Origin of the sequence: uncultured Brachyspira sp. (assembly GCF_910578695.1) — a bacterium.
Classification (GTDB): domain Bacteria; phylum Spirochaetota; class Brachyspiria; order Brachyspirales; family Brachyspiraceae; genus Brachyspira.
In genome coordinates, this window is sequence record NZ_CAJTQJ010000013.1 from 1 (window position 1) to 54,132 (window position 54,132).

The 54,132-nt window shown below is 29.7% G+C and carries 48 protein-coding genes; 23 read left to right on the forward strand and 25 right to left on the reverse strand.

The window, feature by feature from the left end; all coding sequences use genetic code 11:
* Positions 1–368: 368 nt before the first annotated feature.
* Entirely contained in the window at positions 369–1,067 is a 699-nt protein-coding gene (locus tag QZ288_RS05400; RefSeq protein WP_295156041.1) for a zinc metallopeptidase, read from the reverse strand.
* Positions 1,068–1,190: 123 nt separating this feature from the next.
* Complete coding sequence (locus tag QZ288_RS05405; protein ID WP_295156044.1) at positions 1,191–2,198, reverse strand: M28 family peptidase; 1,008 nt, start codon at positions 2,196–2,198, stop codon at positions 1,191–1,193.
* Between the two features lie 307 nt (positions 2,199–2,505).
* Between QZ288_RS05405 and QZ288_RS05410 the strand changes: the two genes are divergently transcribed.
* The 3 genes from QZ288_RS05410 (at position 2,506) to QZ288_RS05420 (ending at position 4,858) form a co-directional block, all read left to right on the forward strand.
* A complete protein-coding gene (locus QZ288_RS05410) occupies positions 2,506–3,342 on the forward strand; it encodes a flagellin (protein WP_295156047.1) in 837 nt (278 codons plus the stop codon).
* Positions 3,343–3,452: 110 nt separating this feature from the next.
* The gene (locus QZ288_RS05415; RefSeq protein ID WP_295156050.1) at positions 3,453–4,295 is read left to right on the forward strand and encodes a fumarate hydratase; all 843 of its coding nucleotides are present in this window, start codon (positions 3,453–3,455) and stop codon (positions 4,293–4,295) included.
* A gap of 29 nt (positions 4,296–4,324) precedes the next feature.
* On the forward strand, positions 4,325–4,858 hold the full coding sequence (locus QZ288_RS05420; protein ID WP_295156053.1) for a Fe-S-containing hydro-lyase: 534 nt from the start codon (positions 4,325–4,327) through the stop codon (positions 4,856–4,858).
* Between the two features lie 2 nt (positions 4,859–4,860).
* Here the strand turns inward: QZ288_RS05420 and QZ288_RS05425 are convergent, their stop codons facing one another.
* A complete protein-coding gene (locus QZ288_RS05425) occupies positions 4,861–5,349 on the reverse strand; it encodes a tRNA (cytidine(34)-2'-O)-methyltransferase (protein WP_295156056.1) in 489 nt (162 codons plus the stop codon).
* 132 nt (positions 5,350–5,481) lie between these two features.
* On the opposite strand from QZ288_RS05425, the gene QZ288_RS05430 reads away from it, so the two are divergent.
* The 3 genes from QZ288_RS05430 to infB all read left to right on the forward strand — a co-directional run bounded on the left by QZ288_RS05430 (position 5,482) and on the right by infB (position 10,187).
* The gene (locus tag QZ288_RS05430) at positions 5,482–6,975 is read left to right on the forward strand and encodes a hypothetical protein (RefSeq protein WP_295156059.1); all 1,494 of its coding nucleotides are present in this window, start codon (positions 5,482–5,484) and stop codon (positions 6,973–6,975) included.
* A 121-nt stretch (positions 6,976–7,096) separates the two neighbouring features.
* Positions 7,097–7,834: a hypothetical protein gene (locus tag QZ288_RS05435; protein WP_295156062.1), complete on the forward strand. Its 738-nt coding sequence runs from the start codon at positions 7,097–7,099 to the stop codon at positions 7,832–7,834.
* Positions 7,835–7,862: 28 nt separating this feature from the next.
* Positions 7,863–10,187, forward strand: a complete 2,325-nt coding sequence (infB, locus tag QZ288_RS05440; RefSeq protein ID WP_295156065.1) for a translation initiation factor IF-2 — start codon at positions 7,863–7,865, stop codon at positions 10,185–10,187.
* A gap of 24 nt (positions 10,188–10,211) precedes the next feature.
* Here the strand turns inward: infB and QZ288_RS05445 are convergent, their stop codons facing one another.
* From QZ288_RS05445 to QZ288_RS05480, 8 genes are all read right to left on the reverse strand, one after another.
* A complete protein-coding gene (locus tag QZ288_RS05445) occupies positions 10,212–10,412 on the reverse strand; it encodes a hypothetical protein (RefSeq protein ID WP_295156067.1) in 201 nt (66 codons plus the stop codon).
* 161 nt (positions 10,413–10,573) lie between these two features.
* Positions 10,574–10,948: an ankyrin repeat domain-containing protein gene (locus tag QZ288_RS05450; protein ID WP_295156070.1), complete on the reverse strand. Its 375-nt coding sequence runs from the start codon at positions 10,946–10,948 to the stop codon at positions 10,574–10,576.
* Between the two features lie 462 nt (positions 10,949–11,410).
* The gene (locus QZ288_RS05455) at positions 11,411–12,436 is read right to left on the reverse strand and encodes an electron transfer flavoprotein subunit alpha/FixB family protein (RefSeq protein WP_295156073.1); all 1,026 of its coding nucleotides are present in this window, start codon (positions 12,434–12,436) and stop codon (positions 11,411–11,413) included.
* 35 nt (positions 12,437–12,471) lie between these two features.
* A complete protein-coding gene (locus tag QZ288_RS05460) occupies positions 12,472–13,257 on the reverse strand; it encodes an electron transfer flavoprotein subunit beta/FixA family protein (protein ID WP_295156076.1) in 786 nt (261 codons plus the stop codon).
* 36 nt (positions 13,258–13,293) lie between these two features.
* Positions 13,294–14,439 carry an acyl-CoA dehydrogenase gene (locus tag QZ288_RS05465; RefSeq protein WP_295156079.1) on the reverse strand — a complete coding sequence of 382 codons (1,146 nt, stop codon included), beginning with the start codon at positions 14,437–14,439 and terminating at the stop codon, positions 13,294–13,296.
* A gap of 46 nt (positions 14,440–14,485) precedes the next feature.
* Entirely contained in the window at positions 14,486–14,890 is a 405-nt protein-coding gene (locus QZ288_RS05470) for a MaoC family dehydratase (RefSeq protein ID WP_295156080.1), read from the reverse strand.
* Positions 14,891–14,938: 48 nt separating this feature from the next.
* Entirely contained in the window at positions 14,939–16,339 is a 1,401-nt protein-coding gene (locus tag QZ288_RS05475; RefSeq protein ID WP_295156083.1) for a GntP family permease, read from the reverse strand.
* 28 nt (positions 16,340–16,367) lie between these two features.
* Complete coding sequence (locus QZ288_RS05480; RefSeq protein WP_295156086.1) at positions 16,368–17,927, reverse strand: acyl CoA:acetate/3-ketoacid CoA transferase; 1,560 nt, start codon at positions 17,925–17,927, stop codon at positions 16,368–16,370.
* 534 nt (positions 17,928–18,461) lie between these two features.
* On the opposite strand from QZ288_RS05480, the gene QZ288_RS05485 reads away from it, so the two are divergent.
* The 9 genes from QZ288_RS05485 to purN all read left to right on the forward strand — a co-directional run bounded on the left by QZ288_RS05485 (position 18,462) and on the right by purN (position 28,281).
* On the forward strand, positions 18,462–19,076 hold the full coding sequence (locus tag QZ288_RS05485) for a V-type ATP synthase subunit E (protein WP_295156089.1): 615 nt from the start codon (positions 18,462–18,464) through the stop codon (positions 19,074–19,076).
* Between the two features lie 11 nt (positions 19,077–19,087).
* Complete coding sequence (locus QZ288_RS05490; protein WP_295156091.1) at positions 19,088–19,924, forward strand: DUF2764 family protein; 837 nt, start codon at positions 19,088–19,090, stop codon at positions 19,922–19,924.
* Positions 19,925–19,952: 28 nt separating this feature from the next.
* Positions 19,953–21,716, forward strand: a complete 1,764-nt coding sequence (locus QZ288_RS05495) for a V-type ATP synthase subunit A (RefSeq protein ID WP_295156094.1) — start codon at positions 19,953–19,955, stop codon at positions 21,714–21,716.
* Positions 21,709–23,034: a V-type ATP synthase subunit B gene (locus QZ288_RS05500; protein WP_295156097.1), complete on the forward strand. Its 1,326-nt coding sequence runs from the start codon at positions 21,709–21,711 to the stop codon at positions 23,032–23,034. Before QZ288_RS05495 ends, QZ288_RS05500 begins: the two co-directional genes overlap by 8 nt.
* 21 nt (positions 23,035–23,055) lie before the next feature.
* On the forward strand, positions 23,056–23,655 hold the full coding sequence (locus QZ288_RS05505) for a V-type ATP synthase subunit D (RefSeq protein WP_295156100.1): 600 nt from the start codon (positions 23,056–23,058) through the stop codon (positions 23,653–23,655).
* Entirely contained in the window at positions 23,652–25,520 is a 1,869-nt protein-coding gene (locus QZ288_RS05510) for a V-type ATPase 116kDa subunit family protein (RefSeq protein ID WP_295156103.1), read from the forward strand. The genes QZ288_RS05505 and QZ288_RS05510 overlap by 4 nt, the downstream gene beginning before the upstream one ends.
* 162 nt (positions 25,521–25,682) lie before the next feature.
* Entirely contained in the window at positions 25,683–26,138 is a 456-nt protein-coding gene (locus QZ288_RS05515; RefSeq protein WP_295156105.1) for an ATPase, read from the forward strand.
* A gap of 581 nt (positions 26,139–26,719) precedes the next feature.
* Complete coding sequence (purM, locus tag QZ288_RS05520) at positions 26,720–27,733, forward strand: phosphoribosylformylglycinamidine cyclo-ligase (RefSeq protein ID WP_295156108.1); 1,014 nt, start codon at positions 26,720–26,722, stop codon at positions 27,731–27,733.
* A complete protein-coding gene (gene purN / locus QZ288_RS05525; RefSeq protein ID WP_295156111.1) occupies positions 27,721–28,281 on the forward strand; it encodes a phosphoribosylglycinamide formyltransferase in 561 nt (186 codons plus the stop codon). Before purM ends, purN begins: the two co-directional genes overlap by 13 nt.
* Position 28,282: 1 nt before the next feature.
* Here purN and QZ288_RS05530 read toward each other — a convergent pair whose 3' ends face one another.
* The 3 genes from QZ288_RS05530 to QZ288_RS05540 are packed head-to-tail and all read right to left on the reverse strand — an operon-like array spanning position 28,283 to position 29,792.
* Positions 28,283–28,759, reverse strand: coding sequence for a zf-HC2 domain-containing protein (locus tag QZ288_RS05530; protein WP_295156114.1), 477 nt, complete (start codon positions 28,757–28,759; stop codon positions 28,283–28,285).
* Complete coding sequence (locus QZ288_RS05535) at positions 28,756–29,322, reverse strand: RNA polymerase sigma factor (protein WP_295156117.1); 567 nt, start codon at positions 29,320–29,322, stop codon at positions 28,756–28,758. Before QZ288_RS05535 ends, QZ288_RS05530 begins: the two co-directional genes overlap by 4 nt.
* A gap of 20 nt (positions 29,323–29,342) precedes the next feature.
* Positions 29,343–29,792, reverse strand: a complete 450-nt coding sequence (locus QZ288_RS05540) for a hypothetical protein (RefSeq protein WP_295156120.1) — start codon at positions 29,790–29,792, stop codon at positions 29,343–29,345.
* Between the two features lie 322 nt (positions 29,793–30,114).
* Here QZ288_RS05540 and QZ288_RS05545 point away from each other — a divergent pair, with 322 nt between their 5' ends.
* The 3 genes from QZ288_RS05545 to QZ288_RS05555 all read left to right on the forward strand — a co-directional run bounded on the left by QZ288_RS05545 (position 30,115) and on the right by QZ288_RS05555 (position 38,427).
* Positions 30,115–31,185, forward strand: a complete 1,071-nt coding sequence (locus QZ288_RS05545) for a hypothetical protein (protein ID WP_295156123.1) — start codon at positions 30,115–30,117, stop codon at positions 31,183–31,185.
* 16 nt (positions 31,186–31,201) lie between these two features.
* Positions 31,202–35,044 (forward strand): hypothetical protein, encoded by a 3,843-nt coding sequence (locus tag QZ288_RS05550; RefSeq protein ID WP_295156126.1) that lies wholly within the window; start codon positions 31,202–31,204, stop codon positions 35,042–35,044.
* A gap of 230 nt (positions 35,045–35,274) precedes the next feature.
* Positions 35,275–38,427, forward strand: coding sequence for an efflux RND transporter permease subunit (locus QZ288_RS05555; RefSeq protein WP_295156129.1), 3,153 nt, complete (start codon positions 35,275–35,277; stop codon positions 38,425–38,427).
* A 652-nt stretch (positions 38,428–39,079) separates the two neighbouring features.
* Here the strand turns inward: QZ288_RS05555 and QZ288_RS05560 are convergent.
* Positions 39,080–39,724, reverse strand: coding sequence for a PH domain-containing protein (locus tag QZ288_RS05560; protein WP_295156131.1), 645 nt, complete (start codon positions 39,722–39,724; stop codon positions 39,080–39,082).
* A 189-nt stretch (positions 39,725–39,913) separates the two neighbouring features.
* Here QZ288_RS05560 and QZ288_RS05565 point away from each other — a divergent pair, with 189 nt between their 5' ends.
* The 4 genes from QZ288_RS05565 (at position 39,914) to ptsP (ending at position 44,269) form a co-directional block, all read left to right on the forward strand.
* A complete protein-coding gene (locus tag QZ288_RS05565) occupies positions 39,914–41,308 on the forward strand; it encodes a CCA tRNA nucleotidyltransferase (RefSeq protein WP_295156134.1) in 1,395 nt (464 codons plus the stop codon).
* Between the two features lie 2 nt (positions 41,309–41,310).
* The gene (locus tag QZ288_RS05570; protein ID WP_295156137.1) at positions 41,311–42,081 is read left to right on the forward strand and encodes a type III pantothenate kinase; all 771 of its coding nucleotides are present in this window, start codon (positions 41,311–41,313) and stop codon (positions 42,079–42,081) included.
* A 156-nt stretch (positions 42,082–42,237) separates the two neighbouring features.
* Positions 42,238–42,504: an HPr family phosphocarrier protein gene (locus QZ288_RS05575; RefSeq protein ID WP_295156140.1), complete on the forward strand. Its 267-nt coding sequence runs from the start codon at positions 42,238–42,240 to the stop codon at positions 42,502–42,504.
* 19 nt (positions 42,505–42,523) lie between these two features.
* Complete coding sequence (gene ptsP, locus QZ288_RS05580) at positions 42,524–44,269, forward strand: phosphoenolpyruvate--protein phosphotransferase (protein ID WP_295156143.1); 1,746 nt, start codon at positions 42,524–42,526, stop codon at positions 44,267–44,269.
* 168 nt (positions 44,270–44,437) lie between these two features.
* Here the strand turns inward: ptsP and QZ288_RS05585 are convergent, their stop codons facing one another.
* From QZ288_RS05585 to QZ288_RS05625, 9 genes are all read right to left on the reverse strand, one after another.
* On the reverse strand, positions 44,438–45,310 hold the full coding sequence (locus QZ288_RS05585) for a class I SAM-dependent methyltransferase (RefSeq protein ID WP_295156146.1): 873 nt from the start codon (positions 45,308–45,310) through the stop codon (positions 44,438–44,440).
* A gap of 23 nt (positions 45,311–45,333) precedes the next feature.
* Positions 45,334–46,134: a flagellar motor protein MotB gene (locus QZ288_RS05590; protein ID WP_295156148.1), complete on the reverse strand. Its 801-nt coding sequence runs from the start codon at positions 46,132–46,134 to the stop codon at positions 45,334–45,336.
* A gap of 19 nt (positions 46,135–46,153) precedes the next feature.
* A complete protein-coding gene (locus QZ288_RS05595) occupies positions 46,154–46,945 on the reverse strand; it encodes a MotA/TolQ/ExbB proton channel family protein (protein WP_295156150.1) in 792 nt (263 codons plus the stop codon).
* A 48-nt stretch (positions 46,946–46,993) separates the two neighbouring features.
* A complete protein-coding gene (locus QZ288_RS05600; protein WP_295156152.1) occupies positions 46,994–47,218 on the reverse strand; it encodes a flagellar FlbD family protein in 225 nt (74 codons plus the stop codon).
* Between the two features lie 53 nt (positions 47,219–47,271).
* On the reverse strand, positions 47,272–48,597 hold the full coding sequence (flgE, locus tag QZ288_RS05605; RefSeq protein WP_295156155.1) for a flagellar hook protein FlgE: 1,326 nt from the start codon (positions 48,595–48,597) through the stop codon (positions 47,272–47,274).
* Between the two features lie 147 nt (positions 48,598–48,744).
* The gene (gene fliN / locus QZ288_RS05610) at positions 48,745–49,047 is read right to left on the reverse strand and encodes a flagellar motor switch protein FliN (RefSeq protein ID WP_295156157.1); all 303 of its coding nucleotides are present in this window, start codon (positions 49,045–49,047) and stop codon (positions 48,745–48,747) included.
* 578 nt (positions 49,048–49,625) lie between these two features.
* The gene (gene fliN / locus QZ288_RS05615; protein ID WP_295156159.1) at positions 49,626–50,678 is read right to left on the reverse strand and encodes a flagellar motor switch protein FliN; all 1,053 of its coding nucleotides are present in this window, start codon (positions 50,676–50,678) and stop codon (positions 49,626–49,628) included.
* Between the two features lie 4 nt (positions 50,679–50,682).
* Positions 50,683–51,714 (reverse strand): flagellar motor switch protein FliM, encoded by a 1,032-nt coding sequence (gene fliM, locus QZ288_RS05620; protein WP_295156161.1) that lies wholly within the window; start codon positions 51,712–51,714, stop codon positions 50,683–50,685.
* 38 nt (positions 51,715–51,752) lie between these two features.
* Positions 51,753–52,301 carry a flagellar basal body-associated FliL family protein gene (locus tag QZ288_RS05625; protein WP_295156164.1) on the reverse strand — a complete coding sequence of 183 codons (549 nt, stop codon included), beginning with the start codon at positions 52,299–52,301 and terminating at the stop codon, positions 51,753–51,755.
* Positions 52,302–52,547: 246 nt separating this feature from the next.
* Here QZ288_RS05625 and pyrR point away from each other — a divergent pair, with 246 nt between their 5' ends.
* Positions 52,548–53,075 (forward strand): bifunctional pyr operon transcriptional regulator/uracil phosphoribosyltransferase PyrR, encoded by a 528-nt coding sequence (pyrR, locus tag QZ288_RS05630; protein WP_295156167.1) that lies wholly within the window; start codon positions 52,548–52,550, stop codon positions 53,073–53,075.
* A gap of 38 nt (positions 53,076–53,113) precedes the next feature.
* Here the strand turns inward: pyrR and QZ288_RS05635 are convergent.
* On the reverse strand, positions 53,114–54,132 hold a 1,019-nt coding region (locus QZ288_RS05635; protein ID WP_295156170.1), incomplete at its 5' end, for a hypothetical protein.

The window sequence follows — 54,132 nt, forward strand, 5'->3', positions numbered from 1 at the left end:
TATAGAATTGATAAAATCTAATAAAATAACTTCGCTTCCTTTATCAGTAAAAAGATACCTGACAAAATAATCATTTAGAGTATTAAAATATTTTTTATTATCATTAACTTTATTATATTTCATATATAATATTATACTAAATATATAATAATTTGTCAAAATATTTGAATTATGAACTTTATATTATTGCTAATAAAAATTATGAGCTTTGATACTCTGCCATTCTACGAATGTCAGACGCTCATAATTTTTATATTTAGCTTTCTAGTATTTTTAAATTACTATATAATACTTTTTATAAAATATAAAAAAAGAGGCATTATTAAAAAATAATACCTCTTTAATTTTATTTTTTTATTGATTTATTATTAATCTCTTCTTCTTTGAGCAAGCATTAATAATCTTAAAAGCGTAAGTACAGAAGTAACAGCAGCAGCAACATAAGTTAAAGCAGCAGCAGATAATACTTTTTTAGCACCATAAAGCTCTGTTTTATCCAAAAATCCGCCTCTGTCTAATATTTTGATAGCCCTGTTTGAAGCATCAAATTCTACAGGCAATGTAACCAAAGAGAAGAACACAGCAAAAGCAAAAAGTATAATACCAGCCAGCATAATATAATATGAAAAACTTCCTGCTCCTCCTATTACAATTCCTATAAGAACAAGAAAAGGTCCGAATTGATCTCCTATAGCACATAAAGGATAAAATCCGTTTCTTATAGAAAGCGGAGCATACCCTCTGTCATGCTGTATGGCATGTCCTACTTCATGAGCAGCAACACCTAAAGCAGCAACATCAGTACCGTCATAAACTCCTTCAGAAAGTCTTAAAACCTTTGAAGAAGGATCATAATGATCTGTTAAAGTTCCTCTTATTCTCTCTACAGGAATATTTATACCATATCCTTCCAATATATATTTAGCAGTTTGTGCACCTGTAATTCCTCTTTTATTTTCCATTTGGCTGTATTTAGCATAAGTGCTTTTTACTTTAATTTGAGCCCAGAAACCTAATAATATTCCGGGAATCAAAATCCATATATATCCAAAATAGTATTCAAACATATTAAAAATCTCCTGTTTTTATATTTTTTATTAAATTATGTTTATATATTATAACATTTTTCTATAACAATGTTAATAGCTTTAATGTAAAATTAAATTTTGTATGCTGTATTTATAATTAAATTAATATATCTTATCAGCATTTTTTATGCTGTATTCTATTGTTTTACCTACAGCTTCCAAAGTTTTTTTATCTAATTTGTCTATAGTATCCTGTGAAGTATGATGAAAAGGATATCCCATATCTATTATATCTATAAAAGGTATACTCTCATTTAAAAATGGCGTATGATCATCTATTATAGTTCCATAATGTCCGTCAGCAAAATAATTTCCATACCCTAAATCATCTGCATAATTCCAAATCTGATTATATATAGCAGAATAATATGTATGAGCAAAACTTTCGTATTTAAATTTTGCTGTTTTGCTTCCAACCATATCAAGAAGTATGCCGAATTTTATTTTTTGCTTATCTATTAATTTATCTCTTATAATAATTTCATTAACAAAAGCAATGCTTCCCTGTATCCAATCAGTTTCTATCAAAGAGCTTCCCTTTACATCAAATAAATTGCCGTCATCTTCCAAATCAAATAATACAAAGCATATACTATAAGGCAAATCATTATAATTTTTTAAAGCCTTCATAAGCTCTATTAATACTCCGCTGCTGCTTGCTCCGTCATTAGCACCGCTTATAGGCTTATCACGGTTAAATTGCATAGGATCTTTTTCTGCAACAGAACGGCTGTCAAAATGACTTGCTATAATTACATAATCATCAGTTTTTCCTTTTAAAAAAGCGTATATATTTTCTCCTTTTCTTCCTTTTATATACGGGGCTTCAAAATTATGGCTGAACACTTCATAACCCATATTAGATATTTCTTTTTTGAAAAAATCTCTTACCTTTTTATGTGCCTCGCTTCCGTAATTGCGTGAACCTAAATCAGTCTGCTTCTTTATATAATTATATGCATTATCAGCATTAAAATAAAAATTTTTATTTATATTATTATCTTTATTTATATTATCATTTTTATCTTTTATTGAAGTATTGGCTTTTGCATTATTGCATGAGTATAAAATCATCATTACAGCTATAAAAATAATGGTTATATATTTCATATTTTTGTAATTTTCCGCCTATTTTTTATATTATGTTAATTGATTTTAATTTAATTTATTAAAAAGTCAACAAATATGTCATAAGAATGTATTAAAATATAGTAAAAGTTAGCTTATCGGAGTATTTTTATAAAAATTTAGTCTTTACTTTTTTTTAAAAGATATTATAATATATTATGTATGAAGTTAATATTATGCTGCTGTTTTGTAGGGGATGACTAAACAGTATATTTAAAGTGTAATATAAAAAGGCTTTAGAAAATAAAAAATTACAAAATATTTTAAGCACTATTCATGGAGGGTAGTTATGATTATCAACAATAATATTTCTGCATTAAATGCAAACAGACAATTGAATTTAACTGGAAATTCAATGATGAAAACAATCTCACAGCTTTCTAGCGGTCAGAGAATTAATACTGCTGGAGATGATGCTTCCGGATTAGCAGTATCTGAAAAAATGCGTTCTCAATTCCGCGGTTTACAGCAGGCTACTAGAAATGCTCAAAATGGTATTTCTTTCATTCAAACAACTGAAGGTTATTTAAATGAAACTACTAACATTATGCAAAGAATGAGAGAATTAGCTATACAATCTGCTAACGGCATATACTCTGATTCTGACAGAGCTTTAATTCAAGTAGAAGTTAATCAATTAGTAGCTGAAGTTGATAGAATAGCTTCTCAGGCTGAATTCAATAAAATGAATATGTTAACAGGACGTTTTGCTGCTGATGGTCAAACTCCTATGACTTTCCACATCGGTGCTAATATGGATCAAAGAGTTTCTGTAAACATAGGTTCTATGACTGCTGCTAATTTACAAGTTGGCGGAGATACTCCTATTTCTATTTCTTCTGTTGAAACTGCTAACCAAGCTTTAGGAAGAATTGACGAGGGTTTACAAGCTGTAGTAGCTCAAAGAGCTGAATTAGGTGCTGTTCAAAATAGAATGGAATCTATGGTAAAAAGCTTAATGATAGCTACTGAAAACACTATCGCTTCTGAAAGTGTTATACGCGATGCTGATATGGCTTCTGCTATGGTTGCTTATACTCGCGAGCAAATCTTACAGCAAACAGGTGCTGCTATGTTGGCTAATGCTAATATGAAAAATCAATCTATAATGAGAATTATTGGATAATTTGATTTAAGCGACTTATTACAAATGTAGATATTAAAGCCTATTAATAGAAATATTAATGGGCTTTTTATCTTTTAAACTATTATAATCTTGAATAAATTAATAAAATTATGCGTGAAATAGATGTAAATAATATAACAGAATTGGTATCTCAGTTATGTATAGATGCCAATATTTATTTAAATGAAGATATAAAGAAAGCTCTTATCAATAGTGCCGAAAAAGAAGATAAAAAAATAGCTAAAAATATTTTAAATGTATTAATAGAAAATGCTGATATAGCTTCAAAAGAACTAAAGCCTATTTGTCAGGATACAGGTATGGCGATTATATATATGGATATAGGAATGGATGTGCATTTCATAGGCGGTAATTTGACAGATGCTATTAATAAAGGAGTGGCATTAGGATATACAAAAGGGTATTTAAGAAAGTCTGTACTTAATGATCCTATAGAAAGAAAAAATACAAATGATAATACTCCTGCAATAATACATTATAATATAGTTGATGGCGATAAAGTAAAAATAATAGCAGCACCTAAAGGCTTCGGGAGTGAAAATATGAGCAGAATAAAAATGCTTCCTCCTTCTGCTGGAATAGATGGCGTAAAAGAGTTTGTATATGATACCATTAAATCAGCTGCCTCTAATGCCTGTCCTCCTATGATTATAGGCATAGGCTTGGGCGGAAGTATGGAGAAATGTGCTGATATTGCTAAGAGAGCTTTGCTTAGAGAAATAGGTACTAAAAATGAAGATATTCGTTTACAAAAGCTGGAAGAAGAATTACTTGAGAATATTAATAATATGAATATAGGACCTTCAGGATTCGGCGGAAAAACAACAGCTTTAGCAGTTCATATAAATATGTATGCTGCACATATAACTTCTCTTCCTGTATGCGTATGTACAGGCTGTCATGTTACCAGACATAAAGAGATTATATTATAGAGTTTAATATTATATTAAGAGTTTAGATTATGAAAATAAAAAAATTAAATACTCCTTTAACTAAAGAAAAATTATCAGTTTTGAAAGCAGGAGATATGGTTAGTTTAACAGGTATTATTTATACTGCCAGAGATGCCGCACATAAAAGATTAATTGATATGATAAATAATAATGAAAAGCTGCCTTTTAATATAGAGAATCAAACAGTTTTTTATGCAGGACCTTCTCCTAATAAGCCAAGCGAAGTTATTGGAAGCATAGGACCTACAACAAGTTATAGAATGGATGCATATTCTCCTAAACTTATAGAGCTTGGTCTTTTGTCTATGATAGGAAAGGGTAAAAGAAATAAAGAAGTAATAGATGCTATAGTAAAATACGGCGGTGTTTATTTCGCTGCTATTGGAGGAGCGGCTGCTTATATGTCTAACTGCATAAAATCATCTAAAATTATAGCATTTGAAGATTTAGGTACAGAGGCTGTAAGAGAGATTTATGCTGAAGATATGCCTTTGATTACAGCTATAGATTCTAAAGGCAATAATGCTTTAACTGTAATTTAAACTTAACAATAATAAATATGTCTGTATGCTTCATAAGCAGTTATAGCTGCAGTATTTGATATATTTATTGAGCGTATATTATTACTCATAGGTATGTATATAGAATTTTCTAAATCATTTTCCCATAAAGATTCTCTTAATCCTGAAGATTCTCTTCCAAATAAAAGTATATCATCATTTGAATATTGAAATTCATCATATCTGTATTTTCCGAATTTTGTTATAGGCACTATTCTCTTATTATTATTTTTACAGTATTCTAAAAATGTATATTCATTTTCATGTTTTATTAGATTTAAATGCTCCCAATAATCAAGCCCTGCCCGTTTAACTTCTTTAGAACTTATTATAAAAGAAGGCTTTGAAACTATATGCAAATCTATTCCAAGTCCTACGCATAATCTTCCGATATTTCCTGTATTGGCAGGTATTTCAGGCCTGTATAATGCTAATGCTATATTAAAATTTTTATTAATTTGATTTTCACTCATATTATTATTTCATTTTAGTACATATTATATTTTTTTCAATATGATTTATAATAAACTATTGATTTTTTTTGTTTATAAGTTAAAGTAGTAAATATATATATGTCTGTTATAAATTAGGTTAAGAGGAAAAAAGTGAACAAAATAGGGGAATATAATCAATCCACTTCTATATATGAATTATATACTCATTTAAGCGAAAAGATAGTTTCAGGAGAAATAAAGACATTTTCTGAAATTTTTAGTTATGCTAAAAATGTTAACTTTGAGAAACTTAATGACGGTAAAAGTATATTAAAAGGATTATTTGCCCTTATACGAAAAATTAATTGGGGTTTTTTTAATAATTTAGATAAAGATGCATATCCGAAATTATGGAGCATATTCGTTACAGAAAATACAAGATATAATTTTGCGGGGGATTTAAAATTAAGTCTTTCAATAGCTGATATTTATATAGCAATGCTTGATATTCACGGATATACTAAGTTTTGCGAGGAAAATAAAAATAATCTTTCAAAGATGCATGCATTAGATGATTTGATGCAAAATAAAGTAAGCGAAGTTACAAAATTTTATAATGTTATATCTCATAGAAAACAAGGCGATGAGATAATTATGGTATGTCCTTCTGCAACAGATGCTTTAAGTGCTACAATAGCTATAATTGGCGTATTGAGTAAAAAGAGATTATTAAATGAATATCCTAGCGTAGATACTTCTGGGCTGCCTGATTTTAAAATAAGTGCAGGAATATCGGGAGGCAATACAAATACTTCTCTTATCATTACAGAGGACGGAGATTTATCAGGATTTTTAATTAATAATGCAGCTAGAATGCAGGCTAGAGCAAATACTTTGGCACCTAAAGAAAATAAAGTAATAGTCACTAAAAATCTGCAGTATAATTTTTTAAAAGAAAACAGCAAATCAAAAAGCGAAATATTTGAAAAGAATATTATATCTTTTTATGATAATGGTATGATATCATTTAAAGGCACGGAAATACCTATAGTAGAAGCAATATTTAATGAAGAGGAAAAATATAAAGAACAGTTTTTTAATGAGATGGAAGAGCTTGTAAAAAGCGTTAAAGGTAATTTATGGAAGCAGAGAATGTTTACTTCTATTTTGGATTTGATTTCTAAAGTTACTAGCTCAATGCCTCCTTTTCAAATAGATGAACAGGTTAATGAATATATATCCAGCTGTACTAATACAACAATATGCGATTTATGCGATAAGGCTAATGGTGCTTATGTAGTTAAAGAAAATTATAAAGAGGCTATAGATACTTTTTCTTTGATTGTAAATCTGTTAAAAACTATACCTAATTTTGATAAAATGGTTTTGGAATATGCTGAGAGCATTTGTGCAGGATATGAAAAAGTTCTGCCTATATATGATGTTGTTATCAAAAAAGATATAGAGGCTAATATATATGAGATATTTCCAGCTAATCATATACCAATATTTCAGAATGTTCAAAAAGCAAATGAAACTTATAATAAGTTAATGAATTTTGCTATGAGCAGTAAAACACTGAAAAGAAGAAAATCTATATGGTATGGAATATTAGAAAAAGAACTGCCTAATTTAGTAATTAATATGTATTCTGGAAAAAAATAATATTTTAAATAAAAAATCTGTAATTTTTTATTTATAATAGTTATATTTTATACTTGCAGAAATATTTATATATGATACACTATAAAACTATTAAGCCGTTTTTTATTTTTAAGGAGTATTTATGAACTTAAAAGTTTTAAAAAATTTATTTTTGATAATATTATCATTCTCTATAATAGCCTGCTCTCAGAATCAAGGAAGCGGAAATAAAGCTTCTTCAGACTCTATATCTTATTTGAGCGGCGGCGAAGGAGAGTGGGTTTTGAAAATAGATAATTTTACTATTAAGCAGACTAACTTTAATAAAGATCTTCAGGCTTCTTTAATTCTTCAGGGAGCTACAGAAGATCAAGTAGTTTTATATGCTAATGACAGTATGTATAAACAGCAGTATGCTGATCAGCTTATAAACTCTATATTACTTATAAATAAGGGAGAAGAAGAGAAGTTTTTTGAAACAGAAGAGGCAAAAGATTTTATTAATCTTTCAATTAGAAATATTAAGTTCCAATACTATTATACTAAACTTATTTCTGATGCTTCTAAAAATATACCTGAACCAACAGAAGAACAGCTTAAAGCTTTTTTTGAGCAGGCTAGACCTCAGTTAGCCCAATACGGCATAACAGCATATACTGCTGAAACAGTTCCTTATTTGTCTCAATTCTATAAAAATACTTATGCACAGCAGTTAGTAGAAAGAGATTTGCAGGATTTAAAAGATAAAGCTGTTATAGAAAGAAATACTGCAGTATTAGGAGAAGCTAGTATACTTCCTCCTCAATTTGGCAATACAAATACAGCGGGCATGCAAAATCAAGGCATTGATAATAATTTATTGCCAAGAACAAATAATTAAAATTTAATATAAATGGGAAAGTAAAATAATGTCTCAAAAAAATGAGAATAATGAAAAAAATATGAATCAGGAAAGCTCTGCATCTGATAATAAGCCTAAAGTTATAATAAAAAAAAATAACCCTTCTTCTAACAGCAGCAATAATGATAATCAGGCTGCAGCAGCTGTAAAAAAAGTAAAAAAAGTTATAAAAAAGAAAATAATAATACATCAGAATAAATCAGATAAGCATGATAATAGAAAGCAGGATAATAGCAGCAGTAATACTGATAAGAATTTTACAAGATATGCAGATAGTAAAGATAATAAAAATTATTCTCATAACAGCAATAGAGAACATAGAGAAAATAAAGAACATAGAGAAAATAAACAGTATAAAAATAATCAAATCCCTTCTTCTTCTGTAGATGATGTTTCTTCTTTCAATAAAAAAGATAATAAGAAAGATAATAAAAAAAGAGATTATGATAAAAAAGATAAAGAGTATGATAAAAAATCATTTCAAAAAGATTCCAAAGCTGAAGCAGCACAAAGACAGGAGAATAAAATATTTAATAAACTGCAGGCTAAAAAGCGTCAGCAGGAACAAAGACTTGCAAGCGTTGAAAAAGAAATCAGCATAATGGAAACTATCACAGTAGGCGATTTGGCTAAAAAAATGAATTTGAGAGCATCTGATATAATATCCAAACTTATGGGTATGGGTACTATGGCTAGAGTTAATGATATAATTGATTCGGATACTGCTACAATAATTGCCGATGATTTTGGATGTAAAGTTAATGTTATATCTTTACAGGAAGAGGCTACTGTAGAAGTAAAAGAGGATAGAGAAGAAGATTTAAAGCCTCGTCCTCCTGTAGTGACTATAATGGGACATGTTGATCATGGAAAAACTTCTCTTCTTGATGCCATAAGACATAGCAATATTACATCAAAAGAAAGCGGAGGCATTACTCAGAATATTGGTGCTTATAAAGTGAAAATACCTAGCGGAGAAATAGCCTTTATTGACACACCAGGTCATGCTGCATTTACTATGATGAGAGCAAGAGGAGCAAAAAGTACTGATATAGTTATACTTGTTGTTGCATCAGATGACGGAGTTATGCCTCAGACTATTGAAGCTTTAAATCATGCTAAAGAAGCTGAAGTTCCTATAATAGTTGCTGTTAATAAAATGGATTTGCCTAATGCTACTATGGACAAAGTAAAAGCAGAATTATCAGAGTACGGACTTGCTCCTGAAGAGTGGGGCGGCGAGACTCAGTATATTGGTGTTAGTGCTTTAACTAAAGAGGGAATTAATGATTTATTAGAGGCTATTATATTACAGGCTGAAATACTAGAATTGAAAGCTAATCCTGATAGAGAGGCTATGGGTATAGTATTAGAAGCATCTCTTGATCAAGGAAGAGGTCCTGTAGGTACTGCACTTGTACAAAACGGCACTTTAAAAGTAGGCGATTATTTTGTATGCGGGCTTTCAGTCGGTAAAGTAAGAGCTATGGTTAATGATTTAGGGCAGAGGGTGGATAAGGCTTTGCCTTCTACTCCTGTTGAGGTTTTGGGATTTGAGAAGACGCCTGAAGCCGGAGAAATATTTAATGTTATGCTTGATGAGAGAGAGGCTAAGGCTATAGCTGATAAGAGAGTGCAGTTAAAACAGCAGGAGGCTTTAAAGGCTAATGTTAAAGTTACTTTAGAAAATCTTTATGAAAAAATAGCTTCTGATGCTATGAAAGAGTTTAAAGTAATAATCAAAGCTGATGTTCAGGGAAGTGCTGAGGCTTTAAGAGATGCTTTAAATAAAATACAAAGCGATAAAATAAGATTTGTTTCAATATATAGTGCATCGGGTGCTGTTACAGAGAGCGATGTAAACTTAGCCCATGCATCTAATGCTATTATTATTGCATATAGAGTTCGCCCTTCTGGAAAGGCAAGAGAATTGGCTGAAAAACTTGGAATATCTATAGAGCGTTATGATATTATTTATGAAGCTATAGAATCTATTCAAGATGCTATGAAAGGTTCGCTTGAAAGACTTAAGAAAGAAGTTGATATAGGCACTGTTGAGGTTAGAGATGTATTTCATGTACCTAGAGTCGGTACTATTGCAGGCTGTTATGTTACTAGCGGTAAGATAGAAAGAAATGCCGGAGTGAGAGTTATGAGGGATAATGTTCTCATTTATACAAGCAAAATTTCTAGTTTGAGAAGAATTAAAGATGATGTTAAAGAGGTTGCTTCCGGTTATGAATGCGGTGCTTCTATAGAAAACTTTAATGATATTAAAAAAGGCGATCTTTTAGAAATATTTAAAATAGAAGAAATAGCTCAGGATTTATAATAATTTTATTTTTAATTATTCCTGCTAATAGAAATTATGAGCTTTGATACTCTGCCATTCTACGAATGTCAGGCACTCACAATTTTTATAATAATCTATTATATTTTCTATATATTTAATTTTTACTTCTGTAGAGTGAGTATTTATTTTCACTTCTTTTTTATTCTTATCATTATCTAAAAAGTAAAGTATATTGTATTCATTATTGTTATCATAAGTTAACATTTCAAAGGAAAGAGTTTCTCCTGCATTTCCAGCTTTTATTTATGATTATATTTTTTTTATGCATTTATATTCCAATCTAAAATTATAAATGATATACATAGTATATAATTTTTTATGTATTATTATATAAGGAGTTTTATTATTTATTGTTAAAATTTTCTTTATTTATTTCTTTTTATTATATTTGCAATTTTTCTATATTTCTGATTCAGTGCTATATCTAAAGCAGTATATCCTTCATTATTTTTAATATTTAAATCAGCACCTTTGTCTACTAGGAATTTAACTATTGGTTCATGATTTAATAAACAAGCATACATTAAAGCAGTATTTCCTTTATTATTTTTAATATTTAAATCAGCACCTCTGTCTAATAACAATTTAACATCGTTTATTTTATTTCTTCTTACAGAATTTATAAACAAGGAATCTAAATTTTCTGCATTTTCCGCATTTTCTGCACAGTCAAAAACATTATTTTCTGCACAGGCAAAAACATTAAATAATAATAAAAATATAAAAATCAGTTCTTTCACTTTCTTCTCCACCTATATATTTACAACTTTTTGTTTTTATTTCAACGCTTCTATATAATATAAATTTCCGTACTTTTTAGTATAGTCAATTCCATACCCTACAACAAATTCATCTTCAATATCAAATCTATTATCATCTTTTTTTAATACTATCATCTTTAAGGTAAATTAAATTATTATAGCATTAAAATATTATTTGATTTGATGTCAAATTATAATATAACTGTTATATTTTTGCAAGATATAGCTTTATTGACAAATTTTAATTTTATGGCAGTTATTGAAAGACAAGATAAAAGTATTAACATTACTTAACAAGCTAAAATTTACAGATGTAAAAAATACAAATAATATGGATACTATATTATTATAAAGCCAATAGATAAAAGATATTTACCTATTGGCTTGTTTATTTAATTGAATAAATATTTTTTAATTTGTCAAAAATATTTTATTAATCACTTAGCTTTTTTTAGCTTCTATTGCTTTTGATAACTCTTCAGCTAATAGAGGAAGTACTTTATTTACATCTCCTACTATTCCTAAATCTGCTATTCCAAACATTGGAGCATCTTTATCTTTATTTATTGCTATTATAAACTCAGATTCTTCCATTCCAGCCATATGCTGAATTGCACCTGATATTCCGCAGGCAAAGTATATATCCGGTCTTACTGTTTTACCTGTTTGACCTACTTGTCTGTCATGATCTATAAATCCTGCATCTACTGCGGCTCTTGATGCTGATACTACAGCTCCTATTTTAGATGCTACAGCTTCTAGGTTTTTGAAGTTATCTTTTGTTCCTACGCCTCTTCCTCCAGATACTAATATCTTAGCTTCTGTTATATCAACTTTATTAGCACTTTCTTTTACTATATCTAAGATTTTTACTTTCATCTTAGATGTGTCTATATTTACTGGGAATGCTTCTATTTCTCCCTTTCTTCCTGCTTCTTTAGCTAATTTCTGCATTACACCTGGTCTTACAGTTGCCATTTGAGGTCTATGATCAGGACATACTATTGTAGCCATTAAGTTTCCGCCGAATGCAGGTCTTGTCATTCCGAAAACTCTTCCGCCGTCTTTGCCTTCTGTTATTTCTAGTTTTGTACAGTCTGCTGTAAGTCCTGTTTCAAGTCTTGAAGATACTCTAGGACCTAAGTCTCTTCCTAAAGTTGTTGCACCTAATAATACTATTTCTGGCTTTTTAGCATCTACTATAGCTTTAAATACTTGCGAATAAGCTTCAGTATCATATTGTTTTAATATTTCATTATCTACAACTAATACTTTATCTGCACCGTATTCTACCAAAGTTTGAGCTAAATTTTGTATATTATGTCCTACTAAAACAGCTGTTACATCTGTACTTAATTCAGCTGCAAGTTTTTTTGCCTCTCCTATTAACTCTAGACCTACATTTTGAAGTACGCCGTCTCTTTGTTCAGCAAATACTAATATTCCTTTATAATCGCTTAAATTCATTATTTTATTCTCCTTTTCTAAGGTTCTTTTGTTAATTAAATAACAAATTTCTCTTTTAATTTTTCAATTATGATATTAACAGCTTCTTTTGTATCAACATCAAATACTTTACCTGCTTGTTTAGCTCCTTTAGTAAAGGATTTGCTTACTTTTGTAGGAGATCCTTTAAGACCTATTAATGCAGGGTCTACTTTTATAGTTTCTGATGACCATACTTCAATTTCTTTATCATAAGCTTCTACTATTCCTTTTACTCTCATATATCTTGGGCTGTTAGCTTCTGATAATACTGTTACTAGAGCAGGTAATTGAACATTTAATAAGTAATATCCGTCTTCTATAAGTCTTTTTATTGTTAATGACTTATCAGATTCATTATACTGCATTTCTTTTACATAAGATACTTGAGGTAAGTCTAAACGCTCAGCAATTTGAGGACCAACCTGAGCTGTATCTCCGTCTATAGCTTGTCTTCCTGAAATAATAAGATCAGCTTCTATATTTTTCAAAGCTACTGATAATGTGTAAGCAGTTGCTAAAGTATCTGCACCTCCGAACTTTCTGTCAGTTACAAGAATTGCTCTGTCTGCTCCCATTGCATAAGCTTCTCTTAATATTGCTTCAGCTTGAGGAGGTCCCATTGTTATTACAGTTACATGTGCACCGTATTTATCTTTTAATTTTAAAGCTTCTTCTAATCCGCCTTTATCATCTGGGTTCATTATACTAGGAACACCAGTTCTTATTAATGTACCTTTTTCAGGATCCAGTTTTATCTCTGTTGTATCTGGAACCTGTTTTATACAAACTACTATTTTCATTTCTATTCCTCCATAATATTTTATTTACTAATTGGCTTATCTCAAAAGGTTTCCTGCTATAACCATTCTTTGAACTTCTGATGTACCTTCATAGATTTCTGTTATCTTAGCATCTCTCATCATTCTTTCAACTGGATATTCTCTTGTATATCCGTATCCGCCGTGAAGCTGAACTGCTTTAGTTGTTACTTCCATTGCAGTTTCTGATGCAAATAATTTTGCTCTTGCTGCATCAACTGAATATGGAAGATGATTGCTTTCTCTCCACGCTGCTTTATAAACTAGAAGTCTTGCAGCTTCTACTTTTACTTCAAGATTAGCTAATTGGAATTGAGTATTTTGGAAATTAGCTATTGTTCTTCCGAATTGTTTTCTTTCTTTTACATAAGCAACTGTTTCATCAATAGCACCTTGTGCAAGTCCTAATGCCTGAGATGCTATTCCTATTCTTCCTCCGTCAAGAGTCATCATAGCAATTTTAAATCCTTTTCCTAATTCTCCTAATAGATTATCTTTAGGTATTCTTGCATTTTCAAATATTAATTCGCAAGTTGCAGAACCTCTGATTCCTAATTTTTTCTCTTTTTTACCAATAGTAAATCCAGGAGTTCCTGCCTCTATTATGAATGCTGAAATTCCTTTTAATCCTTTTGATTTGTCTGTCATTGCAAATATTACATATACATTAGCATATCCTGCATTTGTTATGAATATTTTTGAACCGTTAATCACCCATTCATTAGCAGCTTCATCTAATACAGCTACTGTCTGCTGTCCTGCTGCATCTGTACCTGCATTTGGTTCTGTAAGTCCGAATGCTCCAATCCATTCTCCGCTAGCCAATTTAGGAACATATTTTTGTTTTTGAGCGTCTGTACCGAATGCTAATATAGGCCAAGTTCCAAGAGAAGTATGTGCTGAAAGAACAACTCCTGTAGTACCGCAAACTCTTGATAATTCTTCAACAGCCATAGCATACATTAAGTTGTCTCCGCCTGCTCCGCCGTATTCTTTAGGAATAGGTATGCCCATAAGTCCTATTTCAGCCATTTTCTTAACAGTTTCAACAGGGAATCTTTCTTCCTCGTCAAGTTCTGTTGCTAAAGGTTTTACCTCTTTTTCAGCAAATTCTCTTATCATTTGTCTGAAAAGTTCATGTGTTTTAGGTAAATTAAATTCCATTCTAATCCTCCAATGAATATTATTTATCAAATTTTTTAATTTTTGTTTATTTCTTCATTATAGTAGCTTTTCCGCTTAAAACAATTTTTCCTTCCTGATTTGTACAAGTAGTTGAAAGAATTACTCTGTTTTTTTCAGGGATAAGTTCTATAATTTCAGCAGTAGCTGTAACAGTATCTCCAAAATATACAGGTGCTGTAAATTTTAACTCTTGTCCCATATAAATGCTTCCTTCTCCCGGAAGTTTCGTTCCTAAAACCGCAGATATAAGTCCTGCTGTAAGCATTCCATGAGCTATTCTATGCTTGAACATAGTCTGCTGTGCATGGGCTTCATTTAAGTGAGCAGGGTTAGTATCGAGAGTAATTCCAGCATATAGAACTACATCTGTTTCAGTTATAGTTTTAGCAACTTCAGCTTTCATTCCGACTTTTAAATCTTCAAATTTCATAATTATTGCTCCTAAAAAATATTTTTTTATAATAAATCAAAAATAAAATCAAACAACGCCAAAGCTAGCAAGTACAATACAAATTGCAACAGTTATAACAGGAATTACAGCAGTACACATTGCAATATCGCCGTAAGATTCTCTATGAGTCATTCCTGTAACAGCAAGAACTGTAATAACTGCTCCATTATGTGGCATAGTATCTAACCCTCCACAAGCCATTGAAGCTATTCTGTGAAGAACTTGTGGGCTTATATTTTCTCTTAAAGCATCTGCTAAATATGTTTGACTTAAAGCTTCAAGTGCAATACTTAATCCTCCAGATGCTGAACCTGTTATACCTGCAAGTGCAGATACAGAAATTGCTTCTGATACAAGAGGGTTTGAAGAAACTCCAAGTAAAGCACCTTTAACAACAGCAAATGCTGCAAGTGAGGCTATAACACTTCCGTATCCAACTTCAGATGCCGTATTCATAACAGCAAGAAATGATCCTGATACACCTTCTGTAAGAGTTTTAATAACATTCATTCTCTTTAAGTTAAGAAGAATTGCAACTACTATAGAAAGCACTAATGAAACAATTAAACTCCAGTTTCCTACAACTTTATCATATGTTGTTCCATAATCTTGAAGATAAGAAAGATTCGCTTTAGGAAATATAAATTTAGAAGTAATAAATCCTATAACTAGAACTAAAACTATTGGAAGAATTGCAATTCCAAATGGTGGAAGTTTTCCTGAATTTTCTTCTGCTTCATAATCTTCTACTACAGGTTCATTTTTATGAACTCCATATCCTTCACCTTTATCCATAGCTGCTTTTACTCTTTTTTGAAGCCACACAATTGAGCCTGTTGCCATAAGTATAGCCCCAATTATTCCAAGAACTGGAGCTGCATAAGCATCTGTTCCAAAAAATCGCATAGGAATAGCATTTTGAATTTGAGGTGTTCCAGGTAAAGCTGTCATTGTGAAAGTGAAAGCTCCTGCAGCAATTGATGCAGGAATGAATCTTTTAGGTATAGCTGCCTCTTTAAATAAAACTGCTGCTACAGGGTATATAGCAAAAGATACAACAAATAAAGATACTCCGCCGTAAGTAAGTACACCACAAGTAAGAATTATAGCTATTATAGCCCTTTCTTTACCAAATTTTTCACAAATAAAATATGAAATACTTTTTGCAGAACCTGTGCTATCCATTACCTTACCAAATATAGCTCCGAGTAAGAAAATAGGGAAAAAACTTCTTACATATCCTGCTAATGCATTCATAAAAGTTTCTGTATATGTAGCCAATATATGTATATTTCCGCTGTCAAGACCGCTCATTATTGCTGCAAAGCAGGCAAGAAGTGGTGCTATAATTAAAACTGAAATTCCTCTATACGCTAAATACATCAAAAGTGCTAGTGACACTATAACACCAATTGTTCCAAATACCATATAATAATCTCCTTTTTTATTTTTTTTATTAAAATACTAATCCCATTTTTTCATCAATAAATATTTTTGATTCCATTTTTTTCAAGTTATCAGCTACGATAGGCTTAAATTCCATTTGATCTAATATATCTTTTTGAAGATCCGCACCTGGAGCTATCTCTATAAGTTTTAATCCTTCTTTAGTGAGTTCAAAAACAGCTCTTTCAGTCACATAATGAACTTTTTTATTGTTTTCATTAGCAATTTTTCCGCTGAATGTAACTTGTTCTACATCTTTAATGAATTTTTTAACTTTTCCTTCCTGCAGGATTCTAAGCTCTCCATTTTCAACGCCTATTTTTAATCCGCCTGTTGTAAAAGTTCCTAAAAATACAACTTCTTTTGCATTTTGTGTTATATTAATAAATCCGCCGCAGCCTGCAATTTTAGGTCCGAATTTAGAAACATTAATATTTCCGTATTGATCGCATTGTGCAAGTCCTAAAAATGCCATATCAAGTCCGCCGCCGTCATAGAAGTCAAACTGATAAGGCTGATCAACTATTGCAGTTGCATTAAATGTTGCTCCAAAGCTAAGTCCTCCCATAGGAGTACCTCCGATTGCTCCGGGCTCAACAGTAGGAGTGAAATATTGTTCCTGCCCTTCTTCATTTATTACCATTGCTATAACTTCAGGCATTCCTATACCATAATTAAGTATTTTTTTGTTTTTATCCAAAAGCATAGCACATCTTCTTGAAATGATTTTTCTTTCATCAAGTTTTACTTCTTTAAGGTTTCCTTCTACAGCAAAGTGATTTTTAACATACCCTTCATTGTAGTATTCTCCAAATGTCTGCATGTGATTTTCAGGAGTTTCGGCTATAACTATATAGTCTACCAAAATTCCCGGAATTTTTACTTCTTTCGGCTGAATACTTCCTTTTTTTACCTTTCTTTTTACTTGTACAAAAACTTTTCCGCCGTTATTTTTAGCAGCAGTTGCTACGGATAAAGCTTCAAGTGTAAGAGCTTCTTCTTCAAAAGAGATATTGCCGTCTTCATCTGCAGAAGTACCTCTTAATATAGCATAATCTAGTTTAGGAGCATGATAGAATAATAAATCCTGTCCTTTGAATTTGCATCTTTCAACAATATCTTCAGTTGTTACGCTGTTAATTTTTCCTCCTTGAAGTTCAGGGTCAACAAAAGTTCCGAGTCCTACATGCGAAAGTATTCCCGGTTTTCCTGCTGCCATTTCTCTGAACATTTGAGAAATAACTCCCTGAGGAAGATTATATGCCTCAATTTCATTATTGTTAGCTAATTCGCCTAGTTTCGGAGCAAGTCCCCAGTGTCCTGCTACAACTCTTTTTAAAAGTCCTTTATGACCAAAATGTCCTGAACCTCTGCCTTTGCCGTCTCCAATTCCAGCTGCAAAAATGATGCTTAAATTATTAGGACTTCCGTTTTCTAAAAATGATTTCTCAATTTGAGTTAAAATTTCTTCAGAAGATCCGATTCCTACAAATCCGCATAACCCTATAAAAGAGCCGCTTTTTATAAGCTCGCTAACTTGATTTGCTTTTATGAATTTTGCATTACCCATATTATCACCTTACTTAGAATAATTGAACTAGTTCTTAATTAATTATAATATATTTTTTCAAAAAAGCAATGTATAATGTGATAAAATAAATTTTTTTTGTCTATAATTGTGAGTTTTTGGATATTTTTAGTATAAAAAGCAGTATGCTTGTTATGATAATTTCTGTACATAAAATAATTAAAGGATACTGATAAGTGTAAATTATACTGATTATTTAAATTATTTACGCCTTATTATTTAAATTATTTATACCTTAATAAGTATTAAAAACCAAAAAATATTACTATATAGTTTTTTAGTATATTAAATATTCTTTATGTTTTTAATTTTGTTAAATATTTATGCATAATATGTTTTTTAATTTGAAAAATGCATGCCTGCAACCATTTACTAAAAAGTTAGTAAAAAATAACATAGTTAATTATATTTTTTCTTGATTTTTTTAAAAATATTGATAATATATTAATTATATCCTTTGAAGAAGAAAATTTTAAAAATTTCTATGAATCAATATATAAAAGTTAAGGAGTTATTATGGCTGAAGAGAAAAAACTAGACTCCCTTCTTGAACGTATATATCAAGATGGTGTTGAAAAATCCAACAAAAAAGCTGATGAAATAATCTCAAATGCTAAAAGCGAAGCTGACAGAATTATCAAAGAAGCAGAATCGAAATCAGAAGAAATTATTAAAGAAGCAGAAAGAAAGTCGGAAGAGCTTAAGAAAAATACAATAACAGATGTTCGTATGGCGGGAGAGCAGTCTATCAGTGTTTTAAAACAAAAAATTAAGGATTTAGTAACTGCTGAAGTATTAGAAGAAGGCTTGAAAAGTTCTTTTGCAGATACTTCTTTTTTGAAAGACTTAATTCTTGAAGTGGTAAAGAAATGGGATATATCTTCAAGCGATTCAGATGTAACAGTATATTTTCCAGAATCTAAGAAATCAGATATAGATTCATCTTTTGAAAGATCTATAAAAAGTGCTATAAAAAATGCTGCTATTGACTTTGATAAGAAATTATCAAACGGTTTCAAAATTGTACCTGAAGGCGGTAATTATCAGCTTCAGTTTACAGATGAGGATTTCGTAGAGTTTTTCAGTGATTATATTAAAGCTAAGACGGAAGAAGTAATTTTTAGTAAATAAGAGGGGTTAGTATGGGAGCATATTATTATCTTATCTCAGGTCTTCCCGAAGTAAAACTTTCTGATTCTAAGGCTAAGTATGATATTAATGAAATTACTCAAAGCATATTATCTGGTTTAAGTGCTAAAGATGCTAAATTTTTCAGATATTTAATATATCAAAATGATAATAAAAATTTAGTAAGTGCTATAGCAAAACAAAAGGGATTATTTACTCCTTATATAGAACATATAGAACCATCAACATTTAGTAAAGAAGATATGCATAAATATTCGTCTATTTCTAATTTGCCATTATATATGAGTAAATTCTTGGAAGATAATAAAAATGTTGAATGGACAGATTCCAGACATATAGAAAATACTCTTTTAAACTTATATTATGAAGAGATGATACAAAGCGGTAATTCATTCATAAAAAATTATGCTTTATTTATGAGAGATATGAAAAATGTTCTTGCAGCTTTAAATGGCAGGGCTTTAGGTTTCAGCAGTGATGATATATCAAAAGAACTTATAGGAGATTATTCTCTGATATCAGCATTGACTAAATCGACAGCTTCTGACTTCGGAGTAGGCAAAGAGATACCATATATAAATACCATTATAGAAACATTTAATTCATCAGATAAAGCAGACCCTTATAATATGGAAAATATAGAGTACAGCTTGGTAAAAGATTTTTTAGAGAGATTAACTTCTGTAAAATCTTTCACAACAGATAATGTTTTCGCTTATTATATAAATCTCACTTATGCTGTTAGTATAAATGGAAGAAATGAAGAGGAAGGTAAAAAACACTTGGAGACGCTCATAGATTCTTTGAAAGCAAAAGCGTCTGCTATGTAATGTATGTATAATTAATTAGGAGATTGAAATGACTAAAGGTAAAGTAACTGCTATTATATCAAACCTAATTTCAATAGAGGTAGATGGACCTATTGCAGAAAACGAGATATGTTATGTATCTTGCGGAGAAGCAAAACTTATGGCTGAGGTTATTAAAATATCTGGTAATAGTGCCAGTGCTCAGGTATTTGAATCTACTAGAGGTGTAAAATTAGGTGATGCCGTAGAGTTTACTGGTTCAATGTTAGAGATTGAATTAGGACCTGGACTTTTGGGTAAAAACTTTGACGGTTTGCAAAATGACCTTGACAGACTTCAAGGGGTATTTTTAGAAAGAGGCAAATATAATAATCTTTCTGAAGATAAAGAATCTAAGTATGACTTTACTCCAATAGCTAAAGTTGGAGATGAGGTATCTGCCGGAGATTGGATTGGTTCTGTTAAAGAAGGCTGGATAGACCATAAAATAATGGTTCCTTTCAAATTTGAGGGTAAAGGTGTAGTTGAAAGCGTAGTTTCATCAGGCACTTATAATTTACAGGATACTTTGGCTGTAGTAAAATCAGCTAACGGCGATGAAGTTAATATAACTATGATACAAACTTGGCCTGTAAAACTTACTATTAAATCATATAAAGAAAAGCCAAGACCATTTAAATTATTAGAAACAGGCGTAAGAACTATAGATACATTTAATCCTATCACTGAAGGCGGTACAGGATTTATTCCAGGACCATTCGGAGCAGGTAAAACAGTACTTCAGCACGCTTTGGCTACTAATGCTAATGCCGACTTGATTATAATGACAGCATGCGGCGAGAGAGCTAATGAGGTAGTGGAAATATTTACAGAATTCCCTGAACTTGTAGACCCAAGAACAGGAAGAAGCTTGATGGAAAGAACAACAATTATATGTAATACTTCCAATATGCCTGTAGCTGCCCGCGAAGCTTCAGTTTATGTAGGTATGACTATAGCGGAATATTACAGATCAATGGGGCTTAAAGTTCTTCTTCTTGCAGACTCTACTTCCCGCTGGGCACAGGCTTTGAGAGAAATGTCTAACAGACTTGAAGAATTGCCAGGACCTGATGCGTTTCCTATCGACTTGCCTGCTATTATTTCTAGTTTCTATGCAAGAGCAGGCTTCGTATACTTAAATAATGGAGAAACAGGTTCTATTACATTTATAGGTACAGTATCTCCTGCAGGCGGTAACTTGAAAGAGCCTGTAACAGAATCTACCCGTAAAGCAGCAAGATGCTTCTATGCTTTATCACAGAAACGTGCTGATAGTAAGAGATATCCTGCAGTTGACCCATTAGATTCTTACTCTAAATATATTGAATATCCTGAGTTTGTAGAGTTTTCAGATTCTAATATAGAAAAAGGCTGGGCTGGTAAAGTTACTAAAGCAAAAGATATTGCCCGCAGAGGACAGGAAGCTAATGACCAAATAAGCATTTTGGGAGATGATGCGGTGCCTCTTGAATATCATCAGCGTTTATGGAAAGCAGAGTTAATAGACTTTGTAATATTGCAGCAGGACGCTTTTGATAAGGTAGATAAAAACTGTCCTATAGAAAGACAAAAAGAATTATTAAATCAAGTTATGAGAGTTGTAGAAGCTGATTACAGATTTGATGATTACAGCGAAGTAGGTACTTATTTCAAAAGACTTATTAACGCATTCAAACAGATGAATTATTCTGTATATCAGTCTGATGATCATAAAAAATACACAGCTGAGATGGAATCAATATTTGCTGAAAGGAGTATAACACATGCCTAAAGCATTTCAAAAAGTATATACAAAACTAGTACAGATTACTAAAGCAACTGTATCTTTAAGAGCAGAAAATATCGGAAACGATGAAATGGCTCTTGTAGCAGGCAGACCTGCTCAGGTTGTAAAAATGATTGGAGATATTGTTACACTTCAGGTTTTTCAAGGTACGGAAGGCATACCTACTAATGCTGAAGTTGTATTCTTGGGCAGACCTCCTAAACTTAAAGTAAGCGAACTTCTTGCAGGAAGATTTTTCAATGCTTACGGAAATCCTATTGACGGAGGTGCAGAAATAGAAGGCAAAGAGGTAGAAATCGGAGGACCTTCTGTAAACCCTGTTAGAAGAAAGCAGCCTTCCGAACTTATTGCTACTGGTATTGCCGGTATAGACCTTAACAATACTCTTGTTACAGGACAGAAAATACCATTCTTTGCAGACCCTGACCAGCCTTATAATGCTGTACTTGCTCAGGTAGCTTTAAGAGCTGAAGCCGATAAGATCATTCTTGGAGGTATGGGGCTTTCTAATGATGACTACTTATCATTTAAAAATACATTTACTGAAGCAGGAGCTTTGGATAAAATTATATGTTTCATTAATACTACAGATGACCCGCCTGTAGAAAGACTTTTAGTTCCTGATATGGCTTGTACAGCTGCTGAGTATTTTGCAGTTGAGCATAAGGAGAAAGTTCTTGTTCTTCTTACAGATATGACTCTTTATGCCGATGCTTTGGCTATAGTATCAAACAAAATGGATCAGATTCCTTCTAAAGACTCTATGCCGGGTTCTCTATATTCAGACCTTGCTAAAATATATGAAAAAGCAGCTCAGTTCCCAGACGGAGGATCTATTACTATTATCGCTGTTACTACTCTTAATGAAGGCGATATTACACATGCTGTACCAGATAATACAGGATATATCACAGAAGGACAGCTTTATTTAAGAAGAGATTCGGATATAGGTAAAACAATTATTGACCCATTCAGAAGCCTTTCACGTTTAAAGCAGTTGGTTATAGGTAAGAAAACTAGAGAGGATCACCCTGCAGTAATGAATACTTTAGTTCGTCTTTATTCTGATGCCGCTAATGCTAAAATGAAAAAAGAAAATGGTTTCGACTTGACAGAGTATGATGAAAGATGTTTGAAATATGCAGCTGAATATTCTGAAAAACTTCTTGCTATTGACATTAATATCAAAATTGATGAGATGTTAGAAACTGGCTGGGAGCTTATGGGTAAATATTTCAGTAAAGCTGAAGTAGGTATTAAAGATTCTCTAGTAGAACAATTCGGAAAATGGAAAAATGACTAATTTTAAAAGTAGGTAAAAAATATGGCATTAAAGTTTCAATACAATAAAACGGCTCTTCAAAACTTAAGACGCCAGCTTTCCATTCGTGAGAAAGCATTGCCTACTTTGAAAAGTAAAGAGGCAGCACTTCGTCTTGAGGTAAGAAAGATTACCGCTGAGATTGAATTACTTAAAGAAGAATATCAAAAGTTAGTTAAAGAAAATCAAAACTATAATGGTTTTTGGACTGAGTTTCCTGAGATAGTAAAAATCAAGAAAATCAATTCCGACTTAAAAAACATTGCAGGTGTTAAGGTTTCTATACTTTCTAATATAGATTTTGCTATTGAAAATGTCAGCCTATTTAATATGCCTTCTTGGATAAGGCTTGCTATAAGTATGTTTGAACGACTTATGACTATTCAAATAAAAATTGAAATGACTGAGGCAAGACTTAATGCTTTGGCTTATGCTAGGAAAAAAACTACTCAGAAAGTTAACCTTTATGAGAAAGTTCAAATACCTGAGTATAAAACTGCCATTATCAAGATAAAAAGGTATATGGAGGATGAGGATAATTTAAGTAAATCTTCTCAAAAGATAGTTAAAGAAAGAAACAGAGCAAAGGAGGCATCTTTATGATTAGAAAAATGAAGAAACTCTCTCTCTTTGTCTTTCATAAGGATAGGGAAAAAACTTTAAGCGATTTGGCATCACTTGGACTTGTTCATATTGAAATTGCTAACGGTGTGTCCAGCGAGAATATAGAAAATATATCTAATAAAAAGAATGATGCTTTAAGAGCTAAAAATATAGTTAATAATGCTTTGGCTTATGCTAAAAAAGCTAAAAAAGATGTTTCTAATGTAAAAGCTGAAAATTTATCTAAAAAGGCTGATGAGGTTATAGCTGATATTATTAGTATTTCTCATACTTCTGATAAATTAAAAGCTGAAAGAGATGCTCTTAGAAAGGAATTAGCTATTATAGCTCCTTTCGGTAATTTTAGCTTTGATAAAGTCAATGATTTAAAAGAAAAAGCAGGATACAGCATTATATTCTATACAGCAAATGCTAAAGAATATAATGATTATAATTTCTCTGAACTTAAGGATATATATGTTTATCCTATTAAAGAGGAAGGCGGAAAAATTTATTTTGCTGCTTTCAAGAAAGAAGGCAGTGAAGAGACTATTCCATTTGATATAGTTAATATGCCTAATAAATCTTATGATGATATAAATAAGAAAATATCTGAGCTTGATAAAGAGATAGAAAATAATGATACTGAGATAATTAAAAATCAAGTATATATAGAAGCTATTGATAAAGAAATAGATAATCTTAGTATATATAATCATTTTGAAGAGGCTAAAGAAAGTTTTACAGCAAGCGAAGGTACTGAAGGAAAGGTACTTTATGCTGAGGCTTATGTTCCTAAAGATAAAGAGAGCGAAGTTAAAGCTTTACTCGACAGTAAAAAAATAGCTTATATAATGGAAGAGCCTTCTAAAGATGATAAAGTTCCTGTTGAGCTTAAAAATAATAAGTATTCAGGTGCTTATGAGCTTATTACAAAATTATTCCAATTGCCGAATTATTTTGAGATAGATTTAACTCCTATGATAGCAATTTTCTATCCTTTATTCTTTGCTTATTGTTTCGGGGATTCAGGATACGGCATAGTATTGACTATAGTAGCTTTAATAGGGTTATTTACAGTGCTTAAAGGAAAATTAAGAGGTATTGGAATACTTGCTTTAACATTAGGTATATGTACTACTATTATGGGTATTATTAATGGCGGAAGTTTCTTCGGTGTAAGCATACCTGCTAATACTCAAATACCTATATTTGCAGCTTTAAGTAAGTATTTAATAATTACAGATCTTAAAGAAAATTGGTTCTTAACTCCGTTTAATACTGCATTGCTTATAGGAGTTATTCATATATGTTTTGCTTTATTAGTAGGCGTTATAGACAGAATCAAAACAGGTTCTATAGGAGATATATTTGCTGCTTTAGGTAAGCTTTTATTTATACCCGGACTTGTTTTATGGTTTTTAGGCGATATGCAGAAAATGGAAGTTATTAAACAATTCAGTACAGTATATTATGCTTTAATAGCGGTTGGGCTGGTATTTTTAGTAATACTTTCTAATGTGGGTAAGAAGCCTGATGTATTAAACTCTATACTTGGCGTTTACTTTGCTGCCACTGGTATAATGGGTGATACGCTTTCTTATATACGTTTATTTGCATTAGGTGCATCAGGCTCTATATTGGCATTGGTAATAAATCAGATAGGTATGAGTTTCAAAGGCATACCTGGTGTTGGTACAGTGATAATGGTTGTATTTCTTGTAGTAGGGCATATAGCTATATTCTTACTAAATATACTTGGTGCTTTGGTACACCCTTTGAGATTAACATTTGTAGAGTTCTATAATAATGTTGGTTTTGAAGGAGGCGGAAAAGAGTATAAGCCTCTTAAAAAAGCGGCTTAATTGATTGGCTGTATATAAGCCGATTTTATAATGGTTTATTATAAAAATTGCGAGCATCTGTCAGATTTACTTGGCAGATATTAAAGGCGGACAATTTTTATTAGCAATAACAGAAAATTATATTTTATTAATCTAAAAGGAGATTTTATTATGGGTTTTACAATGAACACAGCGCTTTTATTAGGATATATAGGAGCAGGTTTAATGGTAGGTATGTCTGGTATTGGCAGTGCGGTTGGTACTTCTATTTCTGCTATGACTACAGTAGGTGCTTTAAAGAAAAACAAAGATGCATTCGGAAGCTGTCTTGTTTTAAGTGCCTTGCCTGGTACTCAGGGGCTTTATGGTTTTGCTGCTTTCTTCATTATGCAGCCTTATTTAACAGCTGATATAAACATCTTCCAAGGTGCTGCTATATTGGGTGCAGGTATTGCTGTTGGTTTAGCTTGTATGATTTCAGCTATATTCCAAGGTAAAGTTTGTGCTAATGGTGTTGAAGCTATAGGTAATGGTTATGATGTATTTGGTAACACTATCATCGTTGCTGTATTCCCAGAACTTTATGCTATCGTTTCTTTCGCTACAGCATTCTTAATCAGCGGTGTTTTAGGTGCTTAATTAAGAATTATTAATAAAAGTGAAATAAATTAAATCCGTAGGAGTTATGATAGCTCTTACGGATTTTTTTATTTTGTTAATAAAAATTTTATTATTGCCGGCTATAAATTCGATTAATAATAGCTGATAATTGATATTATAAAAATTGTGCGTACCTGCTATTCGTAAGAATGGCAGAGTTTATTAAAAACAATAATAAAAAAGCGAGCCGATGCAGTTAAAGCGACGCCTGCCAACACTGTAGCGGACTTCGTAGGCGAATAACAGGGAATAATTAAAAATAAAGTAATTTTAAAGCTATAAACGAAAAGCTTATAACTGACGAAGGAAGTTATAAGCTGATTTAAAGTGAGTTTATCGCTAGCAATAATAAAAATAATTTTTATTAGTAATAATAAAAAAAGCTGTAAGATATTTAAATTAGAGTTTATCAATATTAAAAAAATTATATATTTAATATAAATTTACTATTTTTTATAGCCCTAAACCTTATTTTTATTATCAAAAAAAATTTTCTTGTAAATATAAAAAATATTGATATACTTAATTACTATTTCATTATAAAAATAAGGAAATTATTTATGAGTATTTCTTATAAAGACAGCGGAGTCAGCAGGGAAGAAGGTTATAAAGCTGTTACTCTTATGAAAGAAGTTGTAGCCAAAACTATGCATACAAATGTACTTAATAGTATAGGCAGTTTTGGTGCTATGTATGAACTTGGAAAATATAATAATCCTGTATTGGTGTCTGGAACTGACGGAGTAGGGACTAAATTAGAGATAGCATTTTCTATGAAAAAGTATGATACTATTGGAATAGATGCAGTTGCTATGTGCGTTAATGATGTGCTTTGTCATGGTGCAAAACCTATTTTCTTTTTAGATTATATTGCATGCGGAAAATTAAATGGAGAAACTGCTGCTTTGATAGTGAAGGGTATTGCTGACGGCTGTTATGATTCTGGGGCTGCTTTAATAGGAGGAGAAACGGCTGAAATGCCCGGTTTTTATAAAGACGGAGATTATGATATAGCTGGTTTTTGTGTAGGCGTTGTAGAGAAAGATAAAATTATTGATGGTTCTAAAACAGCTGAAGGCGATGCTGTTATAGGTATTGCTTCTTCTGGATTTCACAGCAATGGATTTTCACTGATAAGAAAACTTGTAAGAGATTATAATGCTGTATATGAAGATAAAAAGATAGGAGAAACTCTTTTAACTCCTACAAAAATATATGTCAAAAAAATTCTTCCTCTGCTGGAAAAATATAATATTAAAGGTATGGCACATATTACAGGAGGCGGCTTGATTGAAAATGTTCCTCGTTCTATTGCTAGAGGATACAAGGCTGTAATAAAAAAGGATAGTTTTATTACTCCTAATATATTTAATTATATACAGTATCTTGGCAATATAAAAGAAGAAGAGATGTATAATACTTTCAATATGGGTATTGGTTTTGTGATAATAGCTTCTAAAGAGGATAAGGATAATATTATAAATGATTTGCAGTTTCAAAATGAAGAGGTATATGAGATTGGCTATATTTCTAAAAATGACAGAGATGATGAGAGCGGTATATGTTTAGAATAGCTGTTTTAATTTCCGGGGGAGGAAGTAATTTAAAGTCCTTAATAGAATCTCAGGATAATAATTATTATAAAATAGATGTGGTTATTGCTGACAGAGTATGCGGGGGCTTAAATATAGCAGAAAATGCAGGCATAAAAGCAATTCTTATAGACAGAAAAATATATAAAAAAGAATTATTTGAAAAGATAGATGAAGAGCTTTATAATATAGATTTGATAGTATTGGCAGGCTTTTTATCCATAGCCGACAGCAATTTTATAAGTAAGTGGACAAATAAAATTATAAATATTCACCCGTCTCTCCTTCCTAAATATGGAGGAAAGGGAATGTATGGTATTAATGTTCATAAAGCTGTTATACAAAATAATGAAAAAGAGTCAGGATGCACTGTGCATTATGTTACGGACACGATAGACGGAGGCGATATAATAATGCAGTCTAAAGTGGAAGTTAAAGAAAATGACACTCCTGAGATTTTACAAAAACGTGTATTAAGAGAAGAGCATAAATTACTTCCAAGTGCCGTAAAAAAATTATCTAAAAATTAAATTATTTTGCCATATAATACATATAGGCAGACATTATTAGTATTTCATTTTCAGCATATTTTTGATTATCATTTTCTGCATCAATATTATAATCAAAATAGCTTGAAAATGGTGCATAATCATCTTCTTTTGCATCATAATCTGTAATTAAAGAGGCTGTCATAGATGTTAAATCAGAATTACTGTTTTTATTATTATATATTACTGATATTCCAAGAAATATTAATAAAGCAGCTGCTATTGAAGTTATAGAAGCTATTATTTTTTTATTTGCAAATAAATGCTTTGTTTTTTTATTAATTTTAATATTCTCTATACCTAAAAGTATAGATGACATAGAATTAATTTCATTTTGAAATTTTTGACAGGATTTACATAAAGCTAAATGTTTTTCCATTTCTAAAATTTCATTTTTGTCTAAATCATTATCCTTATATCTGCTAATAAGTATTTCATAATATTTATGATTTTTTTTCATAAGCTCACCCCCATTTTTTTCATATAGGACAGAAGTTTTTTTCTTGCCCTAAATATTCTAGTTCTAACTGTATTGACAGGCAAATCTAGTTTTTCAGATATTTCATTATAAGAATAATTTTCATATTCAGCCATAATTAAAGGTATGCGGAAATCATCTTCCAATTTTGATAATGCATCGGCAAGTATTATTTTATGTATGCTGTTATCATTATCCGATTCCTGCAATTGAGAATTTCTATATTCTTTTAATCTATATTTTTTCTCCCTCTCTTTTTTTCTTATATAATCTACTGCCCTATTAAAAGAAACTCTGTAAAGCCAAGTATATATTTTGCTTCTTCCTTCAAAACTTTCTCTTTTAATATAAAAACTTACAAAAACATCTTGTATAATTTCTTCTGCATCATCTATATTAGAAATCATAGAATAAACTAAATTAAATAAAGGCTTTTTATACATTTCTATAAACTGTTTATAAGCCTCTTCATCGCCTATTTTAAATGCTTCTATATTTTCTTCTTTATTTTTTTCTATATTTTCATTATTTTCTTTATAAGCCATAATAATGCTCATATATATCCTTAATTTATTGTCATGCAGCTGTTTAATTTAGATTTTTGCTCTGGGGTAAGAACATCTATAATATCCAAATCTCTTACTATTCTTATATAATCCCTTAAAGCCTCCTGTTCTTTTTTCTCTTTTATTAATTCTTTTAAAGCATTTCTGTCAGGATTATCTTTAATTAATTCTAATTTAATATTATTTTCTATTCTTTTTATCTCTAATTTGATTGGATCTTCTTCTTCTATAAACTTTATAGCTATATCATACATTCTTTCAGACTGATCATCTGTTAAAATTATTCCTATTTTTCTAAAGAACTGCAGAGGATCATGTCCTAATCTTTTTTCAAATTCAGCTCCTCTTCTTCTATGTCCGCGATGACCTGGACCATTAGGACCAGGCTGAGCGAAAATAGACAAAGATAATAATAATATTATAGACATAGTGTAATATATTTTATTCATAAACTCTCCTTATCATAAATGATTTTTATTTATATTATTTATTATCTTTGATGTATTAGACGATAATAACATAAAAAAGTTCCCTATTTTTTAATAGAAATAATATTTTTTATTCAGTTTTTTTAATAATATATTTTAGAAATTAAATTTATTAATTTGTATTCTTTAATAATTATTATAAGTTTTTAATAATTTCGGCTTATTTTTTTACTAATTAATTATTAAAAAGTTTATTATATCAAATTTAGTATTTTTAGCTTTAAAAAAGAAAATTTCTGTATTATAATTTACAGTATTCTAATTAAGTATTCGGATTATAAAAATGTATAAAATAATTTCTTTAGATGAAAAAACAAAAATAATAAAACTTCTGTATAATAATAAAAGCGATGATTCTAATGCTATGTTTTCACTTATGAAATATATAAAATCAAAAATAAATGCTGAAATGGAGCAGTGTGAAGATGGCTTTTTATTATTTAATGATAAGAAAAAATATTTATTTTATATAATAGAAAATGACGCTGTATATATAAAGATATTAAATCATGATGATAAAGTAGCCTTTTTAAATTTTAAGTATATGGAAAAGGAATTCAAATCATATATAGAAGAAATGAATTTAATAATTTTAAAAGAAAAAATAAAAAATATAAATGATTCTATTAAGGATAATATGTGGCTTGATTTTATGATATCCGAATATGGAAATGATTTGCATATAATAGCAGGCAATGATTTAAGCTGCTGTCATATTTTAGAAGTTATTTTTAAGAATGCATGTTTTGTACAATGTTCAAAATATTTTAATGCATGCCCTAATGAATATGATGTATTTTATGCTGCTTCAAATTATGATATTGATGATATTAAAGATTATAAAAATATTAATAAATATTCTGCTGTAATTAAAATTAAATCTGATGATGCAAAAAATTATTTTTATATAGTATGCGATGGAATTGAGTTTATTTATAAAGAAGTGAGATATGATTATGATTTTACTTCTCTCTATACTATAGATAAAGAAAATATAATAAAAAAATATAATCTTAAAAAAGAATCTGACGGCTGGTATCAGGAAAAAGAGAACTCTCATAAAACATTAATATTTACAGATAAATTTTTTAATAGAAATGATACTATAGGAATATTATTTAGAATATATAAATTATGTTTTGCTAAGGTTAAATATTTCAGAACTTATATATTTAATTTTGAGCCTTATAAATATGATTATAAAAACGGATTTATTCAAACAGAACTTTGGGACGCTGAGTTTTTTAGGCATATTGATTCTGGGTATATGATTGATTTAAGATTCCTGCAGTCTATAACTCTTTATGAAGATTTTATAAGTTTTTGTAAGGAATTAGAATCTTTTGAGAAATAATTAATTGGTATTAAAAATGGACTTGTTTTTTCAATTATTATTGGGTGCTTTTCTTGGAGCTGTATCAGGATATTATACTAACACTATAGCATTAAAAAAACTGTTTTCAAATAACGGAATAATAGCAAGAAAAAGAGATAATTTTATAGATGAAATCAGCAAAATGGTTTCTAAAAAAATTATTAATTATGATTCTATATTCAGAGAAATCAAAAAAGATAAATTCAAAAATAATATAAAAAAATTTTTTAAAAATCTTAAATTAAATTTAATATCAAAAACTTCTTTAAAAATAAAAAATATAGATGGTTTTAATGAAACTAAAAAGAATGTTTTAGATTGGACTAAATTAAATACAAAAGAAAGCGTATCAGTATTATTAGAAATAATATTTAAAAATATTAAGCTGTATGAAATAGCAGATGATAGTCAGGCGAAGCATATTATTGAAAGCCTTATGAATAGTTTTTTTAAATATATAAATGATAATAATACTATTAATGCTGTAATTAATGATGCTTATTCTAAAAATAATGAAAAATATAATAATATATTAAAAGAGATTATAGATAATATATTGTATCCTTGTAAAAATAATAATGCTTTTCTTTCTTTTATAAAATCATTAATAAAATATTCAAATTTAGAAAATTGCTTTCATAATCTTTTATCTTCATTATCATCTTATAGTATAAAAGAACTTTTTTCTATATATGAGCCTTCAGAAGTAAAAAATATAATTAATAAGTTATTAGAAAATAAAGAGTTTGAAAATATTATAAAAGACATTATAGAAGAGCTTTACAATAGATTCAAAAATACAGATAAAACAATATATGAATTATTAAATTCAAATATGTCTTATAGATTAAATACTATTCTTTCAGATATTCTGCCTAAATTTATAGATATAATAATACCAATAATAAATGAAAATAAGTCTAAACTTGATATCATTATAGAAGAGGCTGTTGATGAAGAGATTGATAAAATAGACGGATTATTTTTACATACTATAATTAAGCTTATAAGAAATATATTTTTAAATGATATTGCTGCCAAGTATAAGATTATTGAAAAAGTTATTGAATATATAGAAAAATATAAAGATAATATTGATGAGCCTGCCTCTGTTATTACTAATGATATAATGAATTATTTAGCAAATACAAAAATATCCGCTGTATTAAATAATGCAGATAATATAGATAATATAAAAGATATGGCAAAGGATATTATTATTTTTAATATAAAAGAGATTCCTGATTCTTGGATAAATAATTTTTTAAATATGAAATTAAATGTATCGGCAGATTCTAATACTATAAATAATTTGTATAATTTTTTGCAAAAAGAGATTATAAATTATGCATCATTAAATTCAGATAAAATTATAAATAAATTAAATACTTTATTATCAAAAAAAATAGATACTATATTATTATTAAAAGATAATGGTATGATGATTAATAGTATTATAGAAAATAATAGAGAAAGCATAGAAAATTATATATATAATATTTACTGTAAGTACAAAGATTATGCTGTATATGATTTATTAAATAATTTTGATTCTGTAATAGAATTATCATTTTTATTATTTGAAGAGTTTATAGATAAATACTGCAGTTTGAATATGAATGAACTTATTATAAAAAAAGAGAATCAGATAGATGAGTTTATAGATAATAATTCTTATAATTCTATAATTAATTTTATATCTAAAGAGAAAATATTTATTTCTAATATAATAGATTCTTTAGTTATAAAAATAATAAAAAATAATATGGGTAAATTAAGCAAAGATGAAGTAGCTAAAATGGCTGATGATTTTATGGGAAAGGAATTAGAGCCTATAAATATATTAGGTGCTTTTCTTGGAGCTTTATTCGGCTTATTAAGTTCTTATTTTTTTCCTATTAATTCTTTTAATAGTTCTTTTGGATTATTAAATTATATAATAGATCCTTTAGTATATTTGTTTATAGGATTATTAACTAATATTATTGCTATTTATTCTATATTTCAGCCTTATGAACCTTTATTCGGCATAAAGAAAAAAGTTTTTTGGGGAGCTGTTGCATGTGATAAAAACAGATTTGCATATTCTATGTCTAATTTTGTTAATGACAGACTTATGGAAAAAGAAGGTTTATTGTCTATATTGGATAATAAAGATGATATAGAAAATAATTTAATAAAAGATAATTATAAAATATTTTTTAATTATATGATTGAAGATGATAAAATAACAAAATTAAATATATTCTCTTATATAAAAAATAATTTAAATAATATTATATTAAATAATACTTATAATATAAAATATAATGCTGTTAATTTTTTTATAAAGAAAGATTATTTTAATTTTATTAAAGATAATAATAAAATTAAAAATACTTTGATATCATATATAAATAATAATACAGATAATATTTTTATTATAATAATTAAGTACATTTTAAAAAATACTGATTTTATGCCTTTAAAAGAATTTTCTAAGAATATTGTAAGGGATAATTTGAAAGATTTAAATAGGTTTAGAGATGATATTGTAATTAATATTGTAAAGGCTTTTAATTCTAATTCTTTCAGAGATATAATATTTAATATAGTTATAGATTTTCTTGATAATGAAATATCAAAAAATAGAAGTAAAAAAATAAAAGAAATGTTCAACGGAGAAATTGTAAATCTTATAAGGGCTAATAATGAATTTATTTTTTCTATGATGAAGAATAAATTAAATGAATCATTAAATAATAATAGAGATGAGATAAGCAAGATGATTATAGAAAATATTCCCATAAAAAATAATTTTGTGAAGGATTTAACTGATAAGATAGTATTTAATTTAATTAATAATAAACTTCCTATGTTTGCTGATGATATAAAATCAAATATTATTAATATAAGTTTTGATTTTTTAGATGATAATATTTTATCTAAAGATATTTCATACATATTCGGAAATGATAAGCTATATGAAGAGAGCAGTTTAAGAAGCTATTTATATGATATTATAGATAATAATCAAAGTTTAATATATAAAGTTTTTGATAATATATTTGCTTTATTTGTTAATTGCATTGATTATAAATTATTAGATAAGTATATTGATGCATTTTTTAAGAATACTGATGATGATTTATATAATTTTTTTAAATATATATTTATAAGTATTAATGATAATAATGAGCATATATCCATTGAAATAAAAAACTATATAGATAAAAATTTGCATCCTTTAAAAATAAAAGATTGTATAAATATAGAAAAGTATTTTGATAGTATTTTTAATGATATTTTAAAATATTCCAAAAACAGTTTTGATAATTTGTTGCTTTCTTCTTTTAAGGATCATAATATAATAGATAATAATAATTTAATTAGAAATGTATTTTTATTATTAGAAACTTTGGAATATAATGAATATGTAAATGAATGCATATATAGAGAGTTTAAAAAAATATTATCAAAATTAAGACATGATATTCCTTTTATTATAGATAATAAGACTAAATATTATTTTTTGAATCTAATTATTAATTGTGCTAAAGATGATATTAATTTGATAATTGATTCTATAGATTTTTCTGCAATTACAAAAGAAGAAATAGATAATATGAATCCTAAAAATATACATGATGTATTTAATTCTTTTGCTAAAGATTATTTAAATAGATTAAAATTATATGGTATGTTCAGTGCAGTAGTAGGCATTTTCCTAATTATTATAAAATATATAAGTACATTTAATAGTGATTTGTCAAATATACTAAATATTATACTTATAGTTTGTACTGTTATTTTATCTGTATCTATGATTATCAGCATATTGAAAAATATTAAAAATTGACTTTTAATATTATAAAAATTGTGAATGCCTTACATTCGCAAGAATGGCAGGGGGATATTAACTAACAATTTTTATTAGCAATAATATAAAGTTTATCGCTAGCAATAATAAAAACAATTTTTAAATACTGAAAAGTCAAATATAAAAATTGTGAGTGCCTGACATTCGCAAGAATGGCAGGGGGATATTAACTAACAATTTTTATTTTATAAAAGAGGTAAAAATAAACGATGAGAAGTTTTATAGAATTGGTAGTAAAAAGACCTGTAGCAGTTTTTATGTGCATGACGGCAATCCTTATATTGGGATTTGTAAGTTTAAGTAAATTGGCTGTAGATTTTTTACCTGATATAGAACTTCCTTATATAACAGTAAGAACAGAATATGAAAATGCAGGACCTGAAGAAGTAGAGAAATCAGTAACTAGGGTAGTGGAGAATGCTGTTGCCGCTGTAAGCTCAATTAATACAATTACTTCTTCTTCTGAGGAAGGTATATCCAGCGTTTTTATAGAATTTAATTGGGGGACAGATTTAGCCGCTGCTGCTGCTGATATAAGAGAGTCCATAGACACAATAAAAAATTCTCTTCCAGATGATGCTAAAAATCCTACAGTATTTAAATTTTCTACAGATATGACGCCTATTATGGAAATAGCATTTTTTGGTGCTGATAATTTAGGGGCATTATATAATTTAGTAGATAATCAGGTGCTTAATAAAATAGAACAGGCTTCTGGAGTTGCAAGGGCAGAAATTAGGGGCGGACTTAAAACGCAGATGAAAGTAGATTTACTTTTAAATAGACTTCATGCTTATGGTATAGATATTAATAGTATAGTGTCTCTTCTTTCCTCAGAGAATCAGAATCTTTCAGGAGGCGAAACTTATGAGGGAGTTTATAAATATACTTTGAGAACTATGGGAGAGTTTACTACGGCAGAAGATATAGAAAATACTGTAGTAGCAGTAAAAACGAATGATATACCTATAAAATTAAAAGATATAGGAAGAGTATATCAAGGCTATAGCGATGATTCTGAAATAGTAAAAATAAATGGAATGTCTGCGGTATCTGTATCAGTTAATAAGGAGTCTGGAGGAAATTCTGTTAATGTATCTAAAGCAGTTCAAAAACAATTATCTAGTCTTAATCTTCCTGAAGGTGTGGAATATGAGATATTATTTAATAATGCTGATAATGTAAATGAAGCTATAAAAGGAGTGCTTGATACCGCTTGGCAGGGCGGATTATTTGCCGTTATAATATTAATGCTTTATTTATGGAATATTAAAACTGTTTCTATAATAGCTGTTTCTATACCTATATCTATTATTGTTACTTTTACTTTGATGTATTTTATGGGTATAACTTTAAATATCATTTCATTGTCGGGATTAGTTTTAGGTATAGGAATGATGGTTGATAATTCTATTGTTGTGCTTGAAAATATATTTTATTATAGAAATAACGGATATGGAAAATATTCTTCTGCTATAAATGGAACTTCTTCAGTGGCATTAGCAATATCCGCTTCAACTCTCACAACAATTGCAGTATTCTTGCCGTTTCTTTTTGTAGAAGGGCAGACAGGTCAATTATTCAGAGACTTATGCATTACTGTTACAGTTTCTATGATAGGCTCTTTATTTGTTGCTCTTACAGTAGTGCCTATGCTTGGAGCAAGGCTTGTAACTAATAAAAAAATAGATTTTTTAATACCTATAGAAAATTTTGTTAATAAAAATATTCATAAAAAAATTGAGGGCTTTTATTTTTATATACTTAATTATTCTATAAAAAATAAAAATAAAGTTTTGTCTGTATCAATATCAGTTATATTTATAATAATATTAATTTTAATTATATTTATAGGTAAAGAGGGATTTCCCATATCAGATGAGGGACAGTTTAAAATAGATGTAAAAATGCCTGTAGGTACAAAATCAGAACAAACAGGTGCATTTGTTTCAAGAATGGAAAAAGATATACAAGATGCTATAGGGGAAGATTTTGACAGAATGCAGTCAAGAATAAAATCAGGTTCTGAAGAAAATACTGCAGAGATAAGAGTTCAGTTAAGAGAAAAGAGCGAAGGCAGAAAAAAATCGGTTGATGAGTATATAGAAATTACTAGAAATATTTTAGTTTCATATCCTGCTCAAATAAATATATCTGCTGTAACTACATCAGCTATAGGAAGCAGTTCAAGAGATGGGGGAGCAGGAGGACAGGAAATAGAAATAGAATTAGTAGGAGATGATTTAAATAAGGCTTCGGAAATAGCAAATAATATAATAAAATCAATATCAGATATAGAAGGCATAAGAGAACCAAGACTTACAAGAGATGATTCTAATCCCGAATTAAAAATATATGTTAATAGAGAAATAGCTGCTAAGATGGGTGTTAATGTAAATACAATAGCTAATATTATAAAAACAAGTTTTGCAGGAACTACTGCCACTACAATGACTCCTCTTGATTCTGATGTTACAGATATAGATGTTAATGTTCAGCTTGGAGAGATAGACAGATTGAATATAGATGATATATTGAGGATTATGATACCAACTTCAAGCGGAATAGTTCCTATATCATCAATAGCATCTGTAGAAAAAAGCTATGGACCTACTGAAGTAGAAAGAAAAGACAGCACTAGAATAACCACTATAAGAGCATCAGGATATAACAGAGCTTTAAGCGAAATAATGTATGATGTACGCGAAAAAATAAAAAATGAAATATTTATTCCTTCAGGCTTCAATATAAATTATACAGGAGATTTTGAGGATATGAATGAAGCTTTTTTACAGCTTTTTCAGGCTTTGATATTAGCATTGATTTTGGTTTATGCTATAATGGCAAGTCAGTTTGAATCTTTCATAGCACCATTTGTTATAGCATTAGCAATACCATTCGGATTTGCAGGCTCTTTAACAGCATTATTTATAGGAGGGCATACTTTAAGCGTATACAGCGGCATAGGATTTATAGTTTTAATCGGTATTGTAGTTAATAATGGTATTGTGCTTATAGATTATATGAATCAGCTTATGTATGAGAAGCGTATAAATGGAGATGAAGCTGCTTTAGAATCAGGTACTAGACGCTTAAGACCTGTACTTATGACAACATTCACTACTATACTTGGACTTCTTCCTATGGCATTATCAGGAGGAAGCGGAAATGAAATGTATCAGCCTTTGTCTATTGCCATACTCGGAGGGCTTTTTGTTTCAACAGCATTTACTCTTGTTATAGTACCTACTGTTTATGCTGCTGTAAGAAATAAAATACCTCTTAAAGATTATGATAAAAAAGATTTAGAAAGTAAAAATGATTTCTCTAATTATGATACTATAAATGCTGAAGGTAAATAATAAAGAATGATAATTTATTATTATTGCTATCGATAAACTTTTTATTAGCAATAATAATAAATAATTAAAAAAAGCGAGCCGAAGCACATCGATAATAAATTATCGATGTAGTTAAAGCGAAGGTGAGCATAGCAATAATAAAGCAATTTTTATTAGCAATAATAGAAAGTTTATCGCTAGCAATAATAAAAGAAATAAAAAACTTGTGAGTGCCTGACATTCGTAGAATGGCAGGATGTAACTAACGAACAAGTTTTTTATTAGTAAATAAGAAATAGAAAAGTTATAATAATACTGTGATTTGGAATTACTTAATTAAATAAAATTTTTTTAAAGCGATAATAACAACTAATAATTTTTTAAATACTAGAAAACTAAATATAAAAATTGTGAGCGTCTGACATTCGTAGAATGGCAGAGTTTATTAAAAATAATAATAAAAAAGCGAGCCGAAGCACATCGATAATTTATTATCGATGTGGTTAAAGCGAAGGCGAGCATAGTAATAATATAAAGTTTATCGCTAGCAACAATAAAAACTAATAATTTTTTAAATACTAGAAAGCTAAATATAAAAATTATGAGCGTCTGACATTCGTAAGAATGGCAGAGTATCAAAGCTTATAATTTTTATTAGCAATAATAAAATAAATTAACATTCAAATATATCATCGGCAATAAAAGATATAATATCATTATAGCGTTTATCATCATATTCTGCATAATAATCTTTTTTTATTGTGGAAATTACAATGCAGTTTTCTTCCTTTTTTATTTCTATAATGCTGCTGCAGTTTATATAAACATCATTTATTAATATGTATTTATTTTTTGTATAGCCGTTTGTATTTTTTGATATTTTTTCTGAATGTTTATTATATTTATTTTTTTGCTTATATTTTTCCATTTCCTTTGAAGCTGTCTGCTGAAATACTATAGCACTTTCTTTTACTATATCTTTTATTGTTTCAGAATATTCACCATATACTATAGTAATTTCTCCGAGTATAAGTCCTGTATATAATTGAACACTATTAACCATATCTAAAGGTATATCAAATTGTCTTCTTGAAACAAACATACCATTATCTAAAAATATAATTCTCTTTGTTGTAAGTACTATAATCATACTATTATTATTTGATTTATGGAAGCCTGATGTAAAATATAAAATATCTTCATTTTCATTTATAATCTTAGGAAGTTCATTTAATTCTTTTTTTGTAAATGATGTTTCTGTTCTTGACTTTATATCTTTAATTTGTTTTCTTATTCTCTCTTCATTTTTTATTTTCATCAGACATAGTTTTCCTATTATTTATTATTATATATTTTTATATTAATTATATCTAATATGTTTATAATATCAACTAAATTTACATTTCTATTTTTTATAAGTAATTATGCTTTATTATATAATACAAATTTGTAATTAACTTAAAATTGTATATACTATATATAGTACATAAACATGATAGGATATTAAGTGAAGAAAATATTTACAGATATACCGCATCAGATAAAAGAGATAGCTAGAATATTGAATATAGAAGGCTTCCAGTGTTTTTTAGTAGGCGGTGCAGTTAGAGATTCTATAATGGGCATTACTCCTCATGAATATGATATTACTACAGATGCCAAGCCCGAAGATGTACAAAAAATATTTAAATATACTATTCCCACTGGAATAAAACACGGAACTATACTTGTTATTATAGAGGATATGCATGTAGAGATAACAACTTTCAGAAGCGACGGAAATTACAGCGACGGCAGACATCCTGATAATGTAGAATATGCCTCTAATATAGAAGAAGATTTGCCTAGAAGAGATTTGACAATAAATGCTATGGCATATAATGTTTTGGACGGAAATTTAATAGATATGTTTGACGGTATGAAGGATATTAAAAGAAAAATAATCAAATCTGTAGGCAATCCTTATGAAAGGTTTATGGAAGACGGACTTAGAATAATGAGGGCTATAAGATTTGCTACTAAATTAGACTTTGATATAGAAAAAGAAACTTTTGAAGCTATAGCACATTCTACAGGAATGCTTGCCTCTATTGCGGCTGAGAGAATAAGAGAAGAGTTTAATGGAATATTATTATCTAAAAATCCTTTCAGAGGTTTGGAGCTTTTAAGAAAAACGGGTGTGCTTTCTTTAATACTGCCTGAACTTATGCAGGGCTTCGGCGTATCCCAAAATAAATTTCATAAATATGATGTTTATTATCATATACTTCATACTATACAGGAAGTTGAGCCTTTAGAAACAGAAGAATTGACCTTATTGGTAAGACTTGCAGCATTATTTCATGATATAGCAAAACCTATGGTTCAGAAAAAAATTTCTAAGCAAGATGATCCTGTTTATTATAATCATGAGGTTGTGGGCTCTAATGTTGCCAAAAAAATAATGAAAAGATTAAAATATTCTAATTCTGAGATAGATTTTGTAACATTATTAGTTAGACAGCATATGTTTTATTATCAAGATGAATGGACTGACGGTGCTGTAAGAAGATTTATGCGTGCTGTCGGTGTTGAAAATATAAAACCTCTTTTAAAGCTTAGAGAGGCGGATAGGCTTGGAAGCGGATTTAGAAAGGATAAGGAAAGTAAGGCTATACCTAAATTATTATCTAGGATTGATAAGATTATTGAAGAAGAAAATGCTATTACAGTTAAAGATTTAAAAATAGATGGTAATGATTTGATTAATGAATTTAATTTGAAGCCTAGCCCTTTAATAGGCAAGATATTAAATTATCTGCTTGATTTGATATTAGATGAACCTGATTTAAATAATAGAGAATTTTTAATACAAAAAACTAAAAGCTTTTTAGAAAGTAATAATATAAAAAATGGGGCTTAAAAATGTACTTGCTTGCTGATATAGGTAATACAAGGGTTAAATTAGCGATATTTGAAAAAGCTAATCTTCCTATATGTTATAAAGCTATAGAACATAGTAATGCTTTGGATTTGGTTAATGCACTTAATGATGTAAAAAAGGATTATGATTGTATAGACGGAGTATTTTACAGCAGTGTATCTTTGAAAGTTAATGATTTGTTTGAGAGCAGCGTGGAAGATTGTTTTTCAATGAAGCCTTATAGAGTTATGCATAATGATATAAAATTGAAAGATAATCTGTATAAGCCGAAAGATGCTGTGGGTATAGACAGAATTTTATCTACATACGCTTCTATAAAGCTTGAAGGATATAATGATAAAGATAAATATGCTTCTATAGTAATAGATATGGGTACAGCTACCACTATAAGTATTATGCTCTCTGATTTTACTTTTTTGGGCGGTATGATAATTTCAGGTACAAAAACAAGCTATCAGGCATTATCGAATATAACATCTTTGCCTTATTATGAAATAGGTCCTATAGAATCTATTCCAAATCCTGTTAATAATAATATTAAAGATGCTATTATGTCCGGAGCTATATATAATACTATAGGTACTGTTAATTATGCTGTAATGGAAACTAAAAAGTATATAAAAAATAAGTACAATATAAAATCTAAAATATTTTTAACAGGCGGAATATCTAATTTAAGATTATTAAAATGCAAAGTTTATCCTTTTTTAGTTTTACAAGGCATTTATTTTAATATGATTTCCAATAAATAATATATATTATTACTATTAAAAATATCATATAAATTTATTATACTAAAAATATAGTTTATTGTACTAAAAAGTATAATTTTAGTATATATAATTTGACAAATGATAAAAAACTGATATACTTTAAATTATATTAAAAGAAGAATGGAGGATTTGATAATGACTACAGGTAAAGTTACTATACAAAATGATACAGGACTTCATGCCAGACCTGGTAATGAGTTTGTAACATTTATAAAATCATTGGCAGGCTGTAAAGTAGAAGTAGAAAATGAAAATGGTAAAAGGGTTAATGCTTCATCTCTTTTAAAGGTTTTATCTTTGGGCGTGAAGAAAGGTTCTGTTTTAACTGTTTACTGTGACGGTGATAATGAAGAAGAAAATCTAAAAAAAATAGAAGAATTTATAGCTAATTTAAAAGATTAATTATTTTTGGAATTATAATATGGAAAAGAGAATTACTGGAATAGGAGTTTCTCCGGGTATAGCTATAGGCAAGGTTTATCTTTTAATAAAAAAGGAGCTGTCTATTTCAAAATGTCCTTGTAAGGAAATATCAGAAGAACAGGCAAAATTGTTAGATGCTAGAAATAAAACTAAAGAACAGCTTATTAAGATAAGGGAAACTACAGCAAAAAAAGTTTCAGAAGAAAAAGCTGCTATATTTGATGCTCATATTACTTTACTTGAAGATGAGGATTTGCTTGAAGAGGTTAATAATATTATAGCTGATGATAAAGTTTGTGCTGAATATGCTTTATCACAGGGCATAGAAGTTTATACTAAAATTTTAAGCGAAGTAGAAGATGAATATTTAAGAGAGAGGGCTGGAGATTTATTAGATATTTCGGATAGATGGATAAGAAATATTCAAGGCGAAGATATAGCAGATATTTCTAATCTTCCTAAAGATTCTATAGTAGTTGCCAGAGATTTAACACCTTCAGATACTGCTAATTTAGATTTGGATAATACTCTTGCATTTATTACAGAGATAGGCGGAAGAACTTCTCATACATCTATTATGGCTAGATCTTTAGAACTGCCTGCTGTTGTGGGTATTGGTGAAATTTTAAAAGATTTAAATAATGAGCAGATTATAATAGTTAATGGCAATACTGGGGCTGTTATAATAGAGCCTGAAAAAGAATCTATAGAAGAATGCTTAAAGCTTAAAGATGAATTTGATAAGAGAAAGGCTTTATTAAAAGAATATGCACATAAAGATGCTGTATCAAAAGACGGAACAAAAATTAGAGTGTATGCTAATATAGGTTCTCCTGCTGATTTGGGAGGTGCATTAAAAAACGGAGCTGACGGCATAGGGCTTTATAGAACAGAATTTCTTTTTATGGAGAATACTGATTTTCCTACAGAAGAAGAACAATTCAAGGCATATAAAGAAGTTGCTGTAGCTATGAGCGGGCATACTGTTACAATAAGAACTATGGATATAGGGGGAGATAAATATCTTCCTTATTTGGAAATGCCTAAAGAAGAAAATCCTGCACTTGGTTGGAGAGCTTTAAGAATATGTCTTGACAGAACTTCTATTATTAAAACTCAGTTTAGGGCTTTGCTTAGAGCATCTCATTTCGGCAAAATAAAAGTTATGCTTCCTATGATTGTTTCTTTGGAGGAATTAAGAAAGGCTAAATCTATATTTAATGAATGTAAATTAGAACTTATGAAAGAAGATATTGCTTTTAATGAATCTTTAGAATTAGGAATGATGATAGAAACTCCTTCTGTTGTATTTAGGTCAGAGTCTTTTGCAAGAGAATCAGATTTCTTTTCTATAGGTACTAATGATTTAACTCAGTATACTTTGGCTTCAGATAGAGGAAATGAAAAAATAGCATCTATTTGCGATCCTTATAATCCTTCAGTACTTATTGCTATAAAAATGGCTATAGAAGGTGCTCATGCAAGCGGTATTATAATATCTATGTGCGGAGAGCTTGCAGGAGATTTACTTGCCGTGCCTTTATTATTTGGGCTTGGGCTAGATGTATTTTCTATGGCTGCTATATCAATACCTGAAGTTAAGAAGATGATTATGTCTTTAGAAAAGCCTGAATGTCAGATGCTTGCTAAAAGAGTGCTTTCTCTTGATACTGCTGAAGAAGTTAAAGCTGAGTTACTAAGATTTTTAGAAGTACATGAAAAAGGCGGTACTATAAGTTATTAATAAAATTAAGGGGCTGAGAAATCGGCTCCTTTTTTAATTTATTTATTTTATAATTTTAATATACTAGTATCTGTTATAGTGTTTAAATATTCTATTTTTTATATTTAAATCATTTTTATTAAGTTATATAATGTCAAATAAATTTTATTTCACTTCAAAATAATTTTTTTAAGAGTAAAATCTTGCATATATACCGCAAGGAAGAATTATATCAGAGTTTTCTACAGGAAGCCCTATTTCTCCGCTTTCAAAAGTTCCGCTATGCTTTATAGAAGATGATAAAATATTTTTTAATGATATATGAGAAAAATTAGCAGTATAGCAGTTGATTAAAAATAGAATAGGGGAGTTTGATAAGAGTTTAATGCATTCTTCTACCAATCTTGTTAAACTAGTTTCTATCTGCCAAAGCTCTCCATTAGGTCCTCTGCCGTATACGGGAGGATCCATTATTATAATATCATATTTTCTTTCTCTTCTTACTTCTCTTAAAACAAATTTAATGACATCATCTATAATAAACCTTACCTTTTTATTTTGAAGATTATTAATTTCTATATTTTTTTTGGCATGCTCTACTATTTTTTTAGACGCATCTATATGAACAACTTCATCGCAGTCAGCATAAGCACAAGCTACCGTTGCACCTCCTGTATATGCAAATAGATTTAATGCCTTTATTTCTTTATCTTTATGAAGAGAAGATTTTTTTTCTTTGATTTTTTCTATAATAAACTGCCAATTAACAGCCTGCTCTGGAAAAATACCTATATGTTTGAAATTAGTAAATTCTATTTTGAATGATAAATCTTGATATTTAATGATAAAATTATCTCTCGGCTTATTTATATACTGCCAATAACCTCCGCCCTTATCAGAACGATGATACACAGCATCTAAATTATTCCATTTGCTTAGCTTCTTAGACCAAATAACTTGAGAATCAGGACGCGATACTAAAAAACCGCCTATATTCTCAAGTTTTTCGCCTTCACCGCAATCTATAATTTTATAGTCTTCCCATTTATCAGCCAAGAGCATTTTATTTCTTATTTTGTACTTTTTTATCTCTGATTATAATATGTAACATCATTTCTTACTATAACGATATCAACCCTTCTATTTAAAGCCCTTCCGTCAGGCAAATCATTGGACGCCATAGGTCTTGTATCAGCATATCCTGCAATTGAATACTTATTTCTATCTAATGCTCCAGCTTGATCATTTTCAAATATCTTTTCCAAAACAACCATAGCCCTTGCAGAAGAAAGCCCCCAGTTATTTCCAAATTTTTCTTCGGTAATACTTCCGGGAATGATAGAACCTGCATCTGTATGTCCTTCTATTCTTACATCATTTGGCAAACCGCTGAGTATAGAAGCTAATTTTATAAAAGTTTCAACATTATTTTGATTATCAATTAAATTAGTTGAAGCAGATTCAAAATATCTGTCTGCACCAAGACTTATAATGAATCCTCTTTCATTTTCTTCCACCCTTAATTTTCTGCTTTTAATTTCTGATTCCAAAACAGAAACAGCTTTATCAATACTTTTTCCTACAGAATACCCTCTGTCAGTAGAAGGCAGAGTATCTACACTAGCACCGCCGTAAATAAGCTTGCTTTGAGATAATGTGCTTCCGCCTGTCATAACACCGAATGATCCTTGAAATGCTGTAGCAATAAGCTGTATAGAAGAATCGCTTACCGATGTAGACATTGTAGAAAGCAGCAATACGAAGAATGTTAATACTAATGTTACGAAGTCTCCGTAAGTTTGTAACCATAAAGGAGCGGAAGGACCGGGTACTTGAGCCTTATCGCCGGCTTTTTTAGCTTTTTTACCAAATTTAATAGTAGCCATTATTTACCTCTATAAATTATTATCTGTCTCCAACTTGTTCATTAACTTTCTGACGCTGATTTGGAGGAAGAAAAGATACTAGCTTATCTTTTACTATTCTAGGGTTATCTCCTGCCTGTATGGATAATATGCCTTCAATCATAATACTCTGAACAGTAGCCTCTGATGAGTGTCTTGCAGCAAGTCTTCCAGCTATAGGAAGAGCAAAACCATTAGCAATAACAGAACCGTAGTATGTAGTAATAAGTGCTACAGCCATACCGCCTCCTATCGCTTCAACACCGCCGCCGCCGCCCAAACTTCTAAGCATTATTACAAGTCCGATTAATGTACCAATCATACCCCAAGCAGGGAATAAAGAAGCAGCATCTTCAAATACCTTTCTAACAGAATCGTGTCTAGCCTCTAAGTTATCTATTTCCGTATTCAAAATATTTTTTACAAGTTCAGGATCAGTTCCGTCTACTATAAGCTGCATTCCTTTTTTAAGCAGAGGATCTGAAATCTCTTGTATATCATCTTCTAATACAAGCAGTCCTTCTCTTCTTGCCTTTTCAGAAAAACTCAAAAGAGTTATAATTATTTGTGCTTCATCATAACCAGGCTTATTCAAAAGCATTTTAATAGCTTTAGGTACGCCCAATACAGTGCCGAAGTCATTAGCCATTATTAATGAGTTGGCACCTCCTCCTATTACAATGATAATAGAAGCAACATCTATAAAGTGCTGAACAGTACCGCCGCTACCTATAATACCAAATAAGTTAAGACCAATCGGAAGGAAAAGACATATAGGTACAATTATATCCATATTTTACTCTCCAACTAAAATTTTCTTTAAAAAATTAACCATAATTTTTTATTCTTCATCGCCGTAAAAAGACGGCTTTTTTATATTATCTTCATTAACTATTCTAGTTCTGTACTCTATTATTCTTCCTAAAACGGTATCAAAACTATCTTTAGTTACTACCTTTCTTCCAGATAACATTGTTATTACTAAATCAGGAGTCTCCTCCATAAATTCTATTTGATGCGGATTTACATATAATATACTTCCGTCAAATCTTGTTATATGTATCATATATCAGAAACTCCTAATCCTATTATACTATAAAATCATAAAAAGTCTATATATTATCTCTTAAGCCCTATAACTTCCTGAAGCATCTGGTCTGCTGTAGTTATAGTTCTAGCATTAGATTGAAAGCCTCTTTGAGTTACTATCATATCTGTAAACTGCTCGCTCAAATCAACATTAGACATTTCTAAAGTACCTGCTTTAATAGAACCTCTTCCTTCTGCAGCAGCTACGCCTATATTTGCAGGACCTGAGTTATTGCTTTCTACAAATAAAGTATCTCCTGATTTCTCTAAACCGCCTGCATTATTAAATTTAGCTAATGCAACCTGTCCTAATGTTTTTCTGTTTCCATTAGTAAATACTCCTGTTATCTGTCCGCTGTCATCAAAGCTAAATCCTTCAAGCATACCCATACCATAACCGTCCTGCTCTATGGCTTTAGTAGTTGATGGCGATTCAAATTGAGTAATACCATTAAATAAACCAGCCTCTCCTAAAGTAAGATTAATAGTCTGATTTACTTCCCCTTCTGTTCCCTGATAAGTGAAAGATACATTAGGCATTAATACGCCTTCAGTTTGAGTATTAGCACCGTCGCTTACAGAAATTAAAGAACCAGCATCATTAAATACTAATTGAAAAGTATTATTTCCGCCGCCTTCTACAGGGTCTCCCGCTGATATGCTTACACTTCCTTCAGTGGCATCAGGTATATCTATAACCATATCCCATCTGTTAATATCTGTTCTATTGAAAGTAGCTCTTAATTGACGAGGTATTCCTGTAGAATCATATATTGTTAAATCTGACTGATGTGTTTCTCCGCTTTTTTGAAGGTTGCAGAAATATTTAGTATTAGCTGTAGCTCTTGCTGGATCTTTTGAGCCTACAGGTATAATTAAATCTTCAACTCCTGCAGCAGTATTTAATTCCATCTCCCCTGTTTCAGGATTAAGTACTGCATTCCAGCCTTGTACTTTATAACCTATAGAAGGATTAACTAAATATCCGTTTCTGTCCAAAGAAAAAGCACCGTTTCTAGTATAAAAAGAATTATTGCCTCTTTTTTCAATAAAGAAACCTTCTCCCTGAATAGCTAAATCAGTGTTTACACCTGTAACTTGTAAAGCACCTTGAGTATGTATAGTATCTATAGTTGCAACCATCATACCTAAACCTACTTGCTGAGGATTGATACCGCCTCTATCCTCTTGCGGCTTAGCTGCTCCGCTTAGAGATTGGCTTATCATATCCTTAAAAGTAACTCTGCCTCTTTTAAATCCGTAAGTATTAACATTAGCTATGTTATTTCCAACTACATCCATTCGAGTTTGATGATTTTGCAAACCAGACACGCCGGCAAATAATGAACGCATCATAAGGCGTATTCCTCCAAAATTTAATATTTCTTATAAGTATTTTCGGTATAATTAAAATTTGCTTAATATTTTTTTATGATGTTTAATTAAAATTGTACCAGACTAGTATGATTTAATGCACATTAGGTTTAGATATTAAAAATTAAATTATTGATTTTTATTAATGGATGTATAAGCAGGATCAATTATATCTGTAATTCTAACTCCGAAACTTTCATCTATTACTACAACTTCGCCTTTTGCTATTAACTTTCCATTAACCAATAAATCTATAGGTTCTCCTGATAATTTTTGAAGTTCTATGATAGAACCCTCGCCAAGACTTAGGATTTCTCTAACACTTAATTTTGCCCTTCCAAGTTCTACTATGACATTAATAGAAACATCCATAAGCAAATCGATATTGCTGTGCGGCATATTATTATCAGAAGCATTTTCTATATCACTCATTATTTTTAATACCCTTTATAATGATATATTACAGTATATATCTTTATAAAATAATTTTCAACAAAAATAATGATTTATTATTACTGCTATTTAATAATGAAGTTATAAGCTAATTTCAGACAAGTTTATCTATAGCTAATAATAAACAATGATTTTAAATACTTGAAAACTCAATATAAAAATTTTGAGTGCCTGTTATTCACGAAATGGAGGAGATAATTAAAAATAATAGTTTTTATATATAATGATATTTAACTAATCAAGTCTTAGCTAGCAGCACCAAAGACGGCAAATCGGCGAACAAGTTTTTTTTAATAAAGAAATAAAAAAACATAAGCAAATATGTAAATAAAATATTCTATTAATTTTGATCGTTTCTTTTGACTTATTTTATATATTCAAATATTTTTTTGATATACTAATATATATAATAGAAATATTATGCTTTTGAATTATTGAATTAAAAAAATTTTTTTAAAGCAATAGTAAAAACCAAAATATAAAAAATTGCGGGCATATAGTCTCTGGTAAATGACTAATACCCGCAGCTTTTATAATTATTTTAATTTATTTTTTATTTATCTAGGTTTATTAGTAAGTCTGTCCATAGGGTTAATAATATCAGTAACACGAACACCGAAGTTTTCATCTATTACCACAACCTCGCCTTTAGCTATTAATTTTCCATTAACAAGCAAATCTACAGGCTCGCCTGCTAATTTTTGAAGCTCTATAATAGAACCTTCTCCAAGTCCTAATATATCTCTAATAGTCATAGTAGCTCTTCCAAGTTCTACAGTCATGTTCATGGTAACATCCATGAGCAGTCCTATATTGCCAGTGCCTTGTACATCGGAAGCAGGCATTAAAGAATTAAATTCTGCATGCTGCACACCTAATTGAGGGGAAGAATCAAAGGCTTGATTATCTACAAGTCCTGACATTGAATTGCCTGCCTGAGTATTTCCAGCAGATGTATTAGAAGCTGAACTCAATAAACTTTGTAGTAACGGCAGTTCTAAAGCAAATACATAAGGAGCTCCGTCTACTTCGCCTTCAATAGATATAGATCCGCTTACTATAGCTAAAGGACCTTGTATATTTATACTAAAAGCATCTTCAAGTATAGAAGTTTCTATAGGCTCATTAGTAAAATTACCTCCAAATCTTGAAGATAAGGCACTATCAGATACGCCAACCATCTGAGAGAAAGCTTCTTTTAATACCTGAGTTACCATATCATTTAAAGCAGCTTCTTTCTGTCCCATCATAAGAGATGCAATTGCCAAAGCTTCATTTTCTCCCATATAGTAGTAAACATTTCCATTAATAGAACCTGTATATCCTACTTTAGCTTCTACCATTTTTCCAGAGAGCATTTGATGCAAATTATTAACATCACCTACTGTAGTAGTAATATTAGTGATAGATACTGTTTTAGTAGAGATAGAAGATAGTGAAAAAGCCTGATTTTCAGCTATCATTTTAGCAGCTTCATTAAAGAGCTGTTTATCTACATTTCCTCCGCCGTTATTAGCAGCTTTAGGGGCAGCGTCTCCTCCGAAAGCATCATCAGCACCTTTAAGCAAAGCTTCTATTTCATCTTGAGATAATGCACCATCACTCATCATAACCTTAATCCTCCTCTTTTAATAAATCGTCTTCGGTCATATCAGCCTCTCCATCCATAACACCTGTAAGCTGAACAGCCATTCTGCTGCCTGATATACCCGGACGGCATAAGAATTTCTTTCTGTTTCCTATCTTGAATATAACAGGATCTGTAATCTTAGTATCAGTAAATTTAACAACATCGCCTTTCTGAAGATTGAGAATATCTGACAGCGGTAATTGCATAGATCCCAGTTCCGCCGAAGTTTCAACAAATATATTCTGTAATTTTTCTTTAATAATTTTTAAATTCTCGCTAGTGCTTCCTCTTCTAACAGATGCATACCAATATTGAGCTGAAAATTTAGAAAGTATCGGCTCAATAGTAATATACGGTATACAAAAGTTCATCATACCTTCAACATCAGCTACCTTAGTTTCCAAAGTAATTAATACAACCATATCATTAGGGCTAACCATTTGAGCAAATTGCGGATTAGTTTCTATAGAACCAAGTCTAGGTCTTAAATCTATTACCTGCGACCAAGCCTCTCTCAGGTTGCCTAATATTCTTACTATAATACCCTCTATAACAGACAGCTCAATATCGGTAAGTTCTCTATTAATATTTTTAGGGCTTTCGCCTGGACCTCCGAATAATCTATCAATAATTGTAAAAGTGATAGACGGATCAATCTCCAATATAGAACTGCCTTTTAATGGGTCCATACTAACAATAGCTAAAGTAGAAGGATTGCTGACGCTTCTTATAAACTCTTCATAAGTAAGCTGATCCACACTTGCTACGTGAATGCCTACCAAAGTTCTTAACTGAGCAGATAATGAAGTTGTAGTAACACGTGCGAAGTTTTCATGCATCATCTGAAGCGTTCTAATTTGGTCTTTTGAAAACTTATCAGGACGTTTAAAGTCATATATCTTAATCTTTCTATGTTCTACTTCTACGCGTTTAGTGTCAATATTATCTAAACTTTCACCAGATGATATAGCACTTAGTAATGCATCTATTTCGCTTTGTGACAATACTTCTGTCATACGAGTATCCTTCTATAAATATTTTTCCTTTCTTGTAATTAGCTTAATAAGAAGTTATCAAATAATATACCATCTATTTGACCATTTCTAAGCATACTATTAATTTCCCTTTTAATATCAGCCTTTAACTGCTCTCTTCCTTCATTAGTTCTAAGCTGATCATAAGTATAAGAACTAAGTATTGTTGTAATTCTGTCTCTTATCATATAGAATCTTTCAGGAAGCTCCACAGCAAGCTGTTTTGCATTAGTAGTATATGTTAATATAACACTGACTTTTATATATCTTGCTACATCTATGTCTGCTGTATTTACATTGAATTCAGGATCTATACGATATATTGATGGCGGAGGCTGTTTAACCATATCATCAACAACACCGCCTTGTACTCCAGCAGCTTTTCCTACACTTTTAGATACAAAAAATGCTATAACCCCAGATATTAAAGCCACAACTAAAATGGCAGCAACTCCCATAAGTATTTTGACAATCATAGGGCTTAAGCCAAATTTTTTCTTTGGTGCAGCTTCGGCTTGTTCCTCTTCGCCTTCTTCCAATTCTTCGTCTAAATTTTCTTCGTCTGCCATATAATTTCCTCTCTTAAATTAATATGTTTGTTTTTTCAATTATATAACAGTAAAATAAAATTATCAACTCTTATGTTAACTTTAATTATTTTTACTGTCCTTATATATAATATCGGTAAAGTAAAAAAACACTTAACATATTTTTTATTCAAAAGTAAAAAAATAATTATGTTGATTTTTTTCCTTTTAATCGTTATAATTTTTTCAGGCTGAAAGATTAATATTAAAGTATTGAAGGAGTATAAAATGAGAGTTTTATTAAAAGCTGAAGAATATGATAAAGTTATTCCTAGATTGGCTGCTGAAATTATTGAAAAAGAGGATATTGAAAAATTGGCTATTATAGGTATAAGGAGAAGAGGGGATTTTTTGGGAGTGAGATTAAAAAAACTTTTAGAAGAGAAAGTTAAAAAAGATATACCTATTGGGGCTATAGACATTAATCTTTATAGAGATGATTTATCTACTCTATCTGAGTTTCCTGAAATTAAAGAAACTGATATACCTTTTGATATTAACGGCAAAACTATACTTCTTACTGATGATGTGCTTTATACAGGAAGAACCATTCGTGCTGCTCTTAATGCTTTATTTGATTATGGAAGACCTAAAAAGGTATCTTTGCTTGTTCTAGTTGATAGATTTGGAAGAGAGCTTCCTATATCTGCTAATTATGTTGGAATTACCCTTAATGTACCAGAGGATCAGTATGTATCTGTTAGAGTAAAAGAATTGGAAGGCGAAGATTTAGTATTGCTGAAAGATAGAAATTAAAAAATTATAATAAAATCTATTTTTATTTATCTATCTAATTAATCTCCGAATTTTCTAAACAAAGATGAATACATATCATAAAATTCTGTTTTAGAGAAATCATTTAAATCTTGAGGAGACATTTTTTCTACAATATTTTTGAAATACCCAAATAGTTTTTTAAATTTATTAATTTCATTTTCTGATAATAATAAATCCTGCTTAGAACTATAAGCATTGTCATTTTCATAGGACTCTTCAGATTCAAATAATTTTACAGCATGATCAAGATCTGACTGAGTAATTTCTCCGTCAAAATCTTCATCATCATCAGTAAGTTTATTTTCTTTTTCTTCCATTAGAATATGATCATTATCATCTCCTAAACTAAACTCTTCTTCAACTGCCACACTGTCATCTAAATTTTCTTTTTCAATAGTTTTTAATTCTTTTTCTTCAGACATATTAGTCTCCTTCTTTAAAAGCTCATCTATAGAATCAAAATGTTCTAAAGATTTAACTTTGACATTATCTTCCTGAATATCATTTTTATTTGTTTTATTATTTATTGGTATAAGCTCTATGCCATTTTCATCATCGCCGCTTATTATTTTTTCCAACATATTTAAGTCGGAATCTTTTATTTCATCTATCTGAACATTATTTATATATACGAGATTTTCTAATTCTTCTTCAGTTATTTCTTCAGCTGTATCTTCCTGATGATATTTATTCTCTTTATTATTTTCATTATTCTCTTCATTATTATCCTCATTAGATAAATAGCTTTTATACATTTCTTTTTCTTCTTCGCTTAATTCATTTTCATCTTGTCCGTCAGCTTTATCTAAATATCCTTCAAACATAGCTTTATCTTCTTCAGATAAATCTTCTTCATTATTAATAATTTCTTCTTCTTCAGTTTTTTTTTGATTATCAGTAATTTCCTCTTCTTTATTTTCTTCTATAGTATTATCAGATATCTCTTCTTTAATTTCTTTGTGTGTATTTTTCTCATTATCTTCATTAGATAAATAGCTTTTATACATTTCTTTTTCTTCTTCGCTTAATTCATCTT

Excerpts from the sequence above, each read along its gene's own strand:
- QZ288_RS05480 (WP_295156086.1), bottom strand. The coding sequence starts at position 17,927 with ATGGGTAATGCAAAATTCATAAAAGCAAATCAAGTTAGCGAGCTTATA.
- pyrR (WP_295156167.1), top strand. The coding sequence starts at position 52,548 with ATGAGAGTTTTATTAAAAGCTGAAGAATATGATAAAGTTATTCCTAGA.
- QZ288_RS05515 (WP_295156105.1), top strand. The coding sequence starts at position 25,683 with ATGAACACAGCGCTTTTATTAGGATATATAGGAGCAGGTTTAATGGTA.
- QZ288_RS05425 (WP_295156056.1), bottom strand. The coding sequence starts at position 5,349 with ATGAGTGAAAATCAAATTAATAAAAATTTTAATATAGCATTAGCATTA.
- QZ288_RS05410 (WP_295156047.1), top strand. The coding sequence starts at position 2,506 with ATGATTATCAACAATAATATTTCTGCATTAAATGCAAACAGACAATTG.
- QZ288_RS05590 (WP_295156148.1), bottom strand. The coding sequence starts at position 46,134 with ATGGCTACTATTAAATTTGGTAAAAAAGCTAAAAAAGCCGGCGATAAG.
- QZ288_RS05435 (WP_295156062.1), top strand. The coding sequence starts at position 7,097 with ATGAACTTAAAAGTTTTAAAAAATTTATTTTTGATAATATTATCATTC.
- QZ288_RS05510 (WP_295156103.1), top strand. The coding sequence starts at position 23,652 with ATGATTAGAAAAATGAAGAAACTCTCTCTCTTTGTCTTTCATAAGGAT.
- QZ288_RS05495 (WP_295156094.1), top strand. The coding sequence starts at position 19,953 with ATGACTAAAGGTAAAGTAACTGCTATTATATCAAACCTAATTTCAATA.
- QZ288_RS05455 (WP_295156073.1), bottom strand. The coding sequence starts at position 12,436 with ATGAATTTAAGCGATTATAAAGGAATATTAGTATTTGCTGAACAAAGA.
- fliN (WP_295156159.1), bottom strand. The coding sequence starts at position 50,678 with ATGATGAGTGATGGTGCATTATCTCAAGATGAAATAGAAGCTTTGCTT.
- purN (WP_295156111.1), top strand. The coding sequence starts at position 27,721 with ATGTTTAGAATAGCTGTTTTAATTTCCGGGGGAGGAAGTAATTTAAAG.
- QZ288_RS05575 (WP_295156140.1), top strand. The coding sequence starts at position 42,238 with ATGACTACAGGTAAAGTTACTATACAAAATGATACAGGACTTCATGCC.
- QZ288_RS05550 (WP_295156126.1), top strand. The coding sequence starts at position 31,202 with ATGGACTTGTTTTTTCAATTATTATTGGGTGCTTTTCTTGGAGCTGTA.
- QZ288_RS05595 (WP_295156150.1), bottom strand. The coding sequence starts at position 46,945 with ATGGATATAATTGTACCTATATGTCTTTTCCTTCCGATTGGTCTTAAC.
- flgE (WP_295156155.1), bottom strand. The coding sequence starts at position 48,597 with ATGATGCGTTCATTATTTGCCGGCGTGTCTGGTTTGCAAAATCATCAA.
- QZ288_RS05405 (WP_295156044.1), bottom strand. The coding sequence starts at position 2,198 with ATGAAATATATAACCATTATTTTTATAGCTGTAATGATGATTTTATAC.
- QZ288_RS05535 (WP_295156117.1), bottom strand. The coding sequence starts at position 29,322 with ATGGCTTATAAAGAAAATAATGAAAATATAGAAAAAAATAAAGAAGAA.
- QZ288_RS05560 (WP_295156131.1), bottom strand. The coding sequence starts at position 39,724 with ATGAAAATAAAAAATGAAGAGAGAATAAGAAAACAAATTAAAGATATA.
- purM (WP_295156108.1), top strand. The coding sequence starts at position 26,720 with ATGAGTATTTCTTATAAAGACAGCGGAGTCAGCAGGGAAGAAGGTTAT.
- QZ288_RS05555 (WP_295156129.1), top strand. The coding sequence starts at position 35,275 with ATGAGAAGTTTTATAGAATTGGTAGTAAAAAGACCTGTAGCAGTTTTT.
- QZ288_RS05490 (WP_295156091.1), top strand. The coding sequence starts at position 19,088 with ATGGGAGCATATTATTATCTTATCTCAGGTCTTCCCGAAGTAAAACTT.
- QZ288_RS05420 (WP_295156053.1), top strand. The coding sequence starts at position 4,325 with ATGAAAATAAAAAAATTAAATACTCCTTTAACTAAAGAAAAATTATCA.
- QZ288_RS05465 (WP_295156079.1), bottom strand. The coding sequence starts at position 14,439 with ATGGAATTTAATTTACCTAAAACACATGAACTTTTCAGACAAATGATA.
- QZ288_RS05500 (WP_295156097.1), top strand. The coding sequence starts at position 21,709 with ATGCCTAAAGCATTTCAAAAAGTATATACAAAACTAGTACAGATTACT.
- QZ288_RS05485 (WP_295156089.1), top strand. The coding sequence starts at position 18,462 with ATGGCTGAAGAGAAAAAACTAGACTCCCTTCTTGAACGTATATATCAA.
- fliM (WP_295156161.1), bottom strand. The coding sequence starts at position 51,714 with ATGACAGAAGTATTGTCACAAAGCGAAATAGATGCATTACTAAGTGCT.
- QZ288_RS05460 (WP_295156076.1), bottom strand. The coding sequence starts at position 13,257 with ATGAAAATAGTAGTTTGTATAAAACAGGTTCCAGATACAACAGAGATA.
- QZ288_RS05540 (WP_295156120.1), bottom strand. The coding sequence starts at position 29,792 with ATGAATAAAATATATTACACTATGTCTATAATATTATTATTATCTTTG.
- QZ288_RS05445 (WP_295156067.1), bottom strand. The coding sequence starts at position 10,412 with ATGTTAACTTATGATAACAATAATGAATACAATATACTTTACTTTTTA.
- QZ288_RS05545 (WP_295156123.1), top strand. The coding sequence starts at position 30,115 with ATGTATAAAATAATTTCTTTAGATGAAAAAACAAAAATAATAAAACTT.
- fliN (WP_295156157.1), bottom strand. The coding sequence starts at position 49,047 with ATGAGTGATATAGAAAATGCTTCTGATAATAATATGCCGCACAGCAAT.
- QZ288_RS05470 (WP_295156080.1), bottom strand. The coding sequence starts at position 14,890 with ATGAAATTTGAAGATTTAAAAGTCGGAATGAAAGCTGAAGTTGCTAAA.
- QZ288_RS05600 (WP_295156152.1), bottom strand. The coding sequence starts at position 47,218 with ATGATACATATAACAAGATTTGACGGAAGTATATTATATGTAAATCCG.
- ptsP (WP_295156143.1), top strand. The coding sequence starts at position 42,524 with ATGGAAAAGAGAATTACTGGAATAGGAGTTTCTCCGGGTATAGCTATA.
- QZ288_RS05415 (WP_295156050.1), top strand. The coding sequence starts at position 3,453 with ATGCGTGAAATAGATGTAAATAATATAACAGAATTGGTATCTCAGTTA.
- infB (WP_295156065.1), top strand. The coding sequence starts at position 7,863 with ATGTCTCAAAAAAATGAGAATAATGAAAAAAATATGAATCAGGAAAGC.
- QZ288_RS05505 (WP_295156100.1), top strand. The coding sequence starts at position 23,056 with ATGGCATTAAAGTTTCAATACAATAAAACGGCTCTTCAAAACTTAAGA.
- QZ288_RS05400 (WP_295156041.1), bottom strand. The coding sequence starts at position 1,067 with ATGTTTGAATACTATTTTGGATATATATGGATTTTGATTCCCGGAATA.
- QZ288_RS05625 (WP_295156164.1), bottom strand. The coding sequence starts at position 52,301 with ATGGCAGACGAAGAAAATTTAGACGAAGAATTGGAAGAAGGCGAAGAG.
- QZ288_RS05570 (WP_295156137.1), top strand. The coding sequence starts at position 41,311 with ATGTACTTGCTTGCTGATATAGGTAATACAAGGGTTAAATTAGCGATA.
- QZ288_RS05475 (WP_295156083.1), bottom strand. The coding sequence starts at position 16,339 with ATGGTATTTGGAACAATTGGTGTTATAGTGTCACTAGCACTTTTGATG.
- QZ288_RS05585 (WP_295156146.1), bottom strand. The coding sequence starts at position 45,310 with ATGCTCTTGGCTGATAAATGGGAAGACTATAAAATTATAGATTGCGGT.
- QZ288_RS05530 (WP_295156114.1), bottom strand. The coding sequence starts at position 28,759 with ATGAAAAAAAATCATAAATATTATGAAATACTTATTAGCAGATATAAG.